This is a genomic window from Azospirillum sp. NS33, from assembly GCF_059703765.1.
In genome coordinates this window covers 1-56284 of the sequence record NZ_BAAKJB010000032.1, presented here as the reverse complement: position 1 = coordinate 56284, position 56284 = coordinate 1, and the positions used below count along the sequence as shown (strand labels likewise).

50 protein-coding genes (1 of these 50 cut by a window edge) are annotated in these 56284 nt (G+C 71.6%); 32 read left to right on the top strand and 18 right to left on the bottom strand.

The window, feature by feature from the left end; genetic code table 11:
- From sctQ to AC6H2I_RS23520, 10 genes are all read left to right on the top strand, one after another.
- Positions 1–316, top strand: the final stretch of a protein-coding gene (sctQ, locus tag AC6H2I_RS23565; protein ID WP_497503198.1) for a type III secretion system cytoplasmic ring protein SctQ. Its footprint begins 716 nt before the window's first position; 316 of the gene's 1032 nt are visible here — the last part of the coding sequence; its start codon lies beyond the left edge, outside the window; its stop codon occupies positions 314–316.
- The gene (sctR, locus tag AC6H2I_RS23560; RefSeq protein ID WP_497503197.1) at positions 309–965 is read left to right on the top strand and encodes a type III secretion system export apparatus subunit SctR; all 657 of its coding nucleotides are present in this window, start codon (positions 309–311) and stop codon (positions 963–965) included. The genes sctQ and sctR overlap by 8 nt, the downstream gene beginning before the upstream one ends.
- A gap of 11 nt (positions 966–976) precedes the next feature.
- Complete coding sequence (locus AC6H2I_RS23555) at positions 977–1261, top strand: EscS/YscS/HrcS family type III secretion system export apparatus protein (protein ID WP_497503196.1); 285 nt, start codon at positions 977–979, stop codon at positions 1259–1261.
- 11 nt (positions 1262–1272) lie between these two features.
- Entirely contained in the window at positions 1273–2091 is an 819-nt protein-coding gene (gene sctT, locus AC6H2I_RS23550; protein WP_497503195.1) for a type III secretion system export apparatus subunit SctT, read from the top strand.
- The gene (locus AC6H2I_RS23545; protein WP_497503194.1) at positions 2081–3112 is read left to right on the top strand and encodes an EscU/YscU/HrcU family type III secretion system export apparatus switch protein; all 1032 of its coding nucleotides are present in this window, start codon (positions 2081–2083) and stop codon (positions 3110–3112) included. The genes sctT and AC6H2I_RS23545 overlap by 11 nt, the downstream gene beginning before the upstream one ends.
- A gap of 167 nt (positions 3113–3279) precedes the next feature.
- Positions 3280–4362 (top strand): pilus assembly protein TadG-related protein, encoded by a 1083-nt coding sequence (locus tag AC6H2I_RS23540; RefSeq protein ID WP_497503193.1) that lies wholly within the window; start codon positions 3280–3282, stop codon positions 4360–4362.
- 8 nt (positions 4363–4370) lie between these two features.
- Positions 4371–4889 carry a TadE/TadG family type IV pilus assembly protein gene (locus AC6H2I_RS23535; RefSeq protein WP_497503192.1) on the top strand — a complete coding sequence of 173 codons (519 nt, stop codon included), beginning with the start codon at positions 4371–4373 and terminating at the stop codon, positions 4887–4889.
- A complete protein-coding gene (locus tag AC6H2I_RS23530; protein ID WP_497503191.1) occupies positions 4886–5428 on the top strand; it encodes a TadE/TadG family type IV pilus assembly protein in 543 nt (180 codons plus the stop codon). Before AC6H2I_RS23535 ends, AC6H2I_RS23530 begins: the two co-directional genes overlap by 4 nt.
- Positions 5413–6468: a pilus assembly protein TadG-related protein gene (locus AC6H2I_RS23525; protein WP_497503190.1), complete on the top strand. Its 1056-nt coding sequence runs from the start codon at positions 5413–5415 to the stop codon at positions 6466–6468. The genes AC6H2I_RS23530 and AC6H2I_RS23525 overlap by 16 nt, the downstream gene beginning before the upstream one ends.
- 234 nt (positions 6469–6702) lie before the next feature.
- Positions 6703–7017, top strand: a complete 315-nt coding sequence (locus tag AC6H2I_RS23520; RefSeq protein WP_497503189.1) for a type II toxin-antitoxin system VapB family antitoxin — start codon at positions 6703–6705, stop codon at positions 7015–7017.
- A gap of 218 nt (positions 7018–7235) precedes the next feature.
- On the opposite strand, the gene AC6H2I_RS23515 is transcribed toward AC6H2I_RS23520, so the two are convergent.
- Positions 7236–10556 (bottom strand): hypothetical protein, encoded by a 3321-nt coding sequence (locus tag AC6H2I_RS23515; protein ID WP_497503188.1) that lies wholly within the window; start codon positions 10554–10556, stop codon positions 7236–7238.
- A 395-nt stretch (positions 10557–10951) separates the two neighbouring features.
- Here AC6H2I_RS23515 and AC6H2I_RS23510 point away from each other — a divergent pair, with 395 nt between their 5' ends.
- The gene (locus AC6H2I_RS23510) at positions 10952–11293 is read left to right on the top strand and encodes an ATPase inhibitor subunit zeta (RefSeq protein WP_497503187.1); all 342 of its coding nucleotides are present in this window, start codon (positions 10952–10954) and stop codon (positions 11291–11293) included.
- A 72-nt stretch (positions 11294–11365) separates the two neighbouring features.
- Here the strand turns inward: AC6H2I_RS23510 and AC6H2I_RS23505 are convergent, their stop codons facing one another.
- The 6 genes from AC6H2I_RS23505 to AC6H2I_RS23480 form a co-directional block, all read right to left on the bottom strand.
- Positions 11366–14167: a DUF4135 domain-containing protein gene (locus AC6H2I_RS23505; protein WP_497503186.1), complete on the bottom strand. Its 2802-nt coding sequence runs from the start codon at positions 14165–14167 to the stop codon at positions 11366–11368.
- Positions 14160–14360 carry a hypothetical protein gene (locus tag AC6H2I_RS23500; RefSeq protein WP_497503185.1) on the bottom strand — a complete coding sequence of 67 codons (201 nt, stop codon included), beginning with the start codon at positions 14358–14360 and terminating at the stop codon, positions 14160–14162. Before AC6H2I_RS23500 ends, AC6H2I_RS23505 begins: the two co-directional genes overlap by 8 nt.
- 141 nt (positions 14361–14501) lie before the next feature.
- A complete protein-coding gene (locus AC6H2I_RS23495) occupies positions 14502–15266 on the bottom strand; it encodes an SDR family NAD(P)-dependent oxidoreductase (RefSeq protein ID WP_497503184.1) in 765 nt (254 codons plus the stop codon).
- 6 nt (positions 15267–15272) lie between these two features.
- Positions 15273–16337 carry a CaiB/BaiF CoA transferase family protein gene (locus tag AC6H2I_RS23490; RefSeq protein WP_497503183.1) on the bottom strand — a complete coding sequence of 355 codons (1065 nt, stop codon included), beginning with the start codon at positions 16335–16337 and terminating at the stop codon, positions 15273–15275.
- 20 nt (positions 16338–16357) lie between these two features.
- Positions 16358–17521 (bottom strand): acyl-CoA dehydrogenase family protein, encoded by a 1164-nt coding sequence (locus tag AC6H2I_RS23485; RefSeq protein ID WP_497503182.1) that lies wholly within the window; start codon positions 17519–17521, stop codon positions 16358–16360.
- 14 nt (positions 17522–17535) lie between these two features.
- Positions 17536–18720 carry a lipid-transfer protein gene (locus AC6H2I_RS23480; RefSeq protein WP_497503181.1) on the bottom strand — a complete coding sequence of 395 codons (1185 nt, stop codon included), beginning with the start codon at positions 18718–18720 and terminating at the stop codon, positions 17536–17538.
- Between the two features lie 137 nt (positions 18721–18857).
- Between AC6H2I_RS23480 and AC6H2I_RS23475 the strand changes: the two genes are divergently transcribed.
- From AC6H2I_RS23475 to AC6H2I_RS23450, 6 genes are all read left to right on the top strand, one after another.
- Positions 18858–19610, top strand: a complete 753-nt coding sequence (locus tag AC6H2I_RS23475) for an SDR family NAD(P)-dependent oxidoreductase (protein WP_497503180.1) — start codon at positions 18858–18860, stop codon at positions 19608–19610.
- 125 nt (positions 19611–19735) lie between these two features.
- Positions 19736–21613: a hydantoinase/oxoprolinase family protein gene (locus tag AC6H2I_RS23470; protein WP_497503179.1), complete on the top strand. Its 1878-nt coding sequence runs from the start codon at positions 19736–19738 to the stop codon at positions 21611–21613.
- 15 nt (positions 21614–21628) lie between these two features.
- The gene (locus AC6H2I_RS23465) at positions 21629–22027 is read left to right on the top strand and encodes an acetone carboxylase subunit gamma (protein ID WP_497503178.1); all 399 of its coding nucleotides are present in this window, start codon (positions 21629–21631) and stop codon (positions 22025–22027) included.
- 30 nt (positions 22028–22057) lie between these two features.
- On the top strand, positions 22058–24193 hold the full coding sequence (locus AC6H2I_RS23460; protein ID WP_497503177.1) for a hydantoinase/oxoprolinase family protein: 2136 nt from the start codon (positions 22058–22060) through the stop codon (positions 24191–24193).
- Positions 24194–24218: 25 nt separating this feature from the next.
- Positions 24219–26543 carry a hydantoinase B/oxoprolinase family protein gene (locus AC6H2I_RS23455; protein ID WP_497503176.1) on the top strand — a complete coding sequence of 775 codons (2325 nt, stop codon included), beginning with the start codon at positions 24219–24221 and terminating at the stop codon, positions 26541–26543.
- On the top strand, positions 26543–27274 hold the full coding sequence (locus AC6H2I_RS23450; RefSeq protein ID WP_497503175.1) for a hypothetical protein: 732 nt from the start codon (positions 26543–26545) through the stop codon (positions 27272–27274). Before AC6H2I_RS23455 ends, AC6H2I_RS23450 begins: the two co-directional genes overlap by 1 nt.
- A 369-nt stretch (positions 27275–27643) precedes the next feature.
- Here the strand turns inward: AC6H2I_RS23450 and AC6H2I_RS23445 are convergent, their stop codons facing one another.
- Complete coding sequence (locus AC6H2I_RS23445) at positions 27644–28654, bottom strand: peroxiredoxin-like family protein (RefSeq protein WP_497503174.1); 1011 nt, start codon at positions 28652–28654, stop codon at positions 27644–27646.
- Positions 28655–28931: 277 nt separating this feature from the next.
- Here AC6H2I_RS23445 and AC6H2I_RS23440 point away from each other — a divergent pair, with 277 nt between their 5' ends.
- From AC6H2I_RS23440 to AC6H2I_RS23430, 3 genes are all read left to right on the top strand, one after another.
- Positions 28932–29879: a LysR family transcriptional regulator gene (locus tag AC6H2I_RS23440; RefSeq protein WP_497503173.1), complete on the top strand. Its 948-nt coding sequence runs from the start codon at positions 28932–28934 to the stop codon at positions 29877–29879.
- Between the two features lie 93 nt (positions 29880–29972).
- Positions 29973–30533, top strand: a complete 561-nt coding sequence (locus AC6H2I_RS23435; protein ID WP_497503172.1) for a carboxymuconolactone decarboxylase family protein — start codon at positions 29973–29975, stop codon at positions 30531–30533.
- A gap of 72 nt (positions 30534–30605) precedes the next feature.
- Complete coding sequence (locus tag AC6H2I_RS23430; RefSeq protein WP_497503171.1) at positions 30606–31412, top strand: SDR family NAD(P)-dependent oxidoreductase; 807 nt, start codon at positions 30606–30608, stop codon at positions 31410–31412.
- A 271-nt stretch (positions 31413–31683) separates the two neighbouring features.
- Here AC6H2I_RS23430 and AC6H2I_RS23425 read toward each other — a convergent pair whose 3' ends face one another.
- Positions 31684–32508, bottom strand: a complete 825-nt coding sequence (locus AC6H2I_RS23425) for an SDR family NAD(P)-dependent oxidoreductase (RefSeq protein WP_497503170.1) — start codon at positions 32506–32508, stop codon at positions 31684–31686.
- A gap of 108 nt (positions 32509–32616) precedes the next feature.
- Here AC6H2I_RS23425 and AC6H2I_RS23420 point away from each other — a divergent pair, with 108 nt between their 5' ends.
- The gene (locus AC6H2I_RS23420) at positions 32617–33009 is read left to right on the top strand and encodes a winged helix-turn-helix transcriptional regulator (protein ID WP_497503169.1); all 393 of its coding nucleotides are present in this window, start codon (positions 32617–32619) and stop codon (positions 33007–33009) included.
- A gap of 127 nt (positions 33010–33136) precedes the next feature.
- Here AC6H2I_RS23420 and AC6H2I_RS23415 read toward each other — a convergent pair whose 3' ends face one another.
- Together AC6H2I_RS23415 and fliI are read right to left on the bottom strand one after the other, a co-directional pair.
- A complete protein-coding gene (locus AC6H2I_RS23415; RefSeq protein WP_497503168.1) occupies positions 33137–33784 on the bottom strand; it encodes a hypothetical protein in 648 nt (215 codons plus the stop codon).
- On the bottom strand, positions 33781–35148 hold the full coding sequence (fliI, locus tag AC6H2I_RS23410; protein ID WP_497503222.1) for a flagellar protein export ATPase FliI: 1368 nt from the start codon (positions 35146–35148) through the stop codon (positions 33781–33783). Before fliI ends, AC6H2I_RS23415 begins: the two co-directional genes overlap by 4 nt.
- Before the next feature lie 112 nt (positions 35149–35260).
- On the opposite strand from fliI, the gene AC6H2I_RS23405 reads away from it, so the two are divergent.
- The 11 genes from AC6H2I_RS23405 to AC6H2I_RS23355 all read left to right on the top strand — a co-directional run bounded on the left by AC6H2I_RS23405 (position 35261) and on the right by AC6H2I_RS23355 (position 43085).
- Positions 35261–35653 carry a flagellar biosynthesis protein FlgG gene (locus tag AC6H2I_RS23405; RefSeq protein WP_497503167.1) on the top strand — a complete coding sequence of 131 codons (393 nt, stop codon included), beginning with the start codon at positions 35261–35263 and terminating at the stop codon, positions 35651–35653.
- A gap of 63 nt (positions 35654–35716) precedes the next feature.
- The gene (gene flgC / locus AC6H2I_RS23400; RefSeq protein ID WP_497503166.1) at positions 35717–36133 is read left to right on the top strand and encodes a flagellar basal body rod protein FlgC; all 417 of its coding nucleotides are present in this window, start codon (positions 35717–35719) and stop codon (positions 36131–36133) included.
- A 10-nt stretch (positions 36134–36143) separates the two neighbouring features.
- Positions 36144–36539, top strand: a complete 396-nt coding sequence (fliE, locus tag AC6H2I_RS23395; protein WP_497503165.1) for a flagellar hook-basal body complex protein FliE — start codon at positions 36144–36146, stop codon at positions 36537–36539.
- Between the two features lie 33 nt (positions 36540–36572).
- Positions 36573–36839, top strand: coding sequence for a flagellar biosynthesis protein FliQ (gene fliQ / locus AC6H2I_RS23390; protein ID WP_497503164.1), 267 nt, complete (start codon positions 36573–36575; stop codon positions 36837–36839).
- Between the two features lie 4 nt (positions 36840–36843).
- Entirely contained in the window at positions 36844–37716 is an 873-nt protein-coding gene (locus AC6H2I_RS23385; RefSeq protein WP_497503163.1) for a lysozyme family protein, read from the top strand.
- A gap of 43 nt (positions 37717–37759) precedes the next feature.
- A complete protein-coding gene (gene flhA, locus AC6H2I_RS23380) occupies positions 37760–39856 on the top strand; it encodes a flagellar biosynthesis protein FlhA (protein WP_497503162.1) in 2097 nt (698 codons plus the stop codon).
- A gap of 7 nt (positions 39857–39863) precedes the next feature.
- A complete protein-coding gene (locus AC6H2I_RS23375) occupies positions 39864–40646 on the top strand; it encodes a flagellar biosynthetic protein FliR (RefSeq protein WP_497503161.1) in 783 nt (260 codons plus the stop codon).
- A 9-nt stretch (positions 40647–40655) separates the two neighbouring features.
- Complete coding sequence (flhB, locus tag AC6H2I_RS23370; RefSeq protein WP_497503160.1) at positions 40656–41738, top strand: flagellar biosynthesis protein FlhB; 1083 nt, start codon at positions 40656–40658, stop codon at positions 41736–41738.
- A gap of 101 nt (positions 41739–41839) precedes the next feature.
- A complete protein-coding gene (locus AC6H2I_RS23365) occupies positions 41840–42112 on the top strand; it encodes a type II toxin-antitoxin system CcdA family antitoxin (RefSeq protein WP_497503159.1) in 273 nt (90 codons plus the stop codon).
- 22 nt (positions 42113–42134) lie between these two features.
- Entirely contained in the window at positions 42135–42458 is a 324-nt protein-coding gene (locus tag AC6H2I_RS23360) for a CcdB family protein (RefSeq protein ID WP_497503158.1), read from the top strand.
- 375 nt (positions 42459–42833) lie between these two features.
- Positions 42834–43085: a hypothetical protein gene (locus tag AC6H2I_RS23355; RefSeq protein WP_497503157.1), complete on the top strand. Its 252-nt coding sequence runs from the start codon at positions 42834–42836 to the stop codon at positions 43083–43085.
- A gap of 43 nt (positions 43086–43128) precedes the next feature.
- Here AC6H2I_RS23355 and AC6H2I_RS23350 read toward each other — a convergent pair whose 3' ends face one another.
- The 7 genes from AC6H2I_RS23350 to AC6H2I_RS23320 form a co-directional block, all read right to left on the bottom strand.
- Positions 43129–43527: a hypothetical protein gene (locus AC6H2I_RS23350; protein ID WP_497503156.1), complete on the bottom strand. Its 399-nt coding sequence runs from the start codon at positions 43525–43527 to the stop codon at positions 43129–43131.
- A gap of 45 nt (positions 43528–43572) precedes the next feature.
- Positions 43573–45441, bottom strand: coding sequence for a hypothetical protein (locus tag AC6H2I_RS23345; protein ID WP_497503155.1), 1869 nt, complete (start codon positions 45439–45441; stop codon positions 43573–43575).
- Between the two features lie 165 nt (positions 45442–45606).
- Positions 45607–48390, bottom strand: coding sequence for a winged helix-turn-helix domain-containing protein (locus AC6H2I_RS23340; protein ID WP_497503154.1), 2784 nt, complete (start codon positions 48388–48390; stop codon positions 45607–45609).
- Between the two features lie 138 nt (positions 48391–48528).
- Positions 48529–49587: an NADP-dependent oxidoreductase gene (locus tag AC6H2I_RS23335; protein WP_497503153.1), complete on the bottom strand. Its 1059-nt coding sequence runs from the start codon at positions 49585–49587 to the stop codon at positions 48529–48531.
- 156 nt (positions 49588–49743) lie between these two features.
- Positions 49744–50469, bottom strand: coding sequence for a response regulator transcription factor (locus tag AC6H2I_RS23330; protein ID WP_497503152.1), 726 nt, complete (start codon positions 50467–50469; stop codon positions 49744–49746).
- The gene (locus AC6H2I_RS23325) at positions 50469–52877 is read right to left on the bottom strand and encodes a sensor histidine kinase (RefSeq protein ID WP_497503151.1); all 2409 of its coding nucleotides are present in this window, start codon (positions 52875–52877) and stop codon (positions 50469–50471) included. The genes AC6H2I_RS23330 and AC6H2I_RS23325 overlap by 1 nt, the downstream gene beginning before the upstream one ends.
- Before the next feature lie 181 nt (positions 52878–53058).
- On the bottom strand, positions 53059–56284 hold a 3226-nt coding region (locus tag AC6H2I_RS23320; protein WP_497503150.1), incomplete at its 5' end, for a beta strand repeat-containing protein.

The window sequence follows — 56284 nt, the reverse complement described above, 5'->3', positions numbered from 1 at the left end:
CGAAGGACTGGCCGTCGTCGCGCGCGACGACCGCCGCAGACGAGGATCCCCCGCGATGGACGACAAGGGCAACCACCCCCCCGCGCCGGCGGCGCTCGACGACGTGACGGTGCGCATCGTCTGCGAACTCGGGCGGTGCGACGTCACCCTGGCCGAGCTGGGCGCGATCCGCCCGGGCTACGTGCTGGACCTGGGCCGGCCGGGCGGCGGCGCGGTCGACCTGATGGTGCGCGGCCAGCTGGTCGGCAAGGCGGAGCTGGTGCAGATGGACGGCGCCGTCGGCGCCCGGGTGCTCCGGCTGTTCGACCATGACTAGCGACCTGTTCCCGAACCTCGTCACGCTTCTCATCATCAGCGTCGGGATCAGCCTGGTCCCGCTGATCATCGTCACCCTGACGGCGTTCCTGAAGATCTCCATCGTCATGTCGCTGCTGCGCAACGCCCTGGGCACGCAGCAGGCACCGGCGACCATCGCGCTCTACGGCATCGCGCTGGTGCTGGCGCTCTACATCGCCACCCCGCTGATCGGCGTGGTCTACGCCCGGATCACCGACCCGTCGCTGGATTTCAACACGGTGGAGGGCTGGGAGCACGCCGCCGCCTTTGTCGGCGAGCCCGTGCGCGAGCACCTGTTGCGCCTGACCCCGACCGGCGAGCGCGACTTCTTCCTGGCGGCGACGCGCCGGGTGTGGCCGGCCATGGCGACCGACGAGGTGGCCAACGACGACTTCGTCATCCTGCTGCCGGCCTATGTGGCGTCGGAGCTGACGCGGGCGTTCGAGATCGGCTTCCTGCTCTACCTGCCCTTCCTGGCGGTCGACCTGATCATCGCCAACGTGCTGATGGCCATGGGCATGTCGATGCTGTCGCCGCCGGTGATCTCGGTGCCCTTCAAGATCTTCCTGTTCGTCCTGGTCGATGGCTGGTCGCGCCTGCTGCACGGCCTGATCCTGAGCTACAGCTGAGGGAGGGGGGCATGGCGCACAGCGATCTCGTCGTCTACGTCCAGTCCACCTTGATGCTGATCCTGCTGCTGTCGCTGCCGGCGCTGGGCGTCGCCATCGTCTTCGGCCTGCTGATCGGTCTGTTCCAGGCGGTCACCCAGATCCAGGACCAGGGCCTGCCGATGGCCGTCAAGATCGTCGCCGTGCTGGTGGTCTGCGCGCTGGCCGGGCGCACCATCAACGGCACCCTCATCGAGCACACCACCCGCCTGCTGGAGCAGCTGCCGGTGGTCGGCCGCTCCGTGGTGCCGTCCTAGGGGGTGCGCGCATGTTCGGTGCCGACGCGACGGACCCGCTGATGCACGCCCTGACGGTGTGGCCGCTGGCCATGGGGCTGGCGATGGTGCGCTGGCTGGGGGCCACCCTGCTGCTGCCGGTGTTCACCCGCACCGGGGTGACCCGGCTGGCGCGCGGCGGCGTCGCCTTCGCCCTGGCGGTGCCGATGATGCCTGCGGCCTACGCCGCCGTCGACACGCTGGAGCCCGCGCGGTTCTTCATGGACGTGGTGCTGCTGACCGGCAAGGAGTTCGCGGTCGGGGCGGCGCTGGGGATCATCCTGGGCCTGCCGTTCTGGGCGGCGGAGCTGGCGGGATCGGCGCTCGACGTGCAGCGCGGCACCGCCATCGGCACCCTGGCCGACCCGGAGGGGGCGTCGCAGACCAGCGTGCTCGGCACCTTCTTCGTCATCGTCAGCGTCGCGCTGTTCCTGCTGGCGGGCGGCATCGACGTCATCGCCTCGGTGATCTACGACAGCTACCTGCTGTGGCCGGTCGGCGCCTTCGCGCCGGTCACCGCGGTCGCCGTCGACGGGGTGTTCGTCGGCCTGCTGCAGAAGCTGATGGTGATGGCCCTGGTGCTGGCGGCACCGCTGGTGATCGCCAACCTGCTGAGCGACGCCCTGCTGGGATTCGTGGCCAAGCTCGCCCCGCAGCTCCACATCGACCAGCTCGGCACCGGGCTGAAGAGCCTGGTGCTGACCGGGCTGATGGTGCTCTACGCCACCTTCGCCACCGATGAGATGCTGCGCCAGTCGCTGCGCCTGCGCGCCGTCATCCCGGAGATCGAGGCGCTGTCCGGTGAGCTCTGAAGAGAAGGAGCTTCCCGCCAGCCAGCAGAAGCTGCGCCGCGCCCGCGAGCGCGGCGAGGTGGCGCGCAGCCCCGACCTCAACGCCGCCGCGGTGCTGATCGCCGCGGTGATCCACCTCGCCACCGGCCTCGGCCCCCTGGTCGCCGACCTGGCGGCGCTGTGGAGCCAGCCCCTGGATTTCCGCGACGGGGCGCGCGGCGAGGCGCTGCGCAGCGTGGCCAGCGGCCTGGCCTCGATCGCCGTCGGTTTCGTCGGGCCGCTGCTGCTCTTCGTCATCGTCGCCACGGTGTTCGCCGAGCTGGTGATGAAGCGCGGCATCGTGCTGTCGTTCGAGCCGGTGATGCCCAAGTTCACCCGCATCAACCCGGTCTCGGGCTTCCAGAACCTGTTCAGCCTGCGCCGCCTGATCGACCTGATCAAGGCGCTGTTCAAGCTGGCCCTTCTGGGCGGCAGCGGGGTGGTGGTGGTGCTGGGCACCCTGGGGTCCCTGATGTGGCTGCCGCGCTGCGGCGTCGCCTGCACCGCCGAGGTGTGGGGCGAGACGACCCTGCTGCTGGCCGGGCTGGCCATCGTCATCTTCGCCGTCAACGGGCTGGTCGACATGCGCCTGCAATCCTGGCTGTTCCTGCGCGACCAGCGCATGACCAAGACGGAAAGCAAGCAGGAGGCCAAGAACATGAACCAGAACCCGGCGATCAAGCGGGCGCTGCGCCAGCAGGCCCGCCAGGGCGGGGAGGGGCGGACGCCGCTGGCCGAGGCGTCGCTGGTGATCGGCGACGCCGGCCAGGTCCTCGTCGTCCGTTTCGTCGAGGACGAGATGCCCGCCCCGGTGTGCATCGCCAAGGCGCGCGGCGCCGGGGCCAAGCGCCTGGTGGTGGAGGCCGAGCGCAACGGCATCCCGGTCCACCAGGACATGGCGTTCGTGACCACCTTCTTCGACGAGACCCAGCAGATGGGCTACATGCCCATGCCGTCCTACCCGCTGCTGGCCCAGATCATGAAGCAGCACGGCCTGCTGTAGCCGCCCACCGGTGGTGCCGGGCCATTGTTGCCGGTCGTTTCAACCGCCGGGAAAGGGACTGTTCTTGCCCGCCCGCGGCCGGTCGACGATGGTCGGGGGCGTGCCGTGCCGGCACCCTCCCGTCCGTCACGCCGCACCCCATCCGAACCGCACACCAGGAGCATGCGATGGGCCACCCGCACACCGACTCCGCCCGGTCGCCGGACGGCCCGCTGCGCCGGGCCGCCCTGGCGCTGCTGCGCGCCCGGCGCGGCGCCATGGCGGTCATGTTCGCGGTGTTGCTGGTGCCGCTGCTGCTGGCCTCCGGGGCGGCCGTCGACTACGGCCGCGTCTACCTGGCGGTGCGCAGCATCCAGGGCGTGGCCGATTCCGCGGCCCTGGCCGGGGTGTCGGTCTACACCGACGGCACCAGCACCCAGCGCGCCGAGGCGATCGCCACGGCCGGCGCGTATTTCGCCCGCGGGCTGGAGCTGTCGCCCGGACTCAGCGTCGCCACGCCGCAGATCGACGCCGCCCTGTCCGACGCCACCTGCGCGGCGGCCGACGTGACCGCCAGCGTGACCATCCGCGCCGACGTCACGGTGGAGCCCAGCCTGATGGGCATCACCATGCCGGCCCTGGTGCTGCCGGTCTCGGCGACCGCCAGCACCCCGGTGGTCCAATTCTCCCTCGACCTCAGCGGCTTCGTCCATGACGCCTACGATGCGCTGGAGGTGTTCTGGTACAAGGTTCCCCACGACGGCAGCCCGCCGGCGATCGCAGACTTGCACAAGATTGTCGACAACCTCGGATATGGATCCGAGACCGTGTTCCGGGCCTGCGTGTCTCCCCAGGACCCCCTTGGCTTCGCACTTGGCCGCGTTCCCGGCGGCCGGATTCCCTATGCAGTCGTCTATCCCTACGGAATGAAGGGCGACACGAAATACTATTACTTCTCGTCGCGCTACCCGCCAACCGCCGACAGCCTGCCGAGCCTGGCCGACAATTGCTCGTTGCAGATCGCCGAGGTCGTGGAGGGTGTCGCACAGCCTTCGCTGGTGACGGGGCGCTGCTTCACGCCGTTGGAGCCGAAGCCTTTCACTGCGGTGGCCGCGGATGGCGCGGTGCGATGCAGTGAGCTGGATGGGCGTGTCGTCCGGTTCAGCTGGAACGACATGGGGGGGGGTACCGACGACCTTGACTATCAGGACATCGTCTTGTCCTTCACCTGCACCGCCGAGGGCGCCAAGGACGTGGTGCTGGAGCGGTGACCATAGATATGACAACCTTGCTTGATACACCCGCCCCGCGCCGCCGCCGCGGCCTGCTCGCCGACCGTTCCGGCGCCACGGCGCTGGAGTTCGCGCTGCTGCTGCCGATCTTCCTGATGCTGGTGTTCGGGGTGGTGCAGATCGCGCTGCTGCTGCTGACCCAGAGCACCCTGGACGCCACCACCGCCGGCGTCGCCCGCCTGATCCGCACCGGGCAGATCCGCAGCGGCGGCGAGGCGGCGTTCCGCCAGGTGATGTGCCGCACCTTCAACTCCGGCCTGATGGACTGCGCCAAGCTGCGCTGGAACGTCCAGGCCGGGGCCAGCTTCGCGGCGCTGCGCGGGTCCCTGCTGACCGCCGCCCCCGGCGCCTCGACCTTCGCCCCGGGGGCGGCGGGGCAGCCGGTGCTGGTCCAGGTGTTCTACCGCCAGCACCTGGTCATCCCCTTCATGGCCGGCGCGGTGGCCGGCGACGGCAACGTCGACCTGGTGGCGGTCAGCGTCACACGCAACGAGGACTACGAATGACCGCCGCCGTCCCGCCCGCCCTGTCCGCCCTGGTCCGTGACCGCCGCGGCGTGGCGGCCCTGGAGTTCGGCTTCGTCGCCTCGGCCCTGGTGGTGCTGTGCCTGGGCACCTTCGAGATCTCGCAGGTCTACCTGGCCGCCACCAAGCTGAAGGGGGCGGCCGAGGGGGTGGCCGAGCTGGTGGCCCTGGAGGACACCGTGTCGACGGCCACCCTGGACGAGGTCTGCACCGCCGGGCGCATGATGGTGCTGCCGTTCCCCGCCGACACGCTGGGCCTGGAGGTGGCCAGCGTCATGGCGGCGGGCGGCGGGGCCGCCGCCACCCAATGGCACAGCGACCGCTGCGCCGGCAACGGCACCACCGACCCCGCCGCGGTGGTGGCGGGCATGGGGTTGCTTGCCGGCGAGAACGTGGTGGTGGTGCGCGCCTCCTACGTCTACCGCTCGCCCCTGCTGTTCTTCCTGCCCGACCCGATCACCCTGCACGGCGACGCCATCGCCCGGCCGCGCAAGGACGTCGTGGAATGGAGTGCGTCGTGATGCGCGTGTCCCTGTCGCAGTCCCGCCGTGGCGGCATCGCCCTGATGGCCGCGGTGGCGGCGGTGCCGCTGATGCTGGCGGCCGGCGCCGCCATCGACCTCGGGCGGGTCTATTTCGTCCACCGCGGGCTGCAGGGCGTCGTCGACGCCGCCGCCCTGGCCGGGGTGTCGGTGTTCCGCGACACCTCGGCGGCCGACCGCCTCTATGCCGAGCAGACCGCCGCCGACTACTTCGCGCGCAACGCCGCGGCCCTGACCGGGCTGGAGATCGGCGCCCCGGCCATCGCCGCCAGCGCCACCGGCTCCTGCGCCGGCGGCGACGCCGTCGCCACGGTCACGGTGTCGGCCGGCGCCCGGGTGACCAGCAGCCTGATGGGGCTGGTCAACCCCGGCACCGACGTCACCGCCTCGGCCACCGCGCAGAATCCGCTGATGCAGTTCTCGCTGGACCTCGGCGACTTCAACCCCGGCCGCATAGACGCCGACAAGCTCACCCTCTCCTGGTACAAGGTGCCCGACGACGGCGGGGTGCCGGCGGCGGCCGCACTGGTGACGGTCGCCGACAACGTCAACTGGGAAGGGAGCCAAGTCTACAGCCAGTGCGTCGCCGCGTCCGACCGCATCGGCATCGCCCTGGCGACATCGCCTGCCTACCGGCATGAAGAGCACTACATCAACGAGACCAACCCTTACGGCGGGGCCAAGTTCGGGAACTATGTCTACTATTCCCACCTCTACCCGCCCACGGCCGACGCCTACGCCGAGCCCAACAACTGCGCCCTGCAGATCGGCGAGGGCCTGGCGGACGCCCCGCCGCAGAGCGGGCGCTGCTTCACGCCCTACGAACCCCGGCCCTTCGCGCCGCTGGCCGGCGACGGCACCTTCCGCTGCCGCGAGCTGGAAGGGCGCATCATCACCTATTTCTGGAACGACATGGGGCCGGGCGACGACCGGATCAACGACGACTTCGACTACGACGACCTGATCCTGTCCTTCACCTGCTCCACCGAAGGCACCCCCGGCGCCATCCTCACCCGCTGAGGGGTGAGGATGGCGCCATCAGGTCGGCGGCGGGCGATGCGGCCGGATCGGTCCTGGCGGGTTATGGATCGCCATGGCGACGCCCCGTGATCGCCGCTGTGCCGGCTGCCGTTTCCCCGCCGACGTCGTCGCGACGGCGGAGGGGGCCACGCCATGCCAAACCGCTTTGCCCTTCATCGCTCATGTGAAATAGGTTTGTGAAATGACCATGGTCTCGCGCTGTCGCGGCCGTGGATGATCATCCAGACACAGGCGATTGTGATTTGGAGAGCGTCGATACCGATCCCGACAAGCGCTGAAACCGAGGCCATCGCCCGCCAGCTCGCCGCCATGCGAGGCCAGACCGTCGAAGAGGTGGTGGCGGTCGCCTTGCGTGCGGAACTGATGCGGGAGCGGCAGAGCCGGCGCGCAGTGCCTTTCGCCGAGCCGACCCCGACGCAGCGCGCAAAAGTCGAGCATGTCATGGACCTGGTGCGTGCCGCCGGGCCGGCCGGCACGGGCGAGGACCCGACCGCTGGCCTGTATGACGACCGAGGCCTGCCGAGCTGACGCTGTCCCTATCCATGGTGATCGACACCTCTGCCCTCTGCTTCAGCTACGCTCTCGCCAAGGCGGTTGGCGAGCCCCTGCTGTTCAAGGGCAACGACTTCGCGCCGACCGACATCGAGGCGGCATGCTGATCGGCACCGTCCGCGTCTCGAGGGGAGACGGCCAGGGCAACGCTCTCCAGGCTCGCGCCCGATTGAGGGGGCCCCGCGGGTGCCCGGTCAGGCGTACGCGTTCTCGCCGTCGCCCTCCCAGTCGACGTGCAGGTCGTGGTCGAGGCGGTTGGTCGAGGAGCCGCCCTTCTGCTGGGTGGTGCGGAAATTCTCCCACTCCGTCGCCTGGTAGTCGTAGATGCTCTCGTCCTCCGGGGCGTCGCGCTGGCCGTAGTGGTGGAACATGTAGCGGGCGTATTCGACCTTGTCGCCCCAGTCGCCCTGGAGCAGGCCGTCGGCCGCCAGGTCCTTGAACCACTGGCCCTCCTTGTCCGTGGCCTTCTGCTTCTTCTCGTGGTCGACGAAGAAGCTGACCACCGCGCCGATGCCGGCCAGCAGCACGCTGCCCAGGAACAGGGGCCCGGTGAAGGCCGCGGCGGCGCCGACCGAGCCGAACAGGCCGGCGATGCCGATGGCGCCGGCGGTGGCGCCGAAGGCGCCGCTGACCACCTGCAGGCTGCCCGCCGCCTTGGCGAGGTCGCTGCCCGATTCCACGCCGGACTTGATGGTGAAGGCGCCCAGCACGATGTCGGCGACGCCGCCGACGCCGTCGCTGACCGCGCCCAGCACCTTGATGGCCGAGCCGGCGATCTTGGCGGCCGTGCCCGGCGGCGGCTTGAGGTCGGTGCCGCCGGCGGCGGCCGCCGCCTCGCGGTCGAACATGTCGGCGATGCCGTCGTACATGGAGTTGTCGACGCCGCTGACGTCGGGTGCGCGCACGTCCTTGAAGATGTCGTCGGCGGCGGTCGCCATCTGGCTGCGGAACTCGTCGGAGACGACGGGAAGGTCGATGTCGATGCGGGGCGGCTTGCCGTCGCCGCCGCCGGTGCCCACCGCCTCCAGCTTCTTGCCCCAGAGCCCCTCCTTGCCCCAGATCTCCGGCACCGATTTGCTGAGGCCGAGCATGTCGACGAAGCCGGGCTTGCCCATCGCCTGCATGATGTTGTCGCCGAGCTTGGCGAAGTGCTGGGAGGCGCCGGCGAAGCTGATGAAGTCCTTGGCGATGGACAGCCGCTCCAGCGGCTCGTCGCCCAGCTTGCCGCCCTTGCCGACGAGCTGATAGATGCCCGAGAACAGCGACACGCCGCCGCCCAGCGAGCCCAGCACACCCTTGTCGGCCATGCCGCCCAGCAGCCCGGCCAGCCCCTCGCGGTCCTTCATCGGCACATAGGCCGAGAAGCGCTCCAGGTCGGCCTGGGACAGCTTGCCGCCGTTGGCCTCGGCCGCGGCGGCCGCCTCCTCGATGGCCTTGATGACCTTCTTCTGGTCGGTCTTGCCGTCGATGAACTCGTTGAGGAACTTGTCGATGGTGTCGACGGTGCGGCGCGGCAGGTCGAAGGCGTCGGACTTGATGACGCCCTTCAGCAGGCCGAACAGATCCTTGGTCGCCAGCACCTTGTTCTCGTCGCTGACCTTGGACGGGTCGCCCACCAGCGCGTCGAGGTCGGCGGTGAGGCTGTTCATCTGCAGCTTCTGGGCGGCGGCCTGGCCCTTCTCGGGGTCCAGCAGGGTCAGGCTCTGGATCATCTTGCTGATGTCGGCCTCGGCGGCGGCCTCCATCCCCTGGTCCTTCAGGTCCTGGATGTACGCGATGTACTCCGGCCCGTTCAGAATCTCGTCCAGCCGCTGGGTCAGCCCCTCGCGGTCGGGCACCTTGCCCAGCGCGTCGTCCAGCTTCTTGGAATAGTCCCCGGCGATGGTCTCCTTGGCGAACAGCGCGGCGATGGTCTCGTCGACCTTGCCGCCGTTGATGATGTCCTGCAGGTCGGAGCCGGTCATCATCGTCTGCTCGTCGTCGCTCTCGCGCCAGGTGCCGCCGAACAGGCCCTGGGCCTCCTCGTAGGCGATGATGCCGCGCCCGCTCGACATCGCCGCCTTGGCCTCCAGGGCGCGCACCAGCTTGGCGCGGTCGTCGTCCTTGGCGATCGTGCCGTCCTCGATGCCCTTGCGGTACTCGTCCAGCAGATGCTTGGTCGCCGCCTCCGACACCGTCATCTTGGGCGAGTCCTCCTTGTCGGGGTCGCTGCGCTCGTCGATCTCCAGGCTCAGCACGTCGAGCTCGCCCTGGGGCGGCAGGTCGTGCCTGGCCCGCAGGTCGTCGACGCCATCGGCGCGCAGGTCCTCGTTGCGGTCCATGATGCGGTCGTAGAGCGGCTTGTTCATCTCCTCGGAGACGACGTATTTCTTCGTCTTCTCGACCTTGCGGCCGTCCTCCAGCACGGTCTCCTTCGTCTCGAACTGGATCAGGCCGTGGCCCAGCTCCTCGGGCCAGCCGAAGGTGGTGATCTCGTTGTCCTTGGGGCTGAAGTCGGAGGACGCCAGGTCGTAGCCGTTGCCCACGGACTGGTTGATCGCATCCCACGTGGCGATCTGCTCGGACACCTGGGCGTGCAGCGCGGGGTTGACGTCGGCCGAGATCACCGTCCTCGTGCCGTCGCGGGTCTCGATGGCGACGGTGTGGTCGCCCACCACCGACCATTTGGCGATGTCCTCCAGCTTCGGCGGCTCGGCCTTCACCCCCGCCAGGTCGTAGCCGTCGCCGAGGAAGTCCTCGACCGTGCCCATGTGCTCGGGGCTGGACAGGAGCGCGTGGTAGGACGCCACCTGGTCGTAGAGGTCGGGGTTGTCCTCGTAGGACACCACCACCTTCTCGCCGTTCTGCTCGTAGCGGATGGTGCCCGGCCCCATCTCGTCCGGCGGGCCGACCCTGATGCCCTGGTAGGGCGGCGGCGTGTCGTCGCCGGTGGCCCGCCGGTAGCCCTCCGTCTCGCTCTTGGCGAGGCCCTCGCGCGACTGGCGGTCGGCGACCACCTGGTTGTAGACGGCTTCATTCTCGGCCTTGGCGACGACGTGCCAGCCGTCGTCCGCCTCGTAGCGGACGATCCCCTCGCCGAGCGTGCCCGGCTCCTCGATGGTCTTGTAGTCCTTGAGGTGCTCGGGCTCCTTGGCGCCCGCGCCGTCGACGATGTCGCCCTCGGCGCTGCGCCGGTTCAGCGTCGTCATGGTCTCGTAGTCGGCCACCACCCGGTCGTACATCTGCGGGTTCGTGGCGCGGTCGACCACCACCTTGCGGCCGTCGCCGGTCTCGTAGCGGATGGTCCCCTCGCCGACCTCGCCGGGCCAGCCGATCGCCCTGTAGTCGCCGTAGGCCGGCGCCTCGTCGTCGGCCTTGGCCGGGGTGTAGCCGCCGTTGCCGCCGTCCTCGTCGGGCTCCTCCACCTCGGCCACCGCCTCGGCGAAGGCCCTGGCTAGCAGGATCGGGTTGCCGCCGGGCAGATTGTCGAGCGAGGGGCGGTCGGCGCCGGGAACGGTGGTGGACGAGACGGTCATGGGGAACTCCTCGGCGGGGCGCGGACCGGCGCGCGGCGGCGGCCGCGGCCGGGACACGCGGGCGGTCTCGGGGTGCCCCACTGTCGCGAAACCGCGGCCGCGGGCGCAACGGCCGGACGTTTCGTCTGCGGAGTATATCCGGTGAAAAGTGGCGGCCGGCCGGGGGCTCCCTCAGCCCTGGGGTGCACCGGCCATGCGATGGCGCCGGATCGCCGGTCATGGGACCGACGCCGGCGATGCCGGGCGGGCGCTGCGACCGAGCGCACCCGTGCGCGTCCGGCCCCCCCGCCACGGCGCGGAAAAGCGCCGCCGGGGGGGCGCGCCGGTCCTTTTCGGAGGGCGGGGCGGTGGCGGGGCGGTGTATCATCGCCTCGACCGGCGGAAGGAGGGGAGGCATGGCGGACACCATCGACGGCGAGCGGATCGCCGCCTACTCCCGCAAGGGGGCGGCCAGCGAGCACCGGGTCGTCGCCGAGACCGAGTTCGCGTTCTGGGCCAAGGCCCGGCGCGCCCGCCTGCTGGCGGAGTGGGCGGCCGGGGAACGCGGGCTGCCGGAGGCGGAGCGGGCGGCGCTGTTCGACCGCCTGCTCGACCGGGACGTCGCCCGGGCCGGCCGCGACGACGCGGGCCTCGCCGCGGCGCTGGCCGACCATGGCCTCGACCCCGACGCGGCGGGGGCGGCGGTGCAGCGTCTGTGGACGGTCGCCGTCGCCCAGCTGGAGAACGAGGGGTTCTGAGCGGCCCCCGGCCGGCCGAGACCGCCGCGGCGTCCCGCGCCGGGAATGGCGCCACCCGGTCGTTGGCCGTCGTCAGGCGCGGCCCTGTCCCACGCCCGGTCGATCCATGCGCCAGTCCGTCACCGACTGGGCCGAGAGGCTGGGAAGGTCCGGGCAGAGAAGCCGGCAGCTCACATAAAGGATGCCGGAGAGATTCTGGAACAGGCCGGGATAGGCGATCTCCGGCGGCCGCTCGATGCACGCGGCGGCGCGCAGCGCCCGCCCGAGGCACGCCTCTCCGGCCTCCGCCGCTCTGCGCGCAAGACCGGCATCGCCGACGGCCGCCGCCCGATCGAGCAGAAGATCGACGAGCCCCATGTCGCCGCAGCAAAAGCGCAGATCGGGCAGGGTTCCGGCTGATGCGAGAACCCGGGCATACGCCTCTCCGGCCTGGGCGGTGAGCGCATCCCGTCCCGACAGGTCGCAACACCACAAGGCCCGGAGAAGCCCCACCGCCCCGTTGCACCAGCTCAGGTTCAGCCGCGCCGGCTCGGCCCTGTCCGACCTGTGGTCGACGAAACCGCCATGGGTCCGGACCTCGTGCTCGAGCCAGTCGAGCGCGGCCTCGACGGCATCCGCCTGCACGCCCGGACCGCCCCCGGCGCAGAGCGCCGCGATCATGCCCGCCCAGCCATGGGCATACCCAAGCGAAACCCCTCCGTCCGGCGCCACCCAGGCCGCTCCCGGCCCGCGTGCCTGCGCGGCCGCCACGATACGCTCGCGCACGGCCGCGCGCAGCTCGGAAGTCCGGGCGTCCTGGGGGAGGGCCGTCAGCGCAAGCGCGAGCCCGGCCGCGCCGCCGATGACATCCCCTTTGCTGTCGCTGGCCAAGGATGGCCCGGCCGTCGATGCCTGGTCCATGGCCCAATCGGACAGGTGCCCCCAGCGCGCGGGCGCGAGCCGCGCGAGCGTCATCGCCGTGACGAGCCCGCCGGCGAGCCCGGAAAACCCAAGGACCTCGATACGGTGGCCCGTGCGCATGATTTCCGGCGACCAGCGCGCGGCCTGCACGTCGAGAAAGCCGGCAAGGCCGGCGTCGCCCGTCGCGCGCTCCGCGGCCTGGAGCGCCAGGATGATCCCCGCGTTGCCCGCAAAAAAGGACCCGTCCCCGACCGCGACCCTGAGGTCGGATTTCGTGACGTCGCCACGCAGGGTCAGCCAGCGGGCCGCCGTGTCGGAGGGCTCGAACGCCTGCCGTCGGATCAGCCCGGCCAATGCGCCCACGGCGCCGGCGATGCCGCGGACGGATGTTCTTGCCTGGACGGGCGGCGCCGGCGGGGCGCCGAGAGCGATGCCCACAAGCGCCGTCTGCTCCGCGACATCGGAAGCCTCCACCCCGTCGATCTTTGCGCGGGCGTGGCGACGTGGCGTCGTCGCGAACGCCTCCAGTCCGGGCGATCCGCCGCCCGAGAGGCGCGTGCCGTCGATCCGGTAGGTGAAATAGGGAACGTCGCCGTCGAGAAGCTGCCGGATTTCCGCCTCCACCAGCGCCGACAGGCGGGCGCCCGCCGCCCCAGTCGCGTGGACGCTGCGGCGCAGGCGCTGCAAATCCGCCGCGCGGGCCCCGGTCTCGCGCAAGAATGTCGGCTGGCGCAGCCGTTCCAGAACCCGGGCGTAGAAGGCCGTTTCCCGCGCGACGAACCGCAGGTCGATGTCTTCCGGCAGACCGTCGACGAACGCCCGGACCCGGTCGCGCGCCCCGCGCCCCGTGGCCTCGCGGAACCCGGCGATGACCGCGCCGGCATCCATGGGGCGGGCATCCGGCGGCGCGACGCCGCGCGCCGTCGCGCGCGGGGTGGCCTCGATCCGGTCGGCGACGACCCGGAACGCCACGTCGGCGAACAACGCGCCGACCGAGGGCGTGGGATCGAATCCCGAAATGTTGCCGATGCGGCCACGCGCGAACACCGATCCGTCGAAGAGAAGGGTCGAGGTCACCGTGTGCGCACGCCACCGCCGCTGGCTTTCGGGCGCATCGATCCAGGGCGCCGACAGCAGGGTTTCCAGGTCGAGCACCCGGCAGCCGCCAGCCCCCGGCAAGACGTTTTCGACATGCAGGTCGGTCGCGTTCAGCATCCAGAACAGCCCGGCCGCCCGCCCAAGATCCCGGCCGTCGCTCTCCGGACCGCCGTCCAGGCGCCGCGCCGGCCCCGCATCCTCCGCCCAGCCATAGACCCCGCGGTCGGCGATCCTCAGTGGCGCAAGTCCGAAGCAGGACAGCTCGTCCCGGACCGCCGCGTTGAAGGCCGCCTCGATGGCGAGCGGCTTGGGCTTGTAGATGAGCGTCTTATCGGCGGCGAAACCGATCCGCATCACGCTCCGGCCGCCGTTGTGCGGGTCGGACAGCCCCGTCTCGACCGACCGCACCGCCGCGCCGCATCCGAAGGAACGGGCTATCCGCTCGCGGTCGTCCCGCAGCCGCGCCGCCACCTCAGCCAGCGCCTGGACGATGTCGTGGGCGACGCGCAGAAGGCGGAGCGCCAACCCGGGGTAGCGCGCGAGGACCTGCGCCCAGCGCCCCGAGCCCGACATCGCGGCACGCCATGCGCTGTAAGGCATGCCCGACGTCGACCAGTCCACGAACAGAACATAGCGCGCCTCGGCCTCTGCGCGCGTGAGGAACCAGTCCGCCGCCGCCGCGGCGAAGGCGGGACCATGCGGGTCGCATTGGGCATGACACCACCCCGCCCCGCCGGCCAGGCACTCCCGAAACGGCGCACCGGGCTCGGCGGGAACGGCGATGGCCGATGGGAACGTCAGGAGCGCGAGCCCCTGATCGACCAGATCGTCCGGTGAGGCGCGGCCGCCCGAGGGGCGGCCGGCCAAGTCATCCACAGGTGCCGCACCCATGTGTGGTCGCGCTGTTGGAGCACATGTTGCAGGCATTGTGCGTGTAGCCGGTGCCCATCTGGTGGCCATCGCTTCCCGCGACGATCGGCGCGTCCATGCGCTCGCTTGTCTCGTCGAGATCGAGAAGGGCCCAGAGCGACGCTTCGGCGTCGGATTCGAAAGCGCAGTCGACTCGCATGACGTCCTCCTTCTGCACCGATGCAAACGGAACCGCGACAAACTACGGATGGGTTCGCGCAGTGTCAACGACGCGGCCGAATCATGCAACCCTTACGGACAGCCGCCATGTCAAAGCGTGGCGCGCCAGCGGCCCGCCGCATCACATCCACTCGAGCGCCGTGGCCGTGACGCCGCCGTCGACCACCAGGGCGGCACCGCTGATGTAGGAGGCGAGCGGCGAGCACAGGAACAGGCAGGCGTCGGCGATCTCCTCCGGGCGGCCGAGGCGGCGGCGCGGCACGCGGGTGGCGATGCCGCGCTTGGTCGCCTCCAGCGCCTCGCCCTCGCCGTACGCCTTCAGGATCGGCGTGTCGATGAAGCCGGGCAGGATCGCGTTGCTGCGGATCGTCGGGAACTCCTTGGCGGCGTCCATGGTGAACTTCACCAGCCCCGCCTTGCAGGCGGAGTAGACGGCGTGCCCGCCGGCCTGGATCAGCGCGGCGATGGAGGCGACGTTGACCACCGCCGGGTCGGCCGCACCCGCCATCAGCGGGGCGGCGGAGCGGGCGATCAGCATCGGTCCTTTCAGCAGCACGGCGAATTGCAGGTCGACGGCGTCGGCGGTCAAGCCGGATATCGGCTCCAGCCGGGCCAGGCCGGCGTTGTTGATGACGGCGTCCAGGACGCCCCCGTCGGCGCGCAGCGCCTCCAGGGTGGCGAGGATGGACGCCTCGTCGCCGGCGTCCATCGCGCGGATGCGGCAGCGCGGACCCAGGTCCGCCTCAAGGGCGAACAACCCCGCGCCATCGATGTCGGTGGCGATCACGGTGGCGCCGGCGGCGTGGAAGGCGCAGGCGACGGCACGGCCGATGCCGGAGGCGGCACCGGTCACCAGGACCCGCTTGTCGGTGAAATCGAACGGCATGCTCGCTTATCCTTCTCTGTCGGCGGTGGGCCCGGCCGGCGTGGGATCAAGAAAGCGCGGGGCGGGCGCCGGCTGGACCACCCCGTCGGCGCTGCGATGGACGCCGCGCGCCCGGTTGTGCGGGTGCTGCGGCGCCTCGGCGGGGGTCAGGATCGGCGTGGCGCAGGCATCGGAACCGGCGAACACCCGTTCCCACTCCGCCCGCGTCCGGGTCTTGAACAGCGCCTCCAGGCGGCGGCGCATGCGCGGCCACGCCGCGCGGTCGTGCTGGCGGGCGAAGTCCGGGTCGTCGCCGAGGCCGAGCCGCTCCAGCAGCGCCGCGAAGAAGGGCGCCTCGATCGGGCACACCGCGAGGTGGCCGCCGTCGGCCGTCTCGTACGCCGCATAGAACGGGGCGCCGCCGTCCAGCAGGTTGCCGGCCCGCCGGTCCGACCATTGCCCGCCCTGGCGCAGCCCGTCGATGAAGCCCATCAGCACCGCGCTGCCGTCGCACATGGCGGCGTCCACCACCGTGCCACGCCCGGTGGCGCGCGCCGACAGCAGCCCGGCCAGCACCCCGAAGGCGAGGAACATGGCCCCGCCGCCGAAATCGGCGATCAGGTTCAGGGGCGGCGGCGGCGGGCGGTCGGCGTCGCCGATGCAGTGGATGGCGCCGCTGAGGCCGGCGTAGTTCAGGTCATGCCCGGCGGTCGGGGCGAGCGGCCCGCTCTGGCCCCAGCCGGTCATGCGCCCGTAGACGAGACGGGGCACCCGTGCCAGCGCCTCGGCCGGGCCGAAGCCGAGCTTCTCCATGACGCCGGGGCGGAACCCTTCGATCAGGGCGTCGGCCCCGTCCACCAGCGCCCACAGGGCGCTGCGGCCGGCGGCGGTCTTCACGTCGATCTCGACGCTGCGCCGGCCGCGGTTGAGGACGTCGAATCGCGCCTCCACCGGCACCGGCGAGGACTGGCCGGGGCGGGTGACGCGGATCACCTCGGCCCCGTGGTCGGCCAGCATCATGCCGCAGAAGGGGGCGGGGCCGATGCCGGCCATTTCCACGATGCGCAGGCCGTGGAGCGGTGTCAGGGACATGGAGAGGCTCCCGATGCGGATCAGCGGCCGAGCGCCGCCTTGGCGATGATCTCGCGCATGATCTCCGACGCGCCGCCGTAGATGCGCTGGACGCGCGCGTCGACGAAGGCGCGGGCGATGGCGTATTCCGTGGTGTAGCCGTAGCCGCCGTGGAGCTGCAGGCAGGCGTCGGCGACCCGTCCCTGCAGTTCGGTGGCGGCCAGCTTGGCCATGCTGGCCATGGCCGCGTCGAGGCTGCCCTCGGCGCAATGGCGCATGCAGCGGTCGACCAGGGCGCGCACCGCGAACGCATCGGTCAGCAGGTCGGCGAGGCGGTGGCGGGTGACCTGGAGATCCTTGAGCGTGCGCCCGAACAGGGTTCGTTCGGCGGCGTAGTCGATGGTCCAGCCCAGCATGCCCTCCACCGCGGCGATGGCGACGTTGGCCAGCATCAGCCGCTCGCGCGGCAGCTCCGCCATCAGCACGCCGAAGCCGCCGTCGACCGGGCCGAGCACGGCGTCGCCCGGCAGGACGACATCGGCGAAGAACAGCTCCGAGGTGTCGGCGCAGTGCTGGCCGATCTTTTCCAGGTTCCGCCCGCGGGCGAAGCCGGGCAGGGCCGCGTCGACCAGGAACAGTGAGGTGCCGCGCGCCCCCGGCTGGTCGGCGGCGGTGCGCGCGGCGACCACCACCACGTCGGCGTGCTGGCCGTTGGAGATGAAGGTCTTCTGCCCGTTCAGCACCCAGCCGTCGCCGTCGCGCACGGCGCGGGTGCGCATCGCCTGGAGGTCGCTGCCGGCCCCCGGCTCGGTCATGGCGATGGCCCCGACCAGCGTGCCCGCGGTCATGCCGGGCAGCCAGCGGTCGCGCTGCCCGGGCGTGCCGTGGTTGGCGATGTAGTGGGCGACGATGCCGCTGTGGACGCCGATCAGGCTGCCGGCCAGCGCGCCGTAGCCCAGCCGGGACACCTCCTCCACCACGGCGGCGAAGACGTCATAGCCGGCGCCGTGGCCGTGGGCGTGCTCGGGGATGTCGACGTTGAGGAAGCCGGCGGTCCCCAGCGCCTCCCACAGGTGGCGCGGCACGATGCCGTCGCGCTCCCAGACGGCGTGATGGGGGGCCACGGCGGCGTCGCAGAACCGGCGGACGCTGTCGCGCACCATCTCCGCCTCGTCCGAGGCGGGCAGGCGCAGGCTCGTCAGCATGGCGCGGGCTCCGGTCAGACGCGGCGGTAGAGGCTGACGACGGCGGCGCCGCCGAGGCCGATGTTGTGCTGGAGCGCCACCCGCGCCCCCTCCACCTGGCGCGGTCCGCAGGCGCCGCGGAGCTGCCACACCAGCTCGGCGCACTGGGCGAGTCCGGTCGCCCCCAGCGGGTGGCCCTTGGACAGCAGCCCGCCCGAGGGGTTGGTGACGACGCGCCCGCCATAGGTGTTGTCGCCGTCACCCACGAAGCGCGCGGCCTCACCCTCCGGGCACAGGCGCAGCCCCTCGTAGGAGATCACCTCGTTGGTGGTGAAGCAGTCATGCAGCTCCACCACGTCGACGTCCTCGGGGCCGATGCCGGCCTGCTCGTAGACGCGGTCGGCGGCGGCGCGGGTGATGTCGGCGCCGACCACCTTGATCAGGCTCTTCTCGGCGAAGGTGGAGGGGAGGTCGGTGACCAGCGCCTGGGCGGCCAGCTCCACATCGGCGCGCAGGCCGTGGCGGCGGGCGAAGTCGGCGGTGCACACCACCGCCGCGGCGGCGCCGCAGGTGGGCGGGCAGGCCTGGAGCCGGGTGAGGTTGAGGAAGAGCGGCGGGCTCGCCAGCACCTCCTCGGCGGTCACCTCCTTGCGGAAGATGGCGCGGTCGTTGTGAACGGCGTGGCGGCTGGCCTTGGCGCGCACCGCGGCGAAGGTCTCGTCCGGCGCGCCGTAGCGCCGCTGGTACTCGTGGCCGGCCCCGCCGAACAGCTTGATCGCCATCGGCACGTCCTCGGCCCCGGTGAAGATCTCGTCGGCCACGTCGGTGAAGCGGTCGAGCGGACCGGGGCGGTCGGCGTAGAGGAACTGCAACGCCCCTGGCGCCATCTGCTCGAAGCCCAGCGCCAGCGCGCACTCCACCACACCGGCCTCGACGGCCTGGCGGGCGAGGAACAGGGCGGTGGAGCCGGTGGAGCAGTTGTTGTTGACGTTGACCACCGGCACGCCGGTCATGCCGAGCCCGTAGACGGCACGCTGCCCGGCGGTGCTGTCGCCGTAGACATAGCCGACATAGACCTGCTGCACGTCCTCATAGCGGATGCCGGCGTCGGTGAGCGCCAGCCGGCCGGCGTCGGCGCCCATGGCGTCGTACATCGGGCTGGCCCCCGGCTTGACGAACGGAATCATGCCGACCCCGGCGACGACGACGGTCTGGCCCATGGCGCGCAACCTCCCAGCGTGTGGTTCGATGGAGGGGTTGTAGCGGGGGCCGGGGCGGCCGGCCCCCTTCGAAGGTGTGGGGTGGCGCCGCGCGCCCGTCGTCTTTCATGCCGGCTCCAACAACGGGAGGGCCGATCATGAAGGTGGATGGACAGGTGGCGGTGGTCACCGGCGGGGCGTCCGGGCTGGGGGCGGCGGTGGCCCAGGCGCTGGCCGGGGCCGGGGCGGCGGTCGCCGTGCTCGACCTGCCGGGCGAGCGGCTGGACGCGGTGGCGCATGGCCGCGCCATCGCCTGCGACGTTGCCGACGGCGCGTCGGCCGAGGCCGCCATGGCCGAGGTGACCCGGCACCTGGGCGTGCCGCGCCTCCTCGTCAACTGCGCCGGTGTCGCCCCGGTCACCCGCATCACCAGCCGCGACGGTGCCGGTGCGCTCGAGCCGTTCGCCCGGGTCGTCGCCATCAACCTGGTCGGCACCTTCAACCTGATGCGCCTCGCCGCCGCCGGGATGCAGGGGCTGGAGCCGCTGGAGACCGGCGAGCGCGGGGTGATCGTCAACACCGCCTCGGTCGCCGCCTTCGAAGGGCAGATCGGGCAGGCGGCTTACGCCGCCTCCAAGGGCGGGGTGGCGAGCCTGACCCTGCCGGCGGCGCGCGAACTGGCCCGCCACGGCATCCGCGTCATGGCGGTGGCGCCCGGTGTGTTCGGCACGCCGATGATGCTGGCCATGCCGCAGGACGTGCAGGACTCCATCGTCGCCGGCGTCCCCTTCCCGCGGCGGTTCGGCGACCCCGCGGAGTTCGCCGCCCTGGTCCTCCACATCGCCGCCAACCCCATGCTGAACGGCACCGTGCTGCGCCTCGACGGGGCGCTGCGGATGCAGGGCAGGTGAACAATCCGCCCGGCACTCCTTTCGGGTGGGGCGGGCGGATCGGATCACCCGGACGATGCGGGCATGGAGATCAGGACAAGGCGCGCGGCTCCGCCGCCGGTCAGGGAGGACAAGCAGTGGGCCTGTTGGTAAGCATCGATAACGGCGGCACCCTGACGGACGTCTGTGCCACCGACGGTACGGCGACGATCCACGTCAAGACCATCACGACGCCGCACGACCTGACGGAGTGCTTCGTCAAGGGCCTCGAGGCGCTCGCCGAGCGCGTGCTGGGCGAGCCGGACCTGCTGGGGCTGGTCGCCGGCATCGACACCATCCGCTATTCGACGACCCAGGGCACCAACGCCATCGTCCAGCGCCGCGGCCCCCGCCTGGGGCTTCTGGTGGACGACGACGGGCTGGCGGAGAGCGCCGCCGCGGCATCCCCGGAGCTGTTCGCGGCGTTCGTCGGCCCGCGCGCACGCACAGTGCCGCCGGCGCAGGGGGAGGCGCACCGCCTGGCCCTGATCGCCGCCGTCGCCGAGCTGGTGTCGGCCGGGGCAAGCCGCATCGTCGTCGCCCTGTCGGGCGACGACGCCGCGGACCGGGAGAAGGCGGTGGGGCGCGTGCTCTACAAGGCGTTCCCGCGCCATCTGCTGGGCGCGGTGCCGCTGCTGTTCTCCACCGAACTGGCGCGGCTCGGCACGGCCGAGCGGCGGGTGTGGGCGGCGCTGGTCAACGCCTTCCTGCACCCCGCCATGGAGCAGTTCCTTTACAACGCCGAGAACCGTCTGCGCGACGCGCGGGCCCGCAAGCCGCTGCTGATCTTCCGCAACGACGGCACCTCCAGCCGGGTCGCCAAGACGGTGGCGGTGAAGACCTACTCCTCGGGCCCGCAGGGCGGGGTGGTGGGGGCCGAGGTGCTGCTGCGCCACTACGGGATCGCCCGGGCGGTCTCCATCGACATCGGCGGCACCACCACCGACATCGCCGTGTTCGACGCCGGCCGGGTCGCCGTGGAGCCCTGCGGCGCCATCGAAGGGGCGCCGATGCCCTTCCCCATGGCGCGCATCCAGTCCATCGGCGTCGGCGGCGGCTCCATCATCCGCGGCGACGCCGCGACCGGGCGCATCGCCGTCGGGCCGCAGAGCGTCGGGTCCGCCCCCGGCCCGGCCTGCTTCGGCCGCGGCGGTTCGGAGGCGACCATCACCGACGCCTTCCTGGCCGACGGCATCCTCGACCCGCACAGCTACTTCGGCGGCCGGCTGACGCTCGACCGCGAGCGCGCGGACCGCGTCATCGCCGCCAACGTCGCCGGACCGCTCGACCTCGACGCCCAGGGGGCGGTGGACTCCATGATCGCCGCCTACGACGGCGCCATCGCCCGGACCCTGGTGGAGGAGCACGGGGTCACCCCCGGCCGTGTCCTGCTGGCCTTCGGTGGCGCAGGGCCGATGAGTGCCTGCGGCATCGCCGAGCAGGCCGGCCTCGACACCGTGCTGATCCCGCGCTTCGCCGCGGTGTTCAGCGCCTTCGGCATCGCCTTCAGCGACATCCAGCACAGCCACGTGGCGGCGCTGGCCGGGGCCGACCCGGCGGCGGTGCAGGCGGACCTGCGCGAGCAGGCGCGCCGCGGCATGCTGGCCGAGGGCTTCGACCTCGCCGACTGCACCCTGGAGTTCGCGGCCCTGGAGGAGGTGGACGGCGCGCCGGTGCGCCAGCCCCTCGACGCGGTGCTGGACCGCGCGGACGGGCGCGCGGGGTGCTGGATGGAGCTGCGCGTCACCCGCGCCATCCCGCGCATGACGCTGGGCGGCACCGCCTGCGAGCCCAGGCGCGAGGCCGCGGCGGTGGCCGTGCGCGAGGGCCGGCGCGCCCTGCCGCTTCACCGGCTGGAGGAGCTTCAGCCCGGCGACTGGGGCCGGGGTCCGTGCCTGGTCGAGGAAGCCTTCTTCACCACGCTCGTCAAGGACGGCTGGCGCTTCGTCGTCAGCGACAACGGCGACCTTTTCCTGCGCCGTTAAGGGAGGAACGAACCCATGAAAGTCTTCGTCACGTCGGCGCTGCGCATCGATCTCGACACCGAGATGTGGGAGTGCACGGACTGCGGCCACGCCCTGGTCTCCGCCCGCACCACCTACAAGGCCGGGCTGCTGGTGCGCGACCGCGAGCCGGCGGCGGTGCACGCCCCCATTCTCGACACCACGCGCTACGACCACACCTTCGCCCCGGACGGCACGTGGTGCCGGCTGCTGGAATACTGCTGCCCCGAATGCGGGCATCTGGTGGAGGTGGAGTACCTGCCGCCGGGCCATCCGCCGTCCCACGACATCGAGTTCGACATCGACGCACTCAAGGCGCAGTGGGCGGCCCGGACGCCTCTGGAGGCGCCGGTGCTGGGGCCGGACTTCACGCCGCCGCCGCACCACCATCATTGATTCGGCACCACTGATCCGGGGACACCGACCATGCGCCGCGTATCCGTCGACATCGGCGGCACCTTCACCGACTGCTCCCTGCTCTGGGACGGTGCCTACGTCGAGGCCAAGGCCCTCACCACCCACCACAACCTGGCGCTGGGCTTCAACGCCGCGCTGAAGAACGCCTACGAGCAGATCGGCCTGTCGCTGGACCGGGTGATGGCGGAGGTGGACTCCGTCCGCTACGCCACCACGCTGGGCACCAACGCGCTGATCGAGCGCAAGGGGCCGCGCGTCGGCCTGCTGGTCACCGCCGGCTTCGAGAGCATGGTGCCCTTGAGCCGTGGCCGCGGCTACGGCGAGGGGCTGCCCGACCGCATGCGCCGCGACCTGCCCATGGCCGAGCGCCCCGACCCGCTGGTGCCGATCCCGATGATCGCCGGCGTGCGCGAGCGCGTCGGCGAGCGCGGCGACGTGCTGATGCCGCTGGACCCCGAGGACGTGCGCGCCCAGGTGCGCCAGCTCGTCGACCGCGGGGTGCAGGCCTTCGTGGTCTCGCTGGTCAACGCCGTGGTCAACCCGGAGCACGAGCTGGCGGTCTCCGACGTCATCCGCGAGGAGTTCCCGGAACACGTGCTGGGCGCCGCCCCGGTCATCCTGTCGCACCAGGTGGGTGGCCGGAAGGGGGAGTACGCCCGGACGTCGTCGGCCATCATCGACGCCTTCCTGCACAAGGCCATGTACCACGGCCTGTCGACGCTGGAGCTGAACCTGCGCGACCACGGCTACGCCAAGCCGATGCTGGTGATCCACAATTCCGGCGGGATGGCCCAGCTCAACTCCACCGACGCGTTGCAGACCATCCATTCCGGCCCGGTCGCCGGCATCCACGCGTCGGAGCATCTGGCGGCCCAGACCGATCTGGGCAACGTGGTGTGCACCGACATGGGCGGCACCAGCTTCGACATCGGGCTGGTGGTGCGCGGCGGGGTCAAGTTCTACGACTTCAACCCCGTCATCGAGCGGTGGATGGTCAACATCCCCATGGTCCATCTGGTGACCCTGGGGGCCGGCGGCGGCTCGATCGCCCGCTACGACCGGCTGCGCCGCACCGTCGCCATCGGACCGGAGAGCGCCGGGTCCGACCCCGGTCCCGCCTGCTACAACCGCGGGGGGCGCACCCCCACGGTCACCGACAGCGACCTCGTGCTCGGCTACCTGCTGCCCGACCGCTACGCCAACGGCACCATCGCGCTCAACCTGCGCCGCGCCGAGGCCGCCATCGCCAGGGAGGTGGGCCAGCCCATGGGGCTGGACACCGTCACCGCGGCCAAGGCGATCCGCGAGAAGGTCGACAACGACATGGCCAACGGCATCGCCCAGGAGCTGCGGGCCCGCGGCTACGAGCCGCGCCATTTCACCATCCTCGCCTACGGCGGCAACGGCCCGATGCACGCCTGCGGCATCGCCGGGGTGATCGGCGTGCGCCGGGTGCTGGTGCCGCCGTTCAGCGCGATCTTCTCGGCGATCGGCGCCGGCAACATGGACCAGATGCACATCCATGAGAAGTCGGTCTACCTCACCCTCTACGACAGCAACACCCGCGCCCTGTTCGACGATTTCCCCCGCTTCAACGCCATCGTCGAGGAGCTGGAGGCGCGCGGGCGCGAGGATCTGCTGCGCCAGGGCGTGGATGGCGAACGGGTGCGCCACCGGCTGGAGCTGGACATGCGCTACGGCAACCAGCTCGCCCAGACCGCCGTGGTGTGCGCCGACAACCGTCTGCACGCCGCCGACGACCTGCTGGCCCTGATCGAGACCTTCTCGCGCGACTACGGCCGCCGCTACGGCGAGGGCAGCCAGGCGCCGGAGGCCGGCATCCGCATCAACACGGTGCGGGTGGCGAGCTATTCGCAGATGGCGCCGATGGAGTTCTCCGGCGTGCTGCCCGACGACGGGGCGCTGAAGCCGGCCGGCGCCCCCTTCATGACCAAGGACTGCCACTTCCTCGGCCACGACGGGCCGCTCGCCACCGCCTTCCACGATAGCGCCGACCTCGACTACGGCGCCGTGGTGGAGGCCCCGGCGGTGGTGCTGGCGCCGGCCACCACCTTCCTGGTGGAACCGGGCTGGCGCCTCAAGATCGGCCGCTTCGGCAGCGGCCTCTTCGAGAAACACGACTGACGCAGGGACATCAGGAGACACCGCCATGCACGACATCGATCTGGCGATCGACGCCACCGCCGACGGGGCGGCCGGGACGGCCGCGGCGCCGGCCTCCCCTTCCACGGCCGCCCCTTGCGCGGCCTCGTCCACGGTGGACCGGTTCCTGCGCGAGACCAGCCTGTTCCTCGCCCCCGACCCGGAGATCATGGAGAACCACGGGCTGGAGCCGCGCACCCCCTACGAGGAGGAGTGCCTGCACCGCGAGTCCGACCCGCACCGCCTGGAGATCGTGCGCGAGCGCCTGCTGGCCGGCGTCAACGAGAGCTTCGAGATGCTGGAGAACATGGGCGCGGCACCGGGGGCGAAGTGGGGCGATTGCGTGTCGGCGATCTACACCGCCAGCGGCGACCTCAGCCTCGCCAGCACCGGCGGCGTGGTGATCTTCTGCAACCTCGTCCAGTACCCCATCAAGTTCATCAACAAATACTGGACCGACGAGCCCTCGGTGGGCGTGCGCGAGGGCGACGCCTTCCTAGTCAACGACGCCCGCTATGGGCAGGCCCACAACACCGACCAGTCGCTGATGCTGCCGGTGTTCCACGAGGGGCGGCTGGTCGCCTGGGTCGGCGCCACCGTGCACGAGGGCGAGAACGGCGCCATCGAGCCCGGCGGCATGCCCTCCACGGCCGAGCAGATCTGGGACGAGGGGCTGAAGATGTCGCCCTTCAAGGTCGCCGAGAACTACGAGCTGAAGCGCGACGTCGTCACCTTCCTGCAGAACTCGGTGCGCGAGCCCAAGCTGCAGTACTCCGACATGAAGGTGAAGCTGTTCGTCTGCCGCCGCGTCGAGAAGCGCATCCACGAGGCCATCGCCGAGTACGGGGTGGCGCCGGTGGTGGCGGCGCTGCGCACCAACCTGGAGGACACCGCCGCCGAGGTGCGCCGGCGCCTTCGCGAATGGCCCGACGGCACCACCCGCCACGCCTGGTGGACCGACGGGACGCTGCGCGAGAACTGCCTGATCAAGATCAACCTGGCGCTCACCAAGAAGGGCGACGAGATGGTCTTCGACTATCGCGGCTCCAGCCCGGAGTTCACCAACCGCTCCAACAACAGCCTGGACATCACCGTCAAGGGCATGCTGGCGCAGCTCTTCCTGACCTTCATCTGGCCCGACATCCCGCGCAACCAGGGGGTGCTGGAGCCGATCAAATTCGTCTTCGACACGCCGTCGATCCTCAAGCCCGCCTTCGGCACGCCCAACGCCCAATCGATGATGTCGGTGTTCACGGCGTGGAGCGTCGCCCAGGTCTCGGCCATGAAGTTCCTCTACAGCGTGCCCACCAAGTACACCCGCGTGGTGGCGCCGTGGTTCAACATGATCAACACGTTCCTGTTCGGCGGCATCACCCAGCATGGCGAGATGGTCGGCAACGTCTGCGCCGACATCAACGGCATGGGGGGCGGCGCGCTGGCCGACCGCGACGGCCAGCATTCCTGCGCGCCGATCTTCGCCACCATGGCCGACCTCGGCGAGCAGGAGTTCATCGAGGAGGAGATGCCGTTCATCCAGCTCGTCTCGAAGAAGCTGATGCGCGACAACCAGGGGTTCGGGGCGCAGCGCGGCGGCATGGGCTACCAGATGGTGCTGGCGATGCGCGACAGCGCCGCGTTCGGCTTCATGCTGACCGCCATCGGCTCCAAGTTCCCCAACGTGCCCGGCCTGTTCGGCGGCTATGGCTGCCCGACCTACCCGCTGGCGCGCATCCGCGGCGTCGATGTGTTCGAGCTGTTGCGCACCAACCCCGGCCAGTTCCGCTACACCATCGAGGAGCTGATGAACGAGCGCCCCTTCGAGGGGGCGGAGTACTCCACCCACCCCATGTTCCTGCCCTACAGCCTGGCCAAGCGCGGCGAGCTCTACATGATCGCCCAGGGCACCGGCGGCGGCATGGGCGACCCGCTGGACCGCGATCCCGCGGCGGTCATGCGCGACATGGAGGAGGGGCTGGTCTCCGACGACGTGGCGCGGCGGGTCTACGCCGTCGTCTACGACGCGGCGACCCTGCGTGTCGACGCCGGCGCCACGGCCGCCCTGCGCACGGAGCGGCGGCGGGAGCGCATCCGCACCAGCACGCCCTTCGACGCGTTCTGCAAGGCGTGGGTGACCGACCGGCCGTCGCCGGCGGTGCCCTATTACGGCTCCTGGGACGATCCGGCGCGGGTGCACGCGGGCTCTCCCGACTCGACCCACCCCGCGGGCATGGTGTCGCCGCCGGTGGTCATGGCCAACCCGCTCCAGGCGAAGATCGACCGGCTGGAGCAGGAACTGGCCGCGGCGAAGCGGGCCGCGGCGGGGGCGGCGTGATGGCCGCCGGGCTGCCCCGGCACTGGATCGACGGCTTCGCCTTCGGCACGGCGGTGCTGGGCGGCGGCGCCAACCCGTGGGGCCAGCCGGGGCAGCTCGGCCTGTTCTGCCGCGACCTGACCCGTCTGCTGGGGCTGGAGGTGGTCGACCTGGACCTCGCCCCCGCCATCCGGCTGGGGCTGGAGCGGGCGGGCGGGGAGGGCAGGGTGCCCCTGGCCACGCTGGCCGCCCTGCTCGCCGACCGCGCCTGGCAGGCGGGTGTGGGGACGGCGCTGGAGGCGGTGGCCGCCACCTGCGGCGGCCGTCCGCTGGCGCTGTCGCTGCCCGGCATCGGCGTGCTGCTGCGCGACCTGGTGGAGGATGACGGCGACGGGTTCCTGCGCGACGACCTCGGCCTCGAACTCGCCAACCTCGTGCGCGCGGTGGCCACACCGGCGGTGCGCCACGTCATGGTGCGGGAGTGCGACGCCGACGCGCTGGCGCTCTGCGAGCCGCTGGCCAACGTGGTCGGCGACCGCGGCATGGCGCTGCTCGGCACCGTGCCCGGCGCGGCCGGCGCGGCGCCGGGGTTCCACGGCCTCTACGCCGGCGCCGGCGGTGCCGGGGCGATCCTCGGCGAAGGCTTCTGGCGCGGCGGCGCCGCCGACGCCGCGGCCCCCCTCTTCACCACCATTCCGACGGACGCGCCGCCGGAGGCGGTGCAGGAGGCACGGCGCCGCCTGCCGGCGTGACGGCGGCGGCGGGCGCCGTCGGCGAGGAATCGGTGGCGGTGGGCGTGTGTGACGTCCTGCGGCCGGTGGACGGGGTGGCCGGCTCCTGCCGGGACCACGCGGCCTGCCTCGCCAAGGGCGGCGACCTCGCCGCCATGATGGCCGAGCTGTTCGTGTGCGAGAACAACGGCGACGCCATACACGCGCCGCTCTCCAAGCGCTGGGCCGCCGACCGCTTGACGGAACGCGTGGCCACCGTCGGCATCCACGCCGAGCGCTTGGAGAGCGATGACGTCTTCGCCGTCCGTACCGCAGGGGAGTCGTGGGTGGCCGATCTCCGCTCCGGTTCTGGAACGGAGGCGTTGTTGCAGGCAGGCGGATTGCCAGGGATCAGGCGACCGCCGTCCGGTTGGCGCTGCGCAGTGCCGGCAGCATGTCCTCGGGTTCGGGGCGGCGGGTGTAATCCGGGTTGACCTCGGCGTAGAGAATCGTCCCATCCTGCCCGATGACGAAGCGGGCCGGCATCGGCAAGGTCCAGCTCGCATCGCCGTTGAACGCCGGCAGGTCGTTCTTCAGCCCCTTGTAAAGCTCGATCAGATCGTCGGGCAGCGCGAAGCGCAGGCCGAACGCGGCGGCGACGTCGTTGCGCGGGTCTGACAGGATCGGGAAATCGAGCGCATTCTGACGCACCGACTTGCGGCTGTTCGGGGCCGTCTGCGGCGAAATGGCCAGCACGTTTGCACCGAATGACTGGAAGGCCGGCAGCGCCGCCTGCAGCGCCTGCAGTTCCATGTTGCAGTAAGGGCACCAGACGCCGCGATAGAAGCTGACCACCAGCGGTCCCTCCGCCAACAGGCCGGCGGATGACACCGCCTCGCCGTCGGGGTCGTTGAGCGTGAAGGCGGGGGCCTTGTCCCCGGCCCTGAGCGCAAGCCCGGCGGCGCCCGAGGCGATCAGTTCGGCAGTGGCGCGGAGCATCGTCTCGATCACCGGGCGGGGGACGTTGTAGGGCGGCTTGCCCGCCTGGAAATCGGCCTTGAAGGCGTCGAGCTTGTCCTGGAGCGACATGGGACAGTCCTTCGTCCTATGGAGTGGAGGAACATGCGGATCAGCCGTTCGCGGCGGCGGAGCGGGCGACCTCGGCCGCGCTGATGCCTTCGAGGGCCAGACCGTACCCGGCGCCTTCGTCGATGATCCGGCGCGGATCCTGCCGATCACCTCCGGCCACAGCAGGTTGACGCCGTCGCCGGGGACGATGCCGAAGTCGAAATGCGGCTTGTCCTGGAAGACGGTTTCCGGCGTGGCCAGCACGATGTCCGCGAGCCGCGCGTATTCGGAATGCAGCAGCACCGGCCCGGTGAGGGCGGCGATCACCGGCACCTCGATGTCGAGGATGTTCATCAGCACTTTCTTGCCTTCGCGGAAGATCTTGTCGTAACCGCGCGGGCTGAGGAAATCGAACCCCTCGGGGCTGATGGCGGTTTCAGGACATAGGAGAGCCCCATCTCCTCCAAAGCGATCGGAACCTTGACGCTGTTCGGCGTGGCAAATCCATGAACCTCGATCATGTTTCGCTTCTCCCTTGCAGCGTCGCCGCCGATGGGAGAGTTATCGCCATTCCAATCTCCGGGTGGCAGCCCGCCTGGAGCGATAACGGAAATTCCTGTTGGGAATAACGATGGACCGATTGCAGGCGATGGCCACCTTTGTGCGGGTGGTGGAGACGGGCTCCTTCTCGGGCGCAGCCCGGCAGCTGGGGGTGGGCCAGCCCGCCATCTCCAAGACGATCGCGCAGTTGGAGGAGCGGCTGCAGGTGCGCCTGCTGCTGCGGTCGACGCATGGCCTCACGCCCACCGAAGCCGGGCTGCGATTTTATGAGCGCGCACGGCTCGCCATCCGGGAGGCCGATGAAGCGGAGCTGGAGGCGCGGGGAGCCGGGGCTGGGCTGTCGGGCCGGCTGCGCATCTCCGCCGCGACCACCTTTGCCCGGCTGCTGATCGTGCCGCGCCTGCCCGACTTCCTGAGCCGTCACCCGGAGCTGGATATGGAGGTGATTCTGGACGACCGGGTGATCGATCTGGTGTCCGAGGGGATCGACGTAGCGCTGCGCATGGGCACGCTGTCGGACTCGACGGCGGTGGCGCGGCGGATCGCGAGCGGTGCCCGCTCGGTCGTGGCGACGCCCGGCTATTTCGCCCGCGCGGGCGTGCCGCGGACCCCGGCCGACCTCGCCGATCATGACGCGGTGGTCTACAGCCAGCTCAGCAACAGCTGGGCGTTCCGCCAGGGCGGGACCGAAGCGTCGGTCGTGGTGCGCGGCCGGCTGCGGGTCAGCGCGGCGGAAGGAATCCGGGCGGCGGTGCTGGCCGATCTGGGGCTGGCGGTCGCCTCCGACTGGATGTTCGGTCCCGAGCTTGCCGACGGCTCGGTGCAGCGTGTGCTGGACGATTGGACGCTGCCGCCGATCGACCTGTGGGCGGTGTTCCCCACCGGCCGGCTGGCCAGCACCAAGGCGCGGGCGTTCGCGGAGTTCGTCGCCAGCGTCGTGAACGGCGGCGATGCTCCGGCGGAGGACGCGGACATGGGTGGACGCCATGCCAAGCGGGATCATTCCCAGGAGGCATAGGCATTAGTCGCGCAACCCGCCTACGCGCCGCCTCTGGAATGGGTCAGGGTCCGTTCCGTCGAACGCAACCGACGGAACACGGGAACCGCCACCATGACCCAGTTCACCAGCCACACCCTCGACACCGCGCCGGATGCCGCAAAGCCCATTTTCGAAGGCGTGACGGCCGCTTTCGGCTTCGTGCCCAACCTGCAGTCCTATATGGCGGAATCGCCGGAACTGCTGGCCGGCTACACGGCGCTGTGGGACCTGTTCGCCAAGACCACGCTCACCGCCCATGAGCAGCAGGTCGTCTATCTGACCGCCAATTTCGAGAACGAGTGCCACTACTGCATGGCCGGCCACACCACGCTCGCCCGGATGCAGAAGATGGGCGAGGACGTGATCGCCGCGCTGCGCGCCGGCAGCGAGCTGCCCGACGCCCGGCTGGAGGCCCTGCATCGCTTTGCCTCGCTGGTGGTGCGCAATCGCGGCTGGGTCGCCGACGCGGACGTCGACGCCGTCCTGGCGGCCGGCTTCACCCGCCGCAACGTCCTGGAGGTCGTGCTCGGCGTCGCCACCAAGGTGATGAGCAACTACACCAATCACATCACCCACACGCCGCTCGACGCCTTCATGGCGGGCAACGAGTGGAGCAAGCCCGCCGGTGCCTGACACAGGGCGGAGCGCCGTCCGCGCCACGCAGCCGACAGGCCCCGTCACGGAATCGATCGATACGGAGTTGACATGATTCTCTCTGGAAAACGCGCGCTGATCACCGGCGGCTCCAGCGGTATCGGCTTTGCCGCCGCCCGGGCGCTGGGCGAAAAGGGAGCGGCCCTTGCCATCACCGGCCGGCGGTCCGACCGGCTGGCCGCCGCGGTCGAGACCCTGCAGACGGCTGGCGTGTCGGTGACCGGCATCGTGGCCGACGTCGCCACCGCCGACGGGCGCAAGCAGACGCTCGACCGCGCTCTCGGCTCACTGGGCGGACTCGACATCCTGGTCAACAACGCCGGCGGCGTTCGCGCCGGGCGGCTGGAGCAGGTCACGGAGGAGGATATCCTCGCGATGATCGCCGTCGACCTGACCGCGCCCATCCTGCTGACGCGGGCCGCCCTTCCGGTGCTGCGCGCCAGCGGCGAGGGGATGGTGGTGAACGTTTCGTCGGGCCTGGGGCTCGTCGGCGCGCCATTCTACGCCACCTATGCCGGTGCCAAGGCCGGTCTGGCACGGTTCGGCGAATCCTTGCGCCGCGAGTTGAAAGGCGAAGGCGTCCATGTGCTGACCGTTTATCCCGGCGCCACGGACACCCCGATGATGGCGTCGAACAACGCCGGTCCGGAGCTGGGCTTTACCCGTGAAAGCGCCGAGGACGTGGCCGCGGCCATCGTGGTGGGGATCGAAACGGCGGCGCTCGAGGTGATCCGTGGCGGCGAAGCACGGGCGGTGATGATCGCGCTCAACCGGGACGACCCGCTGGCCATCGACGCGCGGTTCCTTGATCTCAAAGCCCGCCTGGAGGCGGCGGTCAAGGAGCATGCCGCTTTGTGAGCAAAGATCGGCAGGGAGGGTGGCGATCGGGCCGCCGCAGACGAGCGGGAGCGACGGGTTCGATCACCGGCGCCTGCTCGACCCCATCGGCAACAGTCCTCCCGCCGAGGCCGAAGCGCGCTGCGATGCTCAAGCCGAGGGCAGCGCCATGGCGGCGTGACCCGAGCCAAACCGCCTCCGGCAAACCCGGGGCGGTTATCGCGCTGCCCTCATGTGCGGCAGAATCGGCGAGAGCGCATCCATTGCCGCACATCGCATGGGGCGCAGCCGATCAGGCGGGCCTTCCCCGGGTGAGCCCGTATCGTTCTGCGGGCGTCGCATCGAACACGGACTGCAGCATCTTGCTGGAAAGCGTTCGGTAGTCCGACAGAAGAGAGGCGTCGTGGAGCGATGGTGCCGTGATCGTCTCCCCCTGGTCCAGCCCGGACAGCGCCGCATCGACGCAGTCCTCCGTGGACATGACGACGCTCTGCGGAAGAGGGTCGAGCGCACCGCCACCGGCGACGTCCCAGCCCTCCGAGACGACGGCACCGGGAAGGACCAGTTGCACCTGGATGGCCGTCCCCTCCACCTCGTGCTGCAGGCTTTGGGTGAAGAGGAACACGTAGGCCTTGGTGGAGCCATAAACGGGTATGTCGGGATAAGGGCTGAAGCCGGCTCCCGAACCGACGTTGATGATGGTTCCGGCACCGCGGTGTTTGAACGCGATGAGCGCCGCCTTCGACAGCACCGTCAGGGCCGTGACGTTGAGCGCGATCATGCTGACGATGGTGTCGTCGGGCGTCTGCGTCAAAGGTCTCAGCGCCGAAAAACCCGCGTTGTTCACCAACAGCGAGATCGAGCGATCGGCCGACAGGCGCGTCGTCACCGCCGAAACGCCGTGTGGCGTGGAAAGGTCTGCGGCCAACGCCTCCGCCTCAACCGAAAAGCGCCGTCGCACGTCGTTCGCGATCGCCTGCAGCCGATCCTCCCGGCGCGCAACCAGGATCAGATCGTAGCCGCGCGCGGCCAGCCGCTCGGCGTACATCTTGCCGATTCCCGAGGATGCGCCGGTGACGACGGCGGTTCCAGGCTTGGGGGAATGGTTCTGTGCCAAACCGATCTCCTATCCAATTCATGAAGGACACCGTAGACACAGGCACTCCTTGTGCCTTAAGTGTCAATAACGCACCTTAACTATCCCAGGTATCGTCGAGGAAACCTTATGCCATACACAGAAGAAGAGGTTTTTGAGACGCTGCCGGGTGTAAGGCCGGTCCTGGAGCAGATCGCCCACAAATGGTCAATCCTGGTTCTCGCCTTCCTATGTGAAGAGCCGAAACGTTTCAACGCGATCAAGCGGCGGTTGGATGGGATCACTCAGAAGGCGCTGACGGAGACGCTGAGGCGTCTGGAACGGAACGGCCTGGTCGAGCGAAGGGTCACCGCGGCGTCGCCGATCGCGGTGGAATACTCCATCAGCCCTCTGGGCCGGACCTTGCAGGAGCCGATCCTGGCTCTCTACGATTGGGCGGTGGATCATCAGAAGGATCTGTCAGAGGCGCAGGCACGCTTCGATGCGGACCGCGCCGGGTGCCCGGAGAGCTCGATGTCCTGAGACGCCGAACCGCCCCGCCGATCGCCGCGAGGACAATGATCAGCGACCGTGCCCGCGGCATCCCGTTCGAACCCGTTCCGTCAAACGCCATGCGCGCGCCGACCCTCCATCCCGTCGGCGCGCCGCGTCAGACGCGCACCGCCTGCTCGCCGCGGGAATCGGTGGCCTCCAGGGTGTAGAGCTTGGCCAGGGTTTCCGGGGCCAGCGGGTCGGCCGGCGCCGCCGCGGCGGCCGCGGCCGCGGCTTCGGTGGCCGCGGCGGTGGCGGCGGCGGTGCGCCGCAGGGCCTCGTCCAGGGCCGCCTGGGAGCCGGCGCCGGCCGCCGCCCCCGTGGCGGCGTCGGCGTCGGCCAGCCACGGGAAGGACCCGCCGGCCGCGGTGGCCACGGCCGGGGCGGCCGGCTCGTCCGCTGGCAGCGCCTCGTCGGCCAGGGCCTCCAGATGGCCCAGCACGCTGTCGCCGGTGATCTCCTCGAACAGCACCATGGCGGCCGCGCCCAGCAGGCCGGTCGGCCCGCCGAACAGCAGCCCGCCGGCCAGGCGCGAGGGGATGGAGATCTCGTCGCCCGACACCTCGCGGTAGACGGCGGAGACCACGGGTAGCTGCTGCAGCGGGTTGACCGCGTCCAGCACATCCTCGAACCCCAGCGACATCCCCTCGCCGCCGCCCTTGGCGTCGGCGGCGGACTCGGCCGCCTTCTCCGCGGCGGCCTCGCGCCGCTCCTCGCTGCGGCCGGGGGACAGGGCGCGGGCGGCAAGGGACGTGTTGACGCTCATGAACGGTCTCCCGGGGTGGTGAGCAGGCTGGCGAGCTGGGCGAAGGCGGCGGCGGCGGGGCGGCGGTCGTCCTTGCCCTGGCGCAGGTACGCCTCGAGGGTCGGGTGAAGCTGGATGGCGGCGTCGACCTCGGCGTCGGAGCCGCGCTTGTAGGCGCCCAGCCGGATCATCTCGCGCATGTTCTCGTAGGTGGCGATGGCCGAGCGGGCGCGGCCCACCAGGGCGTTCTCGTCGGCGCTGTGGCAGCCGGGCAGGGTGCGCGACACGCTGCGCAGCACGTCCACCGCGGGGTAGCGCCCGCGCTCGGCGATGCGGCGGTCGAGCACGAGGTGCCCGTCGAGGATGCCGCGCACCGCGTCGGCGATCGGCTCGTCGTGGTCGTCGCCGTCGACCAGGACCGTGAAGATGGCGGTGATGTCGCCGCCGGGCCGGGCGCCGGGGCTGCCCTGGTCCCAGGTCTCCGGGCCGGGGCCGGCGCGCTCCAAGAGGCGGGGCAGTTCGGCGAACACGCTGGGCGGATAGCTCTTGGCGGTCGGCGGCTCGCCGGCGGCCAGGCCGATCTCGCGCTGGGCCATGGCGAAGCGGGTGACGCTGTCCATCAGCACCAGCACGTGCCGGCCGCGGTCGCGCAGCTCCTCGGCCACCGTCATGCAGAGCAGGGCCGCCTGGCGGCGCATCAGCGGCGGCTCGTCGGAGGTGGCGACCACCACCACGGAGCGGGCCAGGCCCTCGGGGCCGAGGTCGTCCTGGATGAACTCCCGCACCTCGCGGCCGCGCTCGCCGACCAGGCCGATGACGATGGCGTCGGCGTCGGCGTTGCGGGCGAACATCGACAGCAGGGTCGACTTGCCCACGCCCGAGGCGGCGAACACGCCCAGGCGCTGGCCCCGGCACAGCGGCACGAAGGCGTCGACCACGGCGATGCCCGTGTCCATGCGCCCCCCCACGCGGCGGCGGGCGCAGGCCGGCGGCGGCGGCTGGCGCAGCGGCCGGGCGTGCTCGCCGCTGCGCAGCGGCCCGCCGCCGTCGATGGGCTGGCCCAGCGCGTCGACCACCCGGCCCAGCCACCCCGGCCCGGGGCGCAGGCTGGCCATGGTGTCGTCGGTGCGCACCGTGCAGCCCTCGGCCACCCCGTCCAGGGCGTCGAAGGCCATCAGCAGCGAGCGGCCGTTGCGGAAGCCCACGGTCTCGCACAGGACGCGCCGGCCCTGCAGCGTCTCGGCCACGCATTTGTCGCCCACCGACAGGACTCGCTGCAGGCCGTCGACCTCCAGGGTCATGCCGGTGGCGCCGCGGATGCGGCCGCGCCACGACAGCGTCGGCATCCGCTCGATCTCCGCGGCCAGGGCCTCCAGCGCGTGCATCGCCATCTCTCCGTTCCTTGGTCTCGCCCCGGCACCATAGTCGGGCCGATTTAAATCCGGTTTTAAACCGCCGCCGTCATGGTCCTTCTCAACGTCGCATGAAGAGGACGTCATGGATTTTAGCCAAATCGGCGTATTCAAGTTGGCCGGACTTCGCCTCGACTACTTGTCGCAGCGCCAGAAGGTGATTGCGGAGAACGTGGTCAACGCCAGCACGCCGGAATACAAGTCGCGGGACCTGAAGCCTTTCGACGCGATTTTGAACGACATCCGCCCGGTCACGCCGAGCCGGACCGCCGCCCTGCACCTCGCCGGCACCGGCGGCGCCGCGCCCTTCCGCGAGGACGCCGCGTACGAACCGTGGGAAAGCACACCGTCGGGCAATGCGGTGTCGCTGGAGCAGGAGATGTCGAAGGGGGCCGAGACCCGTGACGCCTTCACCCTGACCACCGGCCTGTTCCAGCGCAATCTGCAGATGCTGCGCCTGGCCTGGCGCAACGGCTGACGCCGCGGCGCAGGCCACCGTCGCACAGTTAAGCCGCACGGCTAAAGTCAAGGACCCCAGACCATGACCGATCCCCTGAACGCCACGCTGAAGATCGCCGGGATGGGCCTGCAGGCCCAGGCGACGCGGCTGCGGGTGGTGGCGGAAAACCTCGCCAACGCCGACTCCACCGCCCTCAGCCCCGAAGGCGACCCGTTCCGCCGCAAGACGGTGACCTTCGACAGCGTGATGGACCGCGAACTGGGCGCCGAGGTGGTCCGGGTCAAGCAGATCGGCCGCGACCGCAGCGACTTCGTGCTGGACTACGAACCCTCCCACCCCGCGGCTGACGCGCAGGGCTACGTCAAGCGCCCCAACATCGAGCCGCTGATCGAGATGATGGACATGCGCGAGGCCGGCCGCGCGTTCGAGGCCAGCATGAACGTCATCGAGCAGTCGCGGACCATGATGAACCGCGTCGTCGACCTGCTGCGCAGCTGAGGATCCCGCCATGATCGAGATGTCCGTCGGCCGCGTCGCCGCCGCCTACGCCGCCAACCGCGGCACCCTGGCCCTGCCGACGCCGCCCGCGGCCGCCGCCGCCAGCGAGGGCGTGGCCGGCGCCGCCTCCAGCGCCTTCGGCACCGCCTCCAGCGCCTTCGGCGCGGCCCCCGCCCAGGCGACGGCGGCGACCGATTTCGGCGGCTTTCTCGACCGCCAGATCGCCGAGGCGGTGGACACCCTGAAGCAGAGCGAGCGCGTCTCCATGGCCGCGATGGCCGGCAAGGCCAGCACCCAGGAGGTCGTGCGCTCCGTCCTGCAGGCGGAGATGACCGTGCAGTCGGTGGTCGCCATCCGCGACAAGATGGTCCAGGCCTACCAGGAAATCATGCGCATGGCGGTGTAGTCGCCGGCACCGGGCGCCCGCGGGAGACAGGCCATGAACGAGGCCGACGTGCTGGAGGTGCTGCGCAGCGGCATCTGGACGGTGCTGGCGATCGCCGCCCCGCCGCTGATCATCGCCGTGGTGGTCGGTGTCGCCATCTCGCTGGTCCAGGCCCTGACCCAGGTGCAGGAGATGACGCTGACCTTCGTGCCGAAGATCGTCGCCATCCTGGTCGCCACGGTGCTGGCCCTGCCGTTCATGTACGGCGCGCTCGCCACCTATTCGGAGCGGCTGACCGATCTCATCGTGTCGGTGCGGTAGGACCATGCGGCGCCACGCCCTCCTCCGTCCCCTGCTGGTCGCGGCCGCGCTGGCGACCGGCTCCGCCGCCGCCGCCGCCGGCCCGGCGTCGCCGTCGCAGATCGGCACCTGGACGACCGCCCTCTACGCCCTGGCCCCGCCGCCGCCGCCAAGCGCCGCGCCCGGTCTCGCGCCGGCGCCGCGCCGCGCCCGCGGTCCGCTGCCGCCCGAGGCCCAGTGCATCGCCGCCATCCTCGACGCCGAGCGGGCGGCCGGCATCGCCGACCACACCCTGCTGGCCATCGGCTTCACCGAGGCCGGGCGGCGCACCCCCGACCGCCTCTTCACGGTGTGGCCGTGGACCGTCAACAGCGAGGGCCGCGGCTACCATTTCGCCAGCCGCGGCGAGGCCATCGCCTTCGTGCGGCGCGAGCAGGAGCGCGGCGTGCGCTCGATCGACGTGGGCTGCCTGCAGATCAACCTGAAATGGCACCCCGGGGCCTTCCCCGACCTTGACACCGCCTTCGACCCCGCTGCCAACGCCGCCTACGCCGCCGCCTTCCTGGGCGGGCTGACGCGCGACCAGGGCACGCTGGAGGCGGCGGTCGCGCGCTACCACTCCGCCCAGTCGGAGCGCGGCGCCGCCTACCGCGACCGCGTCGCCGGCAACCGCCGCTGGGTGGCCCACGCCCTGGGCTACCTGGAAACCCTGGCGGCCGGCCCGCGCGGCGTCCGCGCCACCCCACCCGCCGGCGCCACGCCCGCCGGAGTCACGCCCTCCGGCGCGGCATGGCCGGCCCCGGGCTGGACCAAGGCCGATCTCGGCGCGCTGGCCTTCCTGTCGGGCCTGCTGGCCGAGGGGCCGGCGCGCCCCCTTCTCCCCGAGGCCCGGCCATGACCCGCCGGCCTCCCACGGCCCCTCCTGGAGTGACCCAGACGCCATGACCCTCACCGAACACGTCCGCACCCGCTTCGGCGTTCTCGGCGACATCGGCATGGCCAACCGCGACGTGCTGTTCGCGATCGCCATCGTGCTGGTGCTGGCGGTGCTGTTCCTGCCGGTGCCGTCCTGGCTGCTCGACGTCGGTCTGACGCTGTCGATCGCGGTCAGCGTGCTGATCCTGATGGTGTCCCTGTGGATCGCCAAGGCGCTGGACTTCTCGTCCTTCCCGACGGTGCTGCTGGTGGTGACCATGCTGCGCCTCGCCCTCAACATCGCCTCGACCCGGCTGATCCTCAGCGAGGGGCACACCGGCACCGGCGCCGCAGGCCACGTGATCCAGGGCTTCAGCCAGTTCATCATGGGCGGCAACTTCGTCATCGGCGTCGTGATCTTCTGCATCCTGGTGGTCATCAACTTCGTGGTGATCACCAAGGGCGCCAGCCGGATCGCCGAGGTCGGCGCCCGCTTCACCCTCGACGCCATCCCCGGCAAGCAGATGGCGATCGACGCCGACCTCTCGGCCGGCATGATCGACGACGTCGAGGCGCGCCGCCGGCGCAAGGAGCTGGAGGACGAGAGCACCTTCTTCGGCGCCATGGACGGCGCCTCCAAGTTCGTGCGCGGCGACGCCGTGGCCGGCCTCATCATCACCGCCATCAACGTGCTGGGCGGCATGGCCATCGGCATGGTGCAGCAGGGCATGAGCTTCGGCCACGCCGCGGCGGCCTACACCACGCTGACCGTCGGCGACGGGCTGGCGACCCAGATCCCCGCCCTGGTGGTGTCGCTGGCCGCCGGCCTGCTGGTCACCAAGGGCGGCAACACCGGCTCCGCCGACAAGGCGGTGGTCGGCCAGCTCGGCGCCCATCCCAAGGCGCTGATGGTGTCGGGCGGGCTGCTCGCCGTCCTCGCCCTGACGCCGGGCCTGCCGGTCGTGCCGTTCCTGGCGGTGGCCACCGGCTTCGGCGTGCTGGGCTGGTACATGCCGCGGGTGCGCGCCCGCCAGGAGGCGCTGGCCAAGCTGGAGGAGAGCCGCAAGCCGCCGGAGAAGGCGGCGGCGGAGGAGCCGATCGAGGACATCCTCAAGGTCGACGACGTCAAGGTCGAGGTCGGCAACCACCTGGTGCCGCTGATCCTCAACAAGAACGGTCCGCTGACCGGCAAGGTGAAGACCCTGCGCAAGCGCTTCGCCGTGGAGTTCGGCTTCGTCCTGCCGTCGGTGCGCATCAAGGACAGCAGCTTCCTCGCGCCCAAGAGCTACGTGGTCAGCATCATGGGGGTGGAGGTGGCCAGGGGCGAGGTGCGGCCCAAGCACCTGCTGGCCATCGACCCGACCGGTGGCGATGTCGGCGACGTCCAGGGCGAGACCACCCGCGAGCCTACCTTCGGCCTGAACGCCAAATGGATCGACCCGTCGCGCCACGAGGAGGCGGTCGCCAAGGGCTACACCGTGGTCGACCCGGAAAGCGTCATCACCACCCACCTGACCGAGGTCATCAAGGACCACCTGCCGTCGCTGCTGACCTTCAGCGCCCTGCAGAAGCTGGTCGAGGGGCTGGGCCGCGAGTACCAGAAGCTGATCAACGACATGGTGCCCAGCCAGATCTCCATGGTGGTGCTGCAGCGGGTGCTGCAGGGGCTGCTGGCCGAGCGGGTGTCGATCCGGAACCTGCCGGTCATCATCGAGGCGGTCGCCGAGGCGGTGGGCTGGACCCGCCACATCACCCTGATCACCGAGCACGTGCGCGGCCGCCTGGGGCAGCAGATCTGCCAGGGGCTGACCGGCCCCGACGGCTTCCTGCCGGTGATCGCCCTGTCGCCGCGCTGGGAGCAGGCGCTGCTGGAGAACATCGTGGTGGAGGGCGACGACCGCCGCTTCGCCATGCCGCCCAGCCTGGTGCAGGAGTTCCTGACGGCGCTGCGCCTGAAGATCCAGAAGCACGCCACGCCGCAGGTGTGGCCGGCCCTGCTGGTCAGCGCCGAGGTGCGGCCCTTCGTGCGCTCGCTTCTGGAGCGGGTCAGCCCGATGACCCCGGTGCTGAGCCATGCGGAGCTGCACCGCAAGGCGGCGCTGAAGACCATCGACCAGGTGTGAGGCGGCGATGGACGGCGTGACCGACCTGGCGGCCAACCCCCTGGCGGCGTTGCTGACCCGGGAGGTGTTCCAGGCCTTCCTGGTGTTCGTGCGCGTGGCGGCCGCGGTGGCGGCGCTGCCGGGCTTCGGCGAGTCCGCGGTGCCCGTGCGCTCGCGCCTGGCCATCGCGGTGGTGGTGGCGCTGGTCCTGCTGCCCGCGGTGGAGGGGCTGCCCGAGACCATGCCGGCAGAGCCGGCGGAGCTGCTGGGCCTGTTCGCCGGCGAGCTGCTGGTGGGCGCCTTCCTCGGCCTGGGGGCCAAGCTGTTCCTGGCGGCGCTCCAGGTCACCGGGGCGCTCGCGGCCCAGACCATGGGGCTCAGCAACCCCTTCGCCATCGACGCCGGCGGGTTCGAGGGCGGCTCGGTGCTGTCGGGCGTGCTGCTGATCGGCGGGCTGGCCATGCTGTTCGCCTCCGACCTCCACTACCTCATGGTCGGCGCGCTGGCGCGCTCCTACGTCACCTGGCCGGTCGGCCTGTTCCCCGACACCGGCGCCCTGGCCCGCCATTTCGCCGAGCTGGTGGCGGCGACCTTCCGCCTCGGCGTCGGGCTGGCGGCGCCGTTCCTGATGTTCGGCCTGGTGCTCAACCTGGCGCTGGGCCTGATCAACCGGGTGATGCCGGGGATGCCGGTCTATTTCGTCGGCACGCCGGTCCTGCTGCTGGCCGGGCTCGGCGTCTTCATGGTGGCCTCGGCGGCGATGCTGAGCGGCTTCGTCGACGCCCTCGGCGCCTGGCTCTACGCACGGTAGGGCGGCGCCGTGGCGGAGCAGGACGACGACCAGAAGACCGAGGAGCCGACCGAGAAGCGCCTGCGCGAGGCGGCGGAGAAGGGCGACGTGCCGCGCGCCCGCGACGTCGGCCTGCTGGCCGGTGTCGCCGCGGCGACGATGATCGTGCTGATGGTGGCGCCCGGCGCCATGTCCGAGCTGGCCATGGTGCTGCTGCCGCTGATCGAGAATCCGGCGGACATCCGCCTCGACGGCGGCGCGGTCGGCGTGGTCCACCGGCTGAGCTGGCTCCTGGTCGGGGTGGGGACGGCGCTGCTGCCGGTGCTGGGGGTGCTGGTGGCCGGGGTGGTGGCGTCGGCGCTGGGGCAGGGGCCGTTCCGCTTCGCCACCCACCGCATCCAGCCCAAGCTGTCGAACCTGTCGCCGGCGTCGGGGTGGAAGCGCATCGCCTCGCGCCAGGCGGTGGTGGAGTTCGTCAAGAGCCTGGTCAAGCTGGGCATCATCAGCGCCGCCGCGTGGTTCGCGGTGTCGCCCTACATCGGATGGACGGAGGAAGCGGTGGGCATGGACGTCGCCGGGCTGCCGGAGCTGTTGCGGGATGTGACGCTGCGCCTGCTGCTGGCGGTGCTGCTGGCGACCGTGCTGATGGCCGCGGTGGACGTGCTGTGGAACCGCCTGGAATGGCGCCGCCGCCTGCGCATGAGCTTCCAGGAGGTCAAGGACGAGCACAAGCAGGTCGAGGGCGACCCCCATGTCCGCGCCCGGCTGCGCGAGATCCGCCGCTCGCGCTCCAAGAAGCGGATGATGGCCGCGGTGCCGCGCGCGACCGTGGTGGTCACCAACCCCACCCACTTCGCGGTCGCCCTGGAGTACGAGCGCGGCCGCACGCCCGCGCCGATCTGCCTGGCCAAGGGGGCCGACCTGGTGGCGCTGCGCATCCGCGCGGTGGCCGAGGAGAACGGCGTGCCGATCGTCGAGAACCCGCCGCTCGCCCGCGCCCTGTTCGCCACCGCCGAGGTCGACCAGACCATCCCGCTGCAGCACTACCAGGCGGTGGCCGAGGTCATCACCTACGTCCTGCAACTGAAGCGGGGCATCGGCGGGGGGCGGTGAGGGGCGGGCGGGGGCGGGCCGTCTCCGGCTGGCGGCACGGCCGGAACCGGCGCCGGCACCGGCGCCCTTGACGCACCCGTCATGCGCACGACATCATGCGCATGACGGGTGCGACGGAGGCGGCGATGGCGGCGATCGGGTACGACATGGGCGCGCGCAAGCGGCCCACCAACCTCAGCGTCAACGAGGACCTCATGGCCAAGGCGCGGGAGCTCGGCATCAACGTGTCGGCCTTCCTGGAGGACCGCCTGAGCGCCGAGGTGGCGGCACGCCAGCGCGACCGGCTGCAAGGGCAGATCGACCGGGCGGTCGACGGCTGGAACGCCTACCACGCCCGCCACGGCTCGCCGGCCGACGAGTACCTGGACCTCTGACGCGGCCGGGCGGGGCGGGGCGATGCTGGCGCAGTTCGACGTCCACCGATTCCTCGGGCGCGGCCAGGCCACCGCGCCCTACCTGCTGGTGGTCCAGTCCAACGCCTTCCGCCGCCTCGACCGGCGGCTGGCGATCCCGCTGGTGCTGCGCGACGCCCTGCCGCCCGACCTCGGGTCCCTGGTCCCGGTCTTCACCCTGGAGGACCGCGCGGTGGCGCTGGCCGTGCTCGACCTCGCCAGCTACCCCCGCCGCGCCTTCGGCGAGGCCGTGGCCTCGCTCGCCGACGACGGCGAGACCGTGCTGAACGCCATCGACCTGGCGCTGTCGCGCGGTTTCGGCGCCTGACCCTTTTTAATTTCCATAATATATCTTATCGTGCAACACACATGCGTGTCGGGGGAGAACGGCTGGCGCCAGGACTACCGCGGCTACCACTGTGTGACGGACAACGACATCGCCCGGCGGCGCCGGCCCCGGTGGGTCGACAGGCTTGATCCGCCTTGGCTGTGGGGGGCGCCGGATCAAGCCTGTGGGCTACCGGGACGACCTCAATCTACCCTGCCGGGAACCTGTGGCACTTCAGTTTGACTCCTCGCCCGTCTTCCCGGGCGAATCCGATAGCCCTGGATGGGGATGGGGCTTGCCGTGGCCGCGGGCGTCTGCCAGTTTCCACGGCTCAATGACCGTTTCGTTTCAGCGCAGCAAGGGAAGTCGCACGCGATGCCGACCAGGGGTTTCGGGGAACCGATCGACAAGGAATGTCCCAAGTGCGGGAGCCTTGATCTCCACCACAGCGTCGAGGTGCAGGCTGTGCGCTTTCCCTACGGGCCCGGCGACGTGCTGATGTCGACCGTCGACGTGCACGTCCCCGTCACCACCTGCGCCGCCTGCGGCGACGCCTGGACCGACGCCCGCGCCGATCGCCTGCGCGAGAAGGCGGTGCGCCAGCGTCTGAACGAACTGAACGCCTGAACCAACCGGGCGCCCGAGCGAATCCGGCGCCCGGGCGCGGGCCTCAGCCCGGCGGAGACTCCGGGGCGCGCCAGGTGGTCAGCACCGCGCACAGGCCGTCGGCCACCACCAGCCGGCGGCTCGGCCCCAGAGGGCGCAGCCGCTCCACCTCGCGGGTCAGCGGCGGCAACAGCGCGTCGGCGAGACGCGGCTTGGTGAGCTGGATGCCCCGCTTGGCGGCGTCGTGGATCATCGGCGCGGCGATGCCGATGGCGATCTGGTACAGCAGGTCGGCGGCGTCGCCCATGCGCGGGTCTTCCAGGACGTCGCCGCCCTGCCCCGCCGCCTCGACCTCCGCGGCGCCGACCAGCTCGAACGTGCTCACCTCCTCGGGCGCGCAGGTTGCGACGAACGCCCCCACCAGATCCGCGGTCGCGGTGACGATCTCATCACGGCTCGCCATGGTGGCCCCCCTCCCTTGCGGCCCTTCCCGTATGCCCTGCCGGCGTCACGATTGCAACGGCCGCTTGAGCGCCCACCAGCGCAACCCGTAGAGCACCGCCCCCACGCCCAGGGTCGGCAGGGCCGCCCGCAGCGCGGTGGCGATCACGTCCGGCCGCAGCTCCGCCAGCGCCGCGTTCATCCGCGTCGCCAGCGCAGCCGCGTCGCCGAAGGCCTGCGCCCCGCCCTCGGCCAGCACCCGGTCCATCACGCCGACGGTGTAGGCGACGCCCGCCACCACCACGGCGAATCCCAGCGCCTCGCCGAGCAGCGTCCACGCCCTCCGCGCCCCGGGCGCCCGCTTCGCCTGCATCAGGTTGGCGACGGCGAGGGCGACCAGCACGGCACTGGCGGCCAGCCCGGCGAGGTCGGAGGCGGAGGGGCGGTGCCCCGCCACGACGCTCGCCAGCACCGCGTAGCCCAGGGGCACACCGCCCACCAGCAGCACGGCCCAGGACTGCACCGCACCGACCACACCGGCGATGCGGACCAGCCGGCGCGGCCACCCGGCCGCCGGGGCCGGGTGGCCGCCGGCCCCGCCCGCGGTCCGCCGCCGCGGCGCCGCCCGCGCCGTGCGGCGGGCCAGCACAACGACCAGCAGCGCCAGCGTCAGCGCCGCCGGCACCACCGGGGCCAGCAGCCCGGCCAGCGCCGCCCCGGGGACGCCGGCCGGCGCCAGGGCCCCCGCCATCTCCGACCGCATGGCCAGCAGGAGCGGGCCGTGGAGGCCCAGAAGCACCGCCGCCGGCGTGGCCACCAGCAGCCATCCCGTGAGGGCGCGCGGCGGCGCGCCGATCCGGGCCGCGTCCACCAGCAGCACGGTCAGCGGCACCGCCAGCGCCGCGTCCAGCGCCTGCATCGCCACCAGCCCGGGCAGACCGAGCGGCCCGGACGCCACGACGCAGACCAGGCGCAGCACCAGCCAGTTGGCGAGCAGCCCGGCGCACAGCACGACCGCCCGGTCGGTGCCGCGATGGGCCAGGAACCACAGCCGCTCGCCGGGGGTCGGCACGCCGCCGTCGGGACCCAGATAGGGGGAGGCGGCGCGGCCGTGGCCGGCGTCGTACACCACCGCGGCGCCCTCCCCGCTCCGCGCGTCGGCGAAGGCGTCGGCCAGCAGCTCCTTGAGCTGCCCGTGCGCCGCCTGCGGGCTGGCGCTCCAGCGGTAGAACGGCACGAACAGGGCCGCCGCGACCCCGACAAGGATCAGCGGCAGGAGGGCGCCGGGCGCCCAGGTCAGCGGCGTCACGACGGTGACGGCGAGCGCCAGCACGCCGGCCACCACGACCGCCACGATGCGGCCGAGCGTGTTGGCGAGAAAGGTCCAGCCGGTGTCGCCGGTGGCCGCGTGGTGCCATTCGTGCCACAGGACGTAGCGGTAGCCACGGCCGTCCTGGGCGCGCTTGACGTCGCGCCCGCACAGCAGGATCGCGCCGGCCTCGACCAGGGTCGCCGCCGGGCTGAACCAGACCGGACGGTCGCGCAGGCCGGGCGGCAGCGGGTCGACGAAGGCGGGCTGATCGAGCCGCCGGACCCGCGGCGCCCGCGCCCGGCGCCGGTGGCGCAGCAGGCCGACCAGCGCCGACAGGACGAACAGCAGCGCCACCGACAGGGTGGTGAGGCCGAGCGCCGGCCAGAGGCCCGGCGCCGCCGCCAGCACCGCGCCGAACGCCGCCTCCCGCTCCGCCGCGGGGGCGTCGAACACGCCGTTGGCGTCCAGGATGGTGCCGGCGAAGCCGACGACGATCAGCAGCACGCCGGCGCCGCCGGCGGCGAGGCTCGCCAGCGCCGCCAGCAGCGCCTGGGCGGCCACGTACGCCGCCGTGACCCGTCGGCCCCGGCCGAAACCGGCGGCGCTGTCCGGCACACGCTCCATGGCGCCCTCCCCCGCTGCCTGCGCGCGTGGTCGGCGGCCCGGCCCCCCACCCGCCGGGGAGGTCCCACCCGCCCGCTCGCCGATGCCGAGTATGGCAGCACCGTCCGGCCCGCGCCATGGTCGGCCGGCCGGGCCGTCCCCACCGCGCCGCGGGACCGGCCGCGCTCAGCCGTCGATGAGCCCGAAGTGACGGGCGACCAGGACCGCCTGCATGCGGTTCTTGATCTGCAGCTTCTCGAAGATGTTGCGCATGTGCCACTTCACCGTGTTCTCGGACACCGAGAGACGCTCGGCCAGCGCCCGGTTGGAGAATCCGCCGGCGACCAGCTTCAGGATGTTCCGCTCGCGCTCGGTGAGCTGCTCGAAGAGTTGCGGAGAGAAGCCGTCGTCCTCGTAAAGCCCGCTTTCCTCGGGCACCACGGGAATGGCCGCGTCGCCCTCTTGCAGCAGGCGGTCGATGTGGGAGACGACCAGGTCCTTGCGCGGCAGGTCGGGCATGCGCGGCAGGGCGCTGCGGGTTTCCTTGAGCAGGCGGATGGCCGCCGGGCCCTCGTCGAGGAAGGAGCGGACGAACGCACCCTCCGCACCGATCTCCAGGGCGACGATCAGGGCGCGCCGCGCCGCGTTGGTCTCACCCGAGGCGTTGAGCGACACCGCCTGCAACAGGCTCAGCTTGAGAAGCCGGCGCTGGCGCTGGCGCAGCCGCGCCTGGCGGATCTGGCCCTGCAGCAGGGCGCGCGCCTCGGCGTGGCGGTCGGCGGCGATCAGATAGCGCGCACGGGTGACGGTGCAGGCTTCCGCCTCGCTGGCGTGAAACAGCACGTCGCCGTCGGATTCGGTGCTGGGGGCGATCAGCGCCAGGTGCTTGCCCGCCGCCTCCAGATCGCCGGCGAGCGTCGCCATGCGGCACAGCTCCGCCCGGGCATAGCCGACGGCGCGCGGCAAACCGTGGCGGTGGCCGAGATAGATCGCCCGCTCCAGCACCTCCTCCGCGCCGGCGCCGTCCGTGCGCGTCAGGGCGATGCGCGCGGCGGTGAGGAAGGCCACCGACAGGGGATCGACGATGGCCTGCTGCTCCACCGTCGGCGCATAGTCGTCGAGCAGGCTCTCCGCCTCCTCCACGTGGTTCTGCTCGTAGAGCGCCTCGGCGAGATAGGCGCCGAGGACGGCCCCGGCGGCGATGCCGGTGCCCGCCTCCTCGACCCGCTGCAACGCCGTGCGCAACGCCCGGGCGGCGTCCTTGATCCGCCCGCGGGCACTCAGCACGGTGCTGGCGATGCTCTCCTGATAGGCCTGGCCGAACAGGCTGCCGGCCTCGTCGTGCAGCGGCCGCGCCTGCTGGAGGGCGGCGCGCGCCTCCTCGAAGCGGCTGAGGCTGCAAAGGTGGTAGGCGTGAGCGTTGAGGGCGACCGCGTACTTGAAGCCATCGGCCGGGGTCAGCAGGCCCAGGGTCTCGGTCGCCACCGCGTCCATCTCGGCCACCCGGTCCTGGGCGGCCAGCACGAACATCCGCGGAAAATTGTAGGTCCCCCAGTCGGCGCGGTCCGCCGACGTCCGCTCCAGGAAGCGCCGGCGCAGGTCGAGCAACTGCTCGGCCCGGCGGAACTCGCGGCGGAAGGAATAGGCGATGACCGCGGCGTTGAGCACGGCGTCGTGGCGTTCCAGGACGGCGCTGGGCAGTTTGTTGACGCAGCGGCAGATCATCGCCAGCCGCTCCTCCGCCACCAGCCGGTCGATGATGCGCGACAGCAGTTCGGCCGCAATGTCGGCCTCGCCGGCCTCCAGCCAGGCCAGGATCGCCTCGTCCAGGTAGCCGTTGTGGGCGAACCAGGCGGCGCTGCGGCGGTGGATGGCGGTCAGCTCGTCCGGGCGCATCTCGTCGCGCACCCGCGACAGCAGGAACTGCCGGAACACGTTGTGGAAGCGGTACCATTTCGACGCGGAGTCGGTGCGGGTCAGGAACAGCCCCGACTGCTCGATGCGCGCCAGCAGCTCGCTTCCCGCCCCGCCCCCGGCGATCGCCGCCAGAAGGTCGGGGCAAATGCGCTCGGGGATGCAGGCGCGCAGCAGCGTCTCCTGCATGTCCTCGGACAGCCCCTCGAAGACGCTGGTGGTCAGGAAGTCGATCAGCTCCGGCGTCATGCCGCCGGAGGTCAGGGCCACACCCCGGCGCAGCCGGCCGTTGCGCAGGCACAGGCGCACGCATTGCAGCGCCGCCGGCCAGCCGTCGGTGGCGCGGTGCAGCGACTCCACCTCGCCGATGCTCAGGCTGCGGAACTCGCGCAGGAACTCGCTGGTCTCGCCGAGGCCGAACCGCAGGTCGTCGGCGGTCACCACCACCGCCTGCTCGCGCAGGGTCATGCGCGGCAGGTTGATGGACGGCACCGTACGCGTGGACAGGCAGAGCTGGACGCCCTCGGGCAGCAGGCGCACCAGCTGCGTGAACACGGCGTCGAGGCCGGGATGGCTCGCCTGTTCCAGGTTGTCGATGACGAACACGCTGTGGCGCGGCAGGCGCCGCGCGGCGGCGGCGAAGTCCTGCACCGAGGAGCCACCGGAACCGCTGCAGGCACCCTCCCCGGCGGCCTGCTCCTCGGCCGCCCCGCACAGCATGCGCACGAGATGGCTGGGATCGGCGGCGTGCGCCTCCATATGGATCCACGCGACCTTGCCGCCCGCGGCGGCACGATGGTCGCAATACTGGCGCAGCAGCGTGGTCTTGCCGAAGCCGGCGGGCCCCTGGATGACGATCAACCGGGCCAGCGGGTTGCGCAGCAGACGGCGGAGCTGCTGGCGCCGCGGAATGGACAGATCGGAATAGCGCACGCCGCCGACCCCGCGGGTCGGGCCGACGAAACCGCCGCCCGCCACCCGCCATCCGCCGCCGCCCCGGTCTCCCATCCCCCCGTCGTCCACCCCCGAGTCATCCATCATGGCCGCATTCAGCATGGACCGCCGCCTCCCCCGCGGCACAGGAACCATTCCACGTTCCGTTTTTGTGTCATCGAGCATGGCTCATCGCGGATTGACTTGCAATCCGTGTCACGAACAATGTTCAGCGCGACATTATGCGTGAGAATTACTGACTCAATACCCGCTCAGGGACGGTGCCATGTGCCGTTGCGCCGGTTTCGGGTCTGGCCCTATGCGGACCATCAGCTTGCCGTTGTTGCCGCCGGTGTACAGCAGGTTGAGGGCGTCGGCCGCCATCTCCAGCCCGTCGACGATGTGCAGGCGGTATTTCAGATCGCCCGCGCGCATCCAGCCGACCAGGGCCTGCTGCATCTCCGGATAGCGGTCGAAATGGTCGAGGATGACGAAGCCCTGGATGCGCAGGCGGCGCATGATGGTGTTGCGGAACATGGCCGGGCCGGGCACCGGCCCGGCCACGTTGTAGGTCGAGATCAGGCCGCAGATCACCACGCGGCCAAAATCGTTCATCACCGTCAAGCCGGCGTCGAGGCAGTCGCCGCCGACGTTCTCGAACAGCACGTCGACGCCGTCGGGGCAGGCACGGCGCAGGTTGTCCACCAGGTCGCCGGCGCGGTAATTGACCGCGGCGTGGTAGCCCAGCTCCTCGGTCAGCCAACGGCATTTCTCGTCGGAGCCGGCGATCCCCACGGCACGGCAGCCCTTGATCCTGGCGATCTGGCCGACCAGCGAGCCCACGGCACCGGCGGCGGCCGAGACCAGGACGGTCTCGCCGGGCGCGGGCTGGCCGATCTCCAGCAGCCCGTGGCAGGCGGTGGGGCCGGCCACGGTGAGGATGCCGAACGCCTCGGCGAGGTCCAGCCCCTCGATGTCGGGCCACAGCACGAAGCCGGCCCCGTCGGTGACGAACCAGTCCGACCAGGTGTGCAGCCCGGCGGCGATGGCGCCCTCGGGGAAGGCGTCGTTGCGCGAGGCGACGACCTCGCCGACGACGAAGCCGCGCATGGGCTCGCCGGGGCGGACCGGCTCCATGTAGATGTCCCAGTCGCTCATCCACACCCGGTTGGTGGCGTCCAGCGACATGTAGACGGTGCGCACGAGGATCTCGCCCTCGTGCAGATCCGGCACCGGCTCCTCGCGCAGGACCAGGGTGTCCGGCTCCAAGCCGGCGACGGGGCGTTTGTTGAAGTACCAGCGCCTGGCGGTGCGGGTCATGGGGGTCCTCCCGGGGCGTATCGTTCTTTATACTGATTGTTCGGAAAATCCGCCATCAAGGCCCCGCCCGGCACCACCCGAAAGGAGGGGGCGGGGCCGAAGGACGGCCGTCCCCGGTTCAACCGTTCCGATGTCCGCCGGCAAGGGAGGGGCGGCTCACGGCGCCTCGCCCCACTGGCCGTCCAGGCAGTACCCCCAGCCATAGACCATGCGGACCGGCAGCGGCGGTCCGCCGCTGTCGCGCAGCTTGCTGCGCAGGCGGCGCACCAGGGAGTCCAGGTTCCGCAGGGTCCAGTCGGGCAGGCGGTTCATGGTGACGGCGATGTCCTCGCGCGCCACCGGTTCTCCCGGCCGCTGTCGCAGGGCCGAGAGAAAGGCGTGCTCGCTGGCGGTCAGGCGCACCGTCGTGCCGCACGGGGTGCGCAGCACCGGCCGGTCGGCGCCCAGGGTCCAGAGCGCCGCTGCGTCCGTCGCCGGCGGCGCGGCGGCTTCGGCCTCCACCGCCGCCGGCAGGCGGCGCACCACGCTGCGGATGGTGGCGTCGATCTCCAGCAGATCGGCGTCCTTGACGAGATAAGCGTCGGCACCGCTGTCGAGTCCGACCACCCGGTCGGCGACGGTGCCACGCGCCGTCAGGACGATGATGCCCGTGGCCTCGGCCCGGTCCCGCACCCGGCGGGCCAGCGCCAGGCCGTTGCCATCCGGCAGGTTCACGTCGATCAGCAGGACGCGAAAGGTCCGCTCCGACACCAGCCGCTCCGCCGCGCCCCGGGTCTCGGCCCCCACCGCGTCGTAGCCCCGCGCATTGAGGAATTCGACCAGAGAGGTGCGCAGGAACACCTCGTCCTCGACCACCAGGACGGCGGCACCGGCGGGGCTCATCACGACGCACCCGAGCCGGTGTTCATGCCGCCCAGACGGATCTCCACGACGGTGCCTCCCCCAGGCCTTCGGGCGATCCCCAGGGTCCCGTTCTGCAGGGCGAGCAGGTGCCGGGCCGTGCTGAGCCCGAGGCCGGTTCCGATGGTGCCGGCGGTGTTGGACGCCCGGAAGAAGCGCGTTCCCACCCGCTCCATCTCCTCCGCAGGAATGCCGATCCCCCGGTCGGCCACGGTCAGCACCACGCGGTCGGCCGTTCCGTCTCCGGCAGGCGCCAACGCCACCTCGACATCGCTCTCCGCAGTCGAATACTTGCACGCGTTGTCGAGAATGTTGTCAAGAATGATCGACAGCAGGGACCCGTCCACCGCGCAGCTCAACCCTTCGGATGGCAGGCGGCAGCGGGCGCTGCGCGGCGGCAGGCGGGCGTCCAGCAACGCGACGGCGCGTTCCACCAGGGGAACGAGGTCGATCCGCCGGAGCGCGACCGGCAGGCGGCCCTCCTCCAGGGCCGCATCGGCAAGGAACCCGTCGACGATGCCACGCAGCCGCTGCACGCTGTCGCGCACCAGTTGCAACCGGCTGGCGATCCGATCCTCAGGGGCGCCAAGGTCGAACTGCACCATCTGTGCGGCGCGATCGATGACGGCCAGAGGGGTCTTGAACTCGTGCGCGGCGGTGGCGATCAGCTGGCGCTGCTCCCGCAGGCGGATTCGCTCCAGCGCCAGCGCCTCCTCGGCCTCGTTGCGCGCTTCGATCAGCGCGCGCTCGAGGTGGCGTCGGCTGGTGATGTCGTTGATGCCGATCAGCAGCGCCGGAACGCCCCTGAAATGCACCCGCGCTGCGGTCAGCACGGTCCACAGGGAATTGCCGCCACGCCCCCGCACCGCCGCCTCCAGCGCCGGCACCGCCTCATGCCCCTCCAAGGCGGCCGCCAACCGCTCCAGCTCGGCGGGCGGGAGCACGCTGTCGAGCGCCGCGCGACCGGCGGTGTGGTCGGCCGGCACGTCCAGCAACCGGGTCGCGCTGTCGTTGGCGAACAGGATGGCGCCATCCCGGGCCTCGGCGACCAGCAGCGGAACCGGCGCCGCCAGGGCGAGCGAGTCGAACAGGGCCTCGCTGCGATGCAGGGCCTGTTCGGTCGCCGCGATCCGCGTTTCCAGCTCGCGCCCCTGGCGCAGCGCGCTGTCCAGCGCCTGCTGCTGGACCTCCAACCGGGTCCGCGCGTCCATGTTGAGGCGGTCGAGCAACCCGGCCGCCAGCACCAGCGCGTTGATCAGCGAGGCGGCGGCGTAGGTGTTGTCGACGAACAGGCCGGGCGCCAGCAGGCCGACGTTGCGCAGGGTGCCCAGCACCAGCCCGACGGGGTGCGCGGCGAAGGCAAGGGCGTAGAGCCAGGCCGGCCGCAACCCGCTGAGCGCCAGATCGACCGACAGGCCGACCGCGAGCAGCCCCAGCAGGACGCCCATGGTGTTCACGACGATCACGACATCGGCGTAGTGGCCGGCCATGGTGACGACCAGACAGCCGGCGGCGATCCAGAACGCCACCGTGTAGAGCAGGGCGAAGCGGGGCCGGTTGCGGCGCAGGTAGAGCAACCGGGACACGAAGGCCGTGCCGATCAGCAGGGCCGCCACCGCCGCCGTCTGCTGCAGCCACGTCGCCGAAACGCCCGCGTCGGCCAGGAACTCGTGCGCATAGCCGAACACGCCCAGGAACGCCAGCCCGTTGCTGACCATCCACCCGCAGTAGGAGGCGTAGAGCAGATCGCGCAGGCGCGTGTAATAGATGATGTTCAGGGTGATGGCCAGGTAGATCGCCAGGAGCCCGCCGGCGAACAGCGCCTGCGCCGACGCCGCGTGCGGCAGCCGCTCCGGCGGGTAGAACATCGGCTCGGCGGTGACGGTGCTGGTGCTGCGCAGGCGGAGGTAGAGGGTGACCGCGCGCCCCTCCGGCAGCGCCACGGGAAACACCGGCAACCGGAAGGGGACCGCCATGGTCGCCACCGGCAGCGTGTCGCCACCGCGCTGGGCCGCCCACCCGCCCCGCCCGTCGGGTGTGAAGAGTGTGACCTCGTCGAGATAGGGCGGCTCGACCGCCATCCACCACACCGGGGTCGCGTCACCGACGCGGCGCACCGGCAATCGCACCCACACCGTCGCCCGGGTGTACCCGGCCTGCACCGCGCCCGGAAGCGGCGTGAAGGCGTCCCCGCGCGCGGCGGCGGCCACCTCCGCGATGCCCAGGCGGTTTTCCGGATCGAGCATCATCGCCATGTGGCCCGCCGCCGCAACGGGGCCGTCGAAGAGGTCCAGCGTCCTGTCGGCGCGTGCCGGTCCGGCCCCCGCGAGCAGGAGCGCCGACAGCGCAAACAGGACGAACCGGGTGCGGATGCCCGACAGCCTGTTCATGAGCCTTTCGAAGCGGGCCATTCGTTCGTCGCTGACCGGCGGCCACCCCGCCGGCACCGCCAGTATACAAGGCCCGTCGCCATCACAAAGCGGCGTTCCCATGCGCACCGGGGACCGCACCGCGGCCACCGGCAAAGCCGGGCCTCGATGCGCCGACACCGGGCCCGGGCGCCTCCGGCCCCTATCCCGCCACCACGGTGATGTCGGTGTGACCGAGGGTGCGGACGTTCAAGGTGGCGATGGTGACGGCGGCCCCGGCGCCGCTGCCGTCGGCGTCGAAGGACAGGGTGCCGGTGGTGGTGTCGAAGACGAACCAGTCGTCGGCATCGCCGGGGGCGCCGAGCGCAAAGTGGCCGGCCGCCAGCGTGCCGACGGGGAGGCTGCCGAAGTTGGCGCTGATCACCCTGAGGGTGTCGGTCCCGGTCGCGAAGTCGGCGATGGTGTCGCCGCCCTCGGCCGGGGTGCGGACCACGAAGGTGTCGGCCCCTTCTCCGCCCCACAGCGTGTCGGGGCCCTGGTTGCCGTCCAGCACGTCGTTGCCGGCCCCACCGTAGACCAGGTCGCCGTCCTGGCCGCCGAACAGGGTGTCGTCCGCCTGGCCGCCGAACAGGGTGTCGGCCCCCTTGTTGCCGTACAGCACGTCGGCGCCGAGCTGGCCGTAGACCACGTCGGTGTCGAGGTTGCCGAAGAGGGTGTCGCCGTCCTGGCCGCCGAACAGGGTGTCCGTGCCGGCGTTGCCGTAGAGCAGGTCGGCCTGGAGGTTGCCGTAGAGGGCGTCGTTGCCGACGCCGCCCTCCACCGTGTCGTTGCCGGCGTCGCCGAACAGCACGTCGTCGCCCTCGCGCGAGCCGACATAGTCGTCACCGCCGCCGCCGCGCAAGGTGTCGTCGTCGGCGCCCAGCACGACGTACTGGGCGGTGCCGTCGCCCACCACCACCTGCGATCCCGCCCCGCCGGTGACCCGCACCGCGCCGACCACCGCGGCGAAGGAGACGTTGTCCAGCGCGATGACGGTGCCCGACGGCAGGGCGGTGGCGTCGATCACCAGGGCCTCCTGGGCGGCCGAGCCGGCCGGCGTGTTGCCGGTGATTCGCAGGGTGCCGGCGACGGCCGTGGTGCCGGTCGCCACCGTGGGGACGATCGTGCGCACCAGCAGGTTGGCGTCGGCCGGCAGGGCGCCGAGGAAGCTCTGGCCCACCCCGGCCATGGCGCCTTGCTCGGCGGGCTGGGTGGTGGTGCGGGCCTGGATGGCCTGGATCAGACCGGTCAGCGCCCCGGCCGGGGTCTGGGTGCCCGACGTGCCCTCGACGCGCAACCCGACGCCGGCGGGCACGCTGGCCTGGAGCACGGTCTGGCCGGAGGTGGCGTTGCTGGCCAGCGGGATGTCGGCCTGGGGCGTGGTGCCGACCTGTTCGGCGCGGCCGTCCGTCACCACGGGCACCTCGACGATCTCCACCACCACGCCGGTGCTGGTGGTCAGCCGCTGCTGCTGGACGGCGACGCCATCGACGGTGGCGTTGGTGGTGGTGGACGAGGTGACGGTGACCTGGCTGCCCAGAACCGGCGTCGTCACCGTCGTGGTGCCACCCCCGCTGTCCGGCGGCGGCGGCGGGGCCGCGGCGGTGGTGAAGGCGTAGGTGGTGGTGTCTGAGATCCCGGCAAAGACGTTGCCGGCGACATCGCGCAGGGCGGTGGCGCCGATCTGGACATAGTACGGGGTGGACAGGTCGAGGTCGGCGCCGGGGTTGAGGGTGACCGTGGTGCCGGCGACCACGGCGCTGCCGCCCCCGCCGCCGACCCCGGTGGACAGGTCGAAGCTCTCCACCAGCGTGTCGCCGGCGGCGCGGTAGAGAGCCGCCGTCGGTGCCGTCGTGCCCGCCGCCATGGCCTCGGAGAAGGTGAGGACGATGTTCTGGCCGACCGTGGCGGTGCTCGAGCCCGGGGCGGGGGCGCCGCCGGCCAGGGTCGGCCCGGTGGTGTCGATGGTGATCAGCAGCGGCGAGGAGGCGGCCGAGGTGTTGTCGGTGGTGTCCCAGGTGCGCGCCGTGAGGGTGTGGGCGCCCTCGGCCAGGGAGGCGTTGGTGATCGTCCAGCTGCCGGCGACATCGGCGGTGACCGTGCCGATGGCCGTCCCGCCGTCGTAGAGGATGACCGGCACCCGGTCGGGCCCACCGGCGTTGGGGATGACGCCGGAGATGCCCGGTGCGGTCGTGTTGGTCACCCCGTCGCCGGTGTCGCCCCCGTCCGACGCGGCGACGATGGCCAGCCCGGCCGGCGCGTCGGGCGGCGTGGTGTCGATGGTCACCGCCAGGGCCGAGGAGGCGGCCGAGGTCAGCCCCCCCTCCACCCCCCGGGCGGTCAGGGAGTGCAGCCCCTCGGCCAGGGTGCCGGCGGTGATGGTCCACAGGCCGGTGGTCCCGTCGGCGGTGGCGGTGCCGGCGGCGGTGCCGTCGGCGAACAGGATGACCGTGGCGCCCACGGCGGACGTGCCGGTCACCGTCGGCGTGGTGTCGGCGGTGCGGGAGTCGCCGGTCGTGCCGGTGTCGTCGGCGTAGCCCGACAGGGTCGGCGTGGTCGGGCCGATGTCGCTCAAGACCACGTCGTTGCCGGTGCCGCCGAGGTAGGTGATGCGGTAGTGGCGGCCGGCGGTCTGGAAGGTGGCGCCTTCGGCGAGGCCGCTGAACGTCCCGGTCACCGGGTCGGTGTCGTCATTGGCGATGAGGATGAAGCTCGACCCCGTTGTCGAGGTGTAGCCGAAGTCGGTGGCCAGCGTGGCGCCGGTGAGGTCGACGGTGCCGGTGACGGACACCTGGTCGTAGAGGGTGGCCACGGTGGCGCCGTCGATCTCCATGGAGAGGGTGGCACCGGCGGCCAGCGACAGGTTGCCGGTGGAGATCCGCCCGGCGCTGCTGCCCGGTGCCAGGGTGCCGCCCGAGGCGACGCTGACCGCACCGGAAACGCTGCCCGAGCCGCCCAGCGCGGCGCCCGAGGCGACGGTGGCACCGCCCGCCAGCGTGCCGGTCACCGACAGGAGGCCGGCCGAGACGCTGGCGGTGCCGGTGAAGCTGGAATTGGCGCCGGACACCACCAGCGTGCCCGCCCCCGCCTTGGCGAGCGTGCCATTGCCGGCGATGGCGTCGCTTGCGGCGATGGTGCGGGTGGTGCCGCCGGCGATGCTCAGCGTCGTCGTGGCGGTGCCGTCCAGGTACATGACCGAACCGTGGGCCTGGCCGGCGGTGGCGCCGCCGGTGCCCGCCGTGGTGCCGCCGGTGACCGAATAGGTGCCGGTGAAGTCGCCGTCGGTGAGGGTGAGGGTGCCGCCGTCGCGCACGAAGACGGCGCCGCCCAGCGCCGCCCCGCCGCCGCCGCTGCCGCCGGCGCCGGTGCCGCCCTGGCCGCCGTAGGTG

Coding starts and splice junctions, on each gene's coding strand:
- sctR (WP_497503197.1), top strand. CDS start 309: ATGACTAGCGACCTGTTCCCGAACCTCGTCACGCTTCTCATCATCAGC.
- AC6H2I_RS23555 (WP_497503196.1), top strand. CDS start 977: ATGGCGCACAGCGATCTCGTCGTCTACGTCCAGTCCACCTTGATGCTG.
- sctT (WP_497503195.1), top strand. CDS start 1,273: ATGTTCGGTGCCGACGCGACGGACCCGCTGATGCACGCCCTGACGGTG.
- AC6H2I_RS23540 (WP_497503193.1), top strand. CDS start 3,280: ATGGGCCACCCGCACACCGACTCCGCCCGGTCGCCGGACGGCCCGCTG.
- AC6H2I_RS23535 (WP_497503192.1), top strand. CDS start 4,371: ATGACAACCTTGCTTGATACACCCGCCCCGCGCCGCCGCCGCGGCCTG.
- AC6H2I_RS23530 (WP_497503191.1), top strand. CDS start 4,886: ATGACCGCCGCCGTCCCGCCCGCCCTGTCCGCCCTGGTCCGTGACCGC.
- AC6H2I_RS23525 (WP_497503190.1), top strand. CDS start 5,413: ATGGAGTGCGTCGTGATGCGCGTGTCCCTGTCGCAGTCCCGCCGTGGC.
- AC6H2I_RS23520 (WP_497503189.1), top strand. CDS start 6,703: ATGATCATCCAGACACAGGCGATTGTGATTTGGAGAGCGTCGATACCG.
- AC6H2I_RS23515 (WP_497503188.1), bottom strand. CDS start 10,556: ATGACCGTCTCGTCCACCACCGTTCCCGGCGCCGACCGCCCCTCGCTC.
- AC6H2I_RS23510 (WP_497503187.1), top strand. CDS start 10,952: ATGGCGGACACCATCGACGGCGAGCGGATCGCCGCCTACTCCCGCAAG.
- AC6H2I_RS23500 (WP_497503185.1), bottom strand. CDS start 14,360: ATGCGAGTCGACTGCGCTTTCGAATCCGACGCCGAAGCGTCGCTCTGG.
- AC6H2I_RS23495 (WP_497503184.1), bottom strand. CDS start 15,266: ATGCCGTTCGATTTCACCGACAAGCGGGTCCTGGTGACCGGTGCCGCC.
- AC6H2I_RS23490 (WP_497503183.1), bottom strand. CDS start 16,337: ATGTCCCTGACACCGCTCCACGGCCTGCGCATCGTGGAAATGGCCGGC.
- AC6H2I_RS23485 (WP_497503182.1), bottom strand. CDS start 17,521: ATGCTGACGAGCCTGCGCCTGCCCGCCTCGGACGAGGCGGAGATGGTG.
- AC6H2I_RS23480 (WP_497503181.1), bottom strand. CDS start 18,720: ATGGGCCAGACCGTCGTCGTCGCCGGGGTCGGCATGATTCCGTTCGTC.
- AC6H2I_RS23475 (WP_497503180.1), top strand. CDS start 18,858: ATGAAGGTGGATGGACAGGTGGCGGTGGTCACCGGCGGGGCGTCCGGG.
- AC6H2I_RS23465 (WP_497503178.1), top strand. CDS start 21,629: ATGAAAGTCTTCGTCACGTCGGCGCTGCGCATCGATCTCGACACCGAG.
- AC6H2I_RS23460 (WP_497503177.1), top strand. CDS start 22,058: ATGCGCCGCGTATCCGTCGACATCGGCGGCACCTTCACCGACTGCTCC.
- AC6H2I_RS23455 (WP_497503176.1), top strand. CDS start 24,219: ATGCACGACATCGATCTGGCGATCGACGCCACCGCCGACGGGGCGGCC.
- AC6H2I_RS23450 (WP_497503175.1), top strand. CDS start 26,543: ATGGCCGCCGGGCTGCCCCGGCACTGGATCGACGGCTTCGCCTTCGGC.
- AC6H2I_RS23445 (WP_497503174.1), bottom strand. CDS start 28,654: ATGAACATCCTCGACATCGAGGTGCCGGTGATCGCCGCCCTCACCGGG.
- AC6H2I_RS23440 (WP_497503173.1), top strand. CDS start 28,932: ATGGACCGATTGCAGGCGATGGCCACCTTTGTGCGGGTGGTGGAGACG.
- AC6H2I_RS23435 (WP_497503172.1), top strand. CDS start 29,973: ATGACCCAGTTCACCAGCCACACCCTCGACACCGCGCCGGATGCCGCA.
- AC6H2I_RS23430 (WP_497503171.1), top strand. CDS start 30,606: ATGATTCTCTCTGGAAAACGCGCGCTGATCACCGGCGGCTCCAGCGGT.
- AC6H2I_RS23420 (WP_497503169.1), top strand. CDS start 32,617: ATGCCATACACAGAAGAAGAGGTTTTTGAGACGCTGCCGGGTGTAAGG.
- AC6H2I_RS23415 (WP_497503168.1), bottom strand. CDS start 33,784: ATGAGCGTCAACACGTCCCTTGCCGCCCGCGCCCTGTCCCCCGGCCGC.
- fliI (WP_497503222.1), bottom strand. CDS start 35,148: ATGCACGCGCTGGAGGCCCTGGCCGCGGAGATCGAGCGGATGCCGACG.
- AC6H2I_RS23405 (WP_497503167.1), top strand. CDS start 35,261: ATGGATTTTAGCCAAATCGGCGTATTCAAGTTGGCCGGACTTCGCCTC.
- flgC (WP_497503166.1), top strand. CDS start 35,717: ATGACCGATCCCCTGAACGCCACGCTGAAGATCGCCGGGATGGGCCTG.
- fliE (WP_497503165.1), top strand. CDS start 36,144: ATGATCGAGATGTCCGTCGGCCGCGTCGCCGCCGCCTACGCCGCCAAC.
- fliQ (WP_497503164.1), top strand. CDS start 36,573: ATGAACGAGGCCGACGTGCTGGAGGTGCTGCGCAGCGGCATCTGGACG.
- AC6H2I_RS23385 (WP_497503163.1), top strand. CDS start 36,844: ATGCGGCGCCACGCCCTCCTCCGTCCCCTGCTGGTCGCGGCCGCGCTG.
- flhA (WP_497503162.1), top strand. CDS start 37,760: ATGACCCTCACCGAACACGTCCGCACCCGCTTCGGCGTTCTCGGCGAC.
- AC6H2I_RS23375 (WP_497503161.1), top strand. CDS start 39,864: ATGGACGGCGTGACCGACCTGGCGGCCAACCCCCTGGCGGCGTTGCTG.
- AC6H2I_RS23365 (WP_497503159.1), top strand. CDS start 41,840: ATGACGGGTGCGACGGAGGCGGCGATGGCGGCGATCGGGTACGACATG.
- AC6H2I_RS23360 (WP_497503158.1), top strand. CDS start 42,135: ATGCTGGCGCAGTTCGACGTCCACCGATTCCTCGGGCGCGGCCAGGCC.
- AC6H2I_RS23355 (WP_497503157.1), top strand. CDS start 42,834: ATGCCGACCAGGGGTTTCGGGGAACCGATCGACAAGGAATGTCCCAAG.
- AC6H2I_RS23350 (WP_497503156.1), bottom strand. CDS start 43,527: ATGGCGAGCCGTGATGAGATCGTCACCGCGACCGCGGATCTGGTGGGG.
- AC6H2I_RS23345 (WP_497503155.1), bottom strand. CDS start 45,441: ATGGAGCGTGTGCCGGACAGCGCCGCCGGTTTCGGCCGGGGCCGACGG.
- AC6H2I_RS23340 (WP_497503154.1), bottom strand. CDS start 48,390: ATGCTGAATGCGGCCATGATGGATGACTCGGGGGTGGACGACGGGGGG.
- AC6H2I_RS23335 (WP_497503153.1), bottom strand. CDS start 49,587: ATGACCCGCACCGCCAGGCGCTGGTACTTCAACAAACGCCCCGTCGCC.
- AC6H2I_RS23330 (WP_497503152.1), bottom strand. CDS start 50,469: ATGAGCCCCGCCGGTGCCGCCGTCCTGGTGGTCGAGGACGAGGTGTTC.
- AC6H2I_RS23325 (WP_497503151.1), bottom strand. CDS start 52,877: ATGAACAGGCTGTCGGGCATCCGCACCCGGTTCGTCCTGTTTGCGCTG.